Annotated in this window: 38 protein-coding genes and 1 pseudogene; 16 read left to right on the top strand and 23 right to left on the bottom strand. The window is 58.1% G+C overall.

The genetic code is table 11. The features are described from left to right. From BMZ24_RS18155 to BMZ24_RS18175, 5 genes are all read right to left on the bottom strand, one after another. Positions 1-2,657: hybrid sensor histidine kinase/response regulator (locus tag BMZ24_RS18155; protein WP_161949232.1), on the bottom strand; the 2,657-nt coding region annotated here is incomplete at its 3' end. A 414-nt stretch (positions 2,658-3,071) separates the two neighbouring features. Continuing rightward, on the bottom strand, positions 3,072-7,904 hold the full coding sequence (locus BMZ24_RS18160) for a cadherin-like domain-containing protein (protein WP_161949233.1): 4,833 nt from the start codon (positions 7,902-7,904) through the stop codon (positions 3,072-3,074). Between the two features lie 375 nt (positions 7,905-8,279). Then, positions 8,280-11,030, bottom strand: a complete 2,751-nt coding sequence (locus BMZ24_RS18165; protein ID WP_161949234.1) for a response regulator — start codon at positions 11,028-11,030, stop codon at positions 8,280-8,282. Between the two features lie 35 nt (positions 11,031-11,065). Further along, positions 11,066-13,801 carry a response regulator gene (locus tag BMZ24_RS18170; protein ID WP_161949235.1) on the bottom strand — a complete coding sequence of 912 codons (2,736 nt, stop codon included), beginning with the start codon at positions 13,799-13,801 and terminating at the stop codon, positions 11,066-11,068. 141 nt (positions 13,802-13,942) lie between these two features. Beyond that, entirely contained in the window at positions 13,943-14,305 is a 363-nt protein-coding gene (locus tag BMZ24_RS18175; protein ID WP_092194320.1) for an Hpt domain-containing protein, read from the bottom strand. Between the two features lie 513 nt (positions 14,306-14,818). Here BMZ24_RS18175 and BMZ24_RS18180 point away from each other — a divergent pair. The 5 genes from BMZ24_RS18180 (at position 14,819) to BMZ24_RS18200 (ending at position 22,090) form a co-directional block, all read left to right on the top strand. Further along, the gene (locus BMZ24_RS18180; RefSeq protein WP_092194322.1) at positions 14,819-17,032 is read left to right on the top strand and encodes a type I secretion system permease/ATPase; all 2,214 of its coding nucleotides are present in this window, start codon (positions 14,819-14,821) and stop codon (positions 17,030-17,032) included. Continuing rightward, positions 17,029-18,480, top strand: coding sequence for an HlyD family type I secretion periplasmic adaptor subunit (locus BMZ24_RS18185; protein ID WP_244150416.1), 1,452 nt, complete (start codon positions 17,029-17,031; stop codon positions 18,478-18,480). Before BMZ24_RS18180 ends, BMZ24_RS18185 begins: the two co-directional genes overlap by 4 nt. 53 nt (positions 18,481-18,533) lie before the next feature. Then, positions 18,534-19,202 carry a response regulator gene (locus BMZ24_RS18190; protein WP_092194324.1) on the top strand — a complete coding sequence of 223 codons (669 nt, stop codon included), beginning with the start codon at positions 18,534-18,536 and terminating at the stop codon, positions 19,200-19,202. Between the two features lie 402 nt (positions 19,203-19,604). After that, the gene (locus tag BMZ24_RS18195) at positions 19,605-20,264 is read left to right on the top strand and encodes a response regulator (protein WP_092194326.1); all 660 of its coding nucleotides are present in this window, start codon (positions 19,605-19,607) and stop codon (positions 20,262-20,264) included. Between the two features lie 476 nt (positions 20,265-20,740). Further along, positions 20,741-22,090 (top strand): dihydrolipoyl dehydrogenase family protein, encoded by a 1,350-nt coding sequence (locus tag BMZ24_RS18200; RefSeq protein ID WP_092194328.1) that lies wholly within the window; start codon positions 20,741-20,743, stop codon positions 22,088-22,090. An 80-nt stretch (positions 22,091-22,170) separates the two neighbouring features. Here BMZ24_RS18200 and BMZ24_RS18205 read toward each other — a convergent pair whose 3' ends face one another. From BMZ24_RS18205 to BMZ24_RS19740, 3 genes are all read right to left on the bottom strand, one after another. Continuing rightward, the gene (locus BMZ24_RS18205; protein ID WP_092194330.1) at positions 22,171-25,284 is read right to left on the bottom strand and encodes a PEP/pyruvate-binding domain-containing protein; all 3,114 of its coding nucleotides are present in this window, start codon (positions 25,282-25,284) and stop codon (positions 22,171-22,173) included. Between the two features lie 123 nt (positions 25,285-25,407). After that, on the bottom strand, positions 25,408-27,330 hold the full coding sequence (locus BMZ24_RS18210; protein WP_092194332.1) for an SLC13 family permease: 1,923 nt from the start codon (positions 27,328-27,330) through the stop codon (positions 25,408-25,410). A gap of 334 nt (positions 27,331-27,664) precedes the next feature. After that, positions 27,665-28,048 (bottom strand): hypothetical protein, encoded by a 384-nt coding sequence (locus BMZ24_RS19740; protein WP_153304620.1) that lies wholly within the window; start codon positions 28,046-28,048, stop codon positions 27,665-27,667. 428 nt (positions 28,049-28,476) lie between these two features. Between BMZ24_RS19740 and tsaA the strand changes: the two genes are divergently transcribed. Then, complete coding sequence (gene tsaA, locus BMZ24_RS18215) at positions 28,477-28,971, top strand: tRNA (N6-threonylcarbamoyladenosine(37)-N6)-methyltransferase TrmO (protein WP_092194334.1); 495 nt, start codon at positions 28,477-28,479, stop codon at positions 28,969-28,971. A 117-nt stretch (positions 28,972-29,088) separates the two neighbouring features. Here the strand turns inward: tsaA and BMZ24_RS18220 are convergent, their stop codons facing one another. Further along, positions 29,089-29,412, bottom strand: a complete 324-nt coding sequence (locus tag BMZ24_RS18220; protein WP_092194336.1) for a sll1863 family stress response protein — start codon at positions 29,410-29,412, stop codon at positions 29,089-29,091. Positions 29,413-29,834: 422 nt separating this feature from the next. Between BMZ24_RS18220 and BMZ24_RS18225 the strand changes: the two genes are divergently transcribed. After that, positions 29,835-30,764, top strand: coding sequence for a ketopantoate reductase family protein (locus tag BMZ24_RS18225; protein ID WP_092194338.1), 930 nt, complete (start codon positions 29,835-29,837; stop codon positions 30,762-30,764). A 136-nt stretch (positions 30,765-30,900) separates the two neighbouring features. Here BMZ24_RS18225 and BMZ24_RS18230 read toward each other — a convergent pair whose 3' ends face one another. From BMZ24_RS18230 to BMZ24_RS18240, 3 genes are all read right to left on the bottom strand, one after another. Continuing rightward, positions 30,901-31,587: a tellurite resistance TerB family protein gene (locus BMZ24_RS18230; protein ID WP_092194340.1), complete on the bottom strand. Its 687-nt coding sequence runs from the start codon at positions 31,585-31,587 to the stop codon at positions 30,901-30,903. Positions 31,588-31,846: 259 nt separating this feature from the next. Continuing rightward, complete coding sequence (locus BMZ24_RS18235) at positions 31,847-33,076, bottom strand: MFS transporter (RefSeq protein WP_092194341.1); 1,230 nt, start codon at positions 33,074-33,076, stop codon at positions 31,847-31,849. Next, positions 33,073-33,345, bottom strand: a complete 273-nt coding sequence (locus tag BMZ24_RS18240; protein WP_244150417.1) for a winged helix-turn-helix domain-containing protein — start codon at positions 33,343-33,345, stop codon at positions 33,073-33,075. The genes BMZ24_RS18235 and BMZ24_RS18240 overlap by 4 nt, the downstream gene beginning before the upstream one ends. A gap of 666 nt (positions 33,346-34,011) precedes the next feature. On the opposite strand from BMZ24_RS18240, the gene BMZ24_RS18245 reads away from it, so the two are divergent. After that, positions 34,012-36,765 (top strand): PAS domain-containing hybrid sensor histidine kinase/response regulator, encoded by a 2,754-nt coding sequence (locus BMZ24_RS18245; protein ID WP_092194343.1) that lies wholly within the window; start codon positions 34,012-34,014, stop codon positions 36,763-36,765. Positions 36,766-36,828: 63 nt separating this feature from the next. Here BMZ24_RS18245 and BMZ24_RS18250 read toward each other — a convergent pair whose 3' ends face one another. The 3 genes from BMZ24_RS18250 to BMZ24_RS18260 all read right to left on the bottom strand — a co-directional run bounded on the left by BMZ24_RS18250 (position 36,829) and on the right by BMZ24_RS18260 (position 42,068). After that, complete coding sequence (locus BMZ24_RS18250; RefSeq protein WP_092194344.1) at positions 36,829-37,959, bottom strand: response regulator; 1,131 nt, start codon at positions 37,957-37,959, stop codon at positions 36,829-36,831. An 88-nt stretch (positions 37,960-38,047) separates the two neighbouring features. Next, positions 38,048-39,256 carry a response regulator gene (locus BMZ24_RS18255; protein WP_161949236.1) on the bottom strand — a complete coding sequence of 403 codons (1,209 nt, stop codon included), beginning with the start codon at positions 39,254-39,256 and terminating at the stop codon, positions 38,048-38,050. Then, positions 39,249-42,068, bottom strand: coding sequence for a PAS domain-containing sensor histidine kinase (locus BMZ24_RS18260; protein ID WP_161949237.1), 2,820 nt, complete (start codon positions 42,066-42,068; stop codon positions 39,249-39,251). Before BMZ24_RS18260 ends, BMZ24_RS18255 begins: the two co-directional genes overlap by 8 nt. Before the next feature lie 291 nt (positions 42,069-42,359). Between BMZ24_RS18260 and BMZ24_RS18265 the strand changes: the two genes are divergently transcribed. Continuing rightward, entirely contained in the window at positions 42,360-43,751 is a 1,392-nt protein-coding gene (locus BMZ24_RS18265) for an HD domain-containing phosphohydrolase (RefSeq protein WP_161949238.1), read from the top strand. Between the two features lie 54 nt (positions 43,752-43,805). Next, the gene (locus tag BMZ24_RS18270) at positions 43,806-44,201 is read left to right on the top strand and encodes a response regulator (RefSeq protein ID WP_092194352.1); all 396 of its coding nucleotides are present in this window, start codon (positions 43,806-43,808) and stop codon (positions 44,199-44,201) included. Positions 44,202-44,288: 87 nt separating this feature from the next. Here the strand turns inward: BMZ24_RS18270 and BMZ24_RS18275 are convergent, their stop codons facing one another. The 7 genes from BMZ24_RS18275 to BMZ24_RS18305 form a co-directional block, all read right to left on the bottom strand. Then, entirely contained in the window at positions 44,289-44,852 is a 564-nt protein-coding gene (locus BMZ24_RS18275; RefSeq protein ID WP_092194354.1) for an LOG family protein, read from the bottom strand. 132 nt (positions 44,853-44,984) lie between these two features. Further along, the gene (locus BMZ24_RS18280) at positions 44,985-45,446 is read right to left on the bottom strand and encodes a cytidine deaminase (protein WP_092194356.1); all 462 of its coding nucleotides are present in this window, start codon (positions 45,444-45,446) and stop codon (positions 44,985-44,987) included. Positions 45,447-45,630: 184 nt separating this feature from the next. Continuing rightward, complete coding sequence (locus BMZ24_RS18285; RefSeq protein WP_092194358.1) at positions 45,631-46,590, bottom strand: ornithine cyclodeaminase family protein; 960 nt, start codon at positions 46,588-46,590, stop codon at positions 45,631-45,633. 91 nt (positions 46,591-46,681) lie between these two features. After that, entirely contained in the window at positions 46,682-47,311 is a 630-nt protein-coding gene (locus BMZ24_RS18290; RefSeq protein WP_092194378.1) for a LysE family translocator, read from the bottom strand. 193 nt (positions 47,312-47,504) lie between these two features. Continuing rightward, the gene (locus BMZ24_RS18295) at positions 47,505-47,804 is read right to left on the bottom strand and encodes a hypothetical protein (protein WP_143077956.1); all 300 of its coding nucleotides are present in this window, start codon (positions 47,802-47,804) and stop codon (positions 47,505-47,507) included. A 349-nt stretch (positions 47,805-48,153) separates the two neighbouring features. Beyond that, a complete protein-coding gene (locus tag BMZ24_RS18300; RefSeq protein WP_161949239.1) occupies positions 48,154-49,464 on the bottom strand; it encodes a hemolysin family protein in 1,311 nt (436 codons plus the stop codon). A 288-nt stretch (positions 49,465-49,752) separates the two neighbouring features. Continuing rightward, on the bottom strand, positions 49,753-50,586 hold the full coding sequence (locus BMZ24_RS18305) for an ion transporter (protein ID WP_092194364.1): 834 nt from the start codon (positions 50,584-50,586) through the stop codon (positions 49,753-49,755). A 519-nt stretch (positions 50,587-51,105) separates the two neighbouring features. Here BMZ24_RS18305 and BMZ24_RS18310 point away from each other — a divergent pair. The 6 genes and pseudogenes from BMZ24_RS18310 (at position 51,106) to BMZ24_RS18330 (ending at position 54,976) form a co-directional block, all read left to right on the top strand. Continuing rightward, the gene (locus tag BMZ24_RS18310) at positions 51,106-51,636 is read left to right on the top strand and encodes a chalcone isomerase family protein (RefSeq protein WP_092194366.1); all 531 of its coding nucleotides are present in this window, start codon (positions 51,106-51,108) and stop codon (positions 51,634-51,636) included. A gap of 157 nt (positions 51,637-51,793) precedes the next feature. Beyond that, positions 51,794-52,234 carry a DUF2062 domain-containing protein gene (locus BMZ24_RS18315; protein ID WP_279625559.1) on the top strand — a complete coding sequence of 147 codons (441 nt, stop codon included), beginning with the start codon at positions 51,794-51,796 and terminating at the stop codon, positions 52,232-52,234. A 284-nt stretch (positions 52,235-52,518) separates the two neighbouring features. Further along, positions 52,519-52,881 (top strand): tlde1 domain-containing protein, encoded by a 363-nt coding sequence (locus tag BMZ24_RS18320; RefSeq protein WP_092194370.1) that lies wholly within the window; start codon positions 52,519-52,521, stop codon positions 52,879-52,881. Positions 52,882-52,885: 4 nt separating this feature from the next. Further along, entirely contained in the window at positions 52,886-53,359 is a 474-nt protein-coding gene (locus tag BMZ24_RS18325) for a hypothetical protein (RefSeq protein WP_092194372.1), read from the top strand. Between the two features lie 183 nt (positions 53,360-53,542). Next, a pseudogene (locus BMZ24_RS20560) lies at positions 53,543-53,611 on the top strand (SEC-C metal-binding domain-containing protein); the annotation flags it as partial. Between the two features lie 69 nt (positions 53,612-53,680). After that, positions 53,681-54,976 carry a hypothetical protein gene (locus tag BMZ24_RS18330; protein WP_244150419.1) on the top strand — a complete coding sequence of 432 codons (1,296 nt, stop codon included), beginning with the start codon at positions 53,681-53,683 and terminating at the stop codon, positions 54,974-54,976. 237 nt (positions 54,977-55,213) lie between these two features. Here BMZ24_RS18330 and BMZ24_RS18335 read toward each other — a convergent pair whose 3' ends face one another. Beyond that, positions 55,214-55,393: a hypothetical protein gene (locus tag BMZ24_RS18335; RefSeq protein WP_244150420.1), complete on the bottom strand. Its 180-nt coding sequence runs from the start codon at positions 55,391-55,393 to the stop codon at positions 55,214-55,216. Between the last annotated feature and the right edge of the window lie 101 nt (positions 55,394-55,494).

The raw sequence follows: 55,494 nt of genomic DNA on the forward strand, positions 1-55,494 counted from the left end.
AATCGAGAGGCCAGGATTTCTCCGCGAAGAACCCATCTCTCCAGCGCATCGAAGAGTTCCCGGGTGTCTATGGGTTTGGCCAGATGATCGTTCATACCGGCGGCAAGACAGGTTTCACGGTCCCCCTTCATGGCGTTGGCGGTCATGGCGATGATGGGCAACTCACGGAATCTCCCGATGGAGCGTATCCGGCGGCTTGCTTCTAGGCCGTCCATGACCGGCATGCTCATATCCATAAGTACGGCGTCGTAGGGTTCCCGGGCCTCTTCCAGACGCTGCAGGGCTTCCAGGCCATTGTTGGCAACCTCGGTGACCGCCTCGATTTCCTCAAGGATGATGCATGTGACCTCCTGGTTGAAAACATTGTCATCAACCAAAAGAACACGCAGCCCCCTGATGGCTTGACGCAGACTGAGATTCTGTTCCTTGCCGGATTCTTGGACGCTCCGGTCGGCCTCGCACCCAAGCGCAGTCAGCACGGTCCTGAGCACACCGGCATGGGTAACCGGCTTAACCAGAAGCCCTGCCGCACCGATTTCAGCCAGGTCTCGTCCTTGCGGATCAACATGTGACGACAGCGCCGAAAGCAGCACCGGGACATTGCCGGAAAGGCCCTGCGCCCTGAGGCAGGACAATGTTTCCGGGCCGTCGAGTTCAGGCATGTCCCAATCAAGGGTGATCAGAACAAATCTCCCCGGTTCGGAGGTTACGGCCTCAAGAGCCTGTTGCCCGGACTCGACGGTCACGCAGACAAACCCCAAGCGGGCCAGCGCACCGGACAAAGCCTGAAGCGCCGCGGGATGGTCATCGGCCACGAGGATGGATTTTCCCTGCATGGCCGAGGGGACCATAAGCTCCGGGGAATGGGGCTGGTCTTGCAGATCGAATTCCAGGATGAACCAAAATACGGAGCCGCGTCCCGGCTCGCTTGAAAGGCCGATACGCCCGCCCATGAGATCCACAAGCCGGGAACTGATATTCAGGCCGAGACCCGCTCCGCCATAACGGTTGGCGGTATCCCCTCCGCCCTGTTCAAAAGGGCTGAACAAGCGGGGAAGAAGCTCCCTGGGGATGCCCGGTCCAGTGTCGGCAACTTCAAAATGCAATTTCACCCGGCCTTCGGCAGGAGCAACCTCCCCCTTTTGCATCTTGGAGCGGTTGACCGAGATCCTGACTTCACCGCCGGAAGTGAACTTGGCGGCATTGCCCGCAAGGTTGACCAGCACCTGCTTGAGCCGCATGGGGTCTCCAATGAGATGAACCGGCATGCCCTCTTCCAGGTTGCAGAGCAGTTCGTTGCCGTTTTTCTGAACCATGGGAGCGACGATGTCGCACGCCTCGCGCAGCAGCGATGCCAGGTCGAACGGCTTACGCTCCACTTCCAATTTCCCGGCTTCGATCTTTGCCAAATCGAGCATCTCGTTCATGAGCCCCAAAAGATGTCCGGCCGCGATTTTGACCTTGAGCAGACATTGCCGCACCTGATCACAGGATACCTTCTGCAGGGCTATGTCCGTAAAACCCATGATGGCGGTCATGGGCGTGCGGATCTCGTGACTGATCCGGGCCAGAAAGAGATTCTTGGTCTGCGTGGCCATGGCGGAAGCCTCGCGCTCCAGTTTCAACTGCCTGATGCGGTAGGCCAGCGGCAGGGACATGAGCACCGCTTCCCCGGCCAGTGCCAGATTGAAGCCCATGCTGTAGCCCAGGCTCGACCAGCCGACGACCGTGGCCGAAAACACAAAGAACAGCATGGAAACCAGACACCAGGCGATGAACAGGATGCATCCGGGCCAGTGCCCTTTGAAACAACTGGACAGACTCACTCCGAACCCCATCATGAACACGATCACGTTGAACGAAAGGTTGAACATGGTGTGTATGTGGGCGGACGGCAATAATGGCCCCAGAACGATCAGGGCCCCCGTGGGCAAAAGCATGCCCAAAAGCATCTTGTCCCAGATCGGATGAAATTTGCGCGTCTCCAGAAAATCCCGCAGAAAAAGGCACATGGAGACGGCGCAAAGGTTGATGGACGTTGCCGCGACCAGAGGCTGCAATTCGTAACTGAAGAAAGGCGTCCACATCTTGTTGGAAAAATACCCCAGAAGCGCGGCGTGGAAGACCACGAACCACAGGTACGAGCGATCCCGCAGATAGATGAAGATGACGAAGTTGTAGACAACCATGGCCATCAGAACAGCCACGAAAGCGCCGAAAGCCGCGCTGCGCAGATTGTTTTCGGAGAGGCAGCGGTTGCGCTCGCACAGGCTTGGCCTGACGAACGAAACTCTTTCGCTGAACACCCTGAAGTAATACGTATGGCTCTGGCCGTCGGCGATGATGGGTATGAGACGCCCCTCGGTCGTTGAACCGAATCGGTGGGAAGTGCGCGCCCATCGCCTTTCATCTGAAACCGACCCGGGGAGGGGAGAGTAGAAATCGAGGGTCCTGACATAGGCCCAATCGGGATCGAAGTACCAAACCTGGCCTGGGTCGAGTCGCACGGTGAAGCGGAACCACCAGGCGGAGTCGGCCATGCCGAGATTCACGGACGAAGTGAAGACCGGCCGGAATTCCCGGGCCCCCAAAACCTGATCGATATCGGTCAGGGAACGTGTTCGGTCCTCCAGCACTTCCAAATACGGCCCAAGCACAAGAAGAGAATCACCGGCTCGGTTTGGAGAAACCGTTTTCTGTCCCCCTGGGCCCGGAAGAAGGTTTAAAGCTTGGGGCCTAGTCGCCATCGTGTTTGGACAAGCACCATCAAGACCCAAGGTTGAAGCCTCGGCATGACACGGTTGCGGGCCCGTCGGTCCTGAAACGGCGATCAGCAGGGCCAGGGCGAAGGGCCAGAAAAATGTCAGCCGGACAGACTGACGGACCTGATCCGCCAACCTGTCCGGCTGACTCATGCTGACTGCGCGTGATGAATTGCCCAGCATTCTTCTGCAATTGCCTGTTCCGGCTCCAGACATCTCCTCCGCTTCAACGTCCGGCGATGCAGCAGGCGGGGTTATCATCCCTTCCGCACATTTGGACATTTCCGGCCAGAGCTCCCTTTCCCGAGGTCATGCGAAAGGCGCCACATGCTGCGTCGCGATATCCTCGGCCACCATCAGATGGACGACGCTCGTTCCGACGGTATTCGTGTAATGATTGTAGTCAAACCCGTCCGAGCCAACCACGTTCATCTCCACAAGGGACCAACCCGTATCCGTCGCGGCCACCTCCGCGGGGCCCTCGCCGAAAACCCACAGGGTGTCGGTGTCTGAAACGGCCAGAACGTCGCTGGCCTGAAGCGTCAAGACGTTCTCTTCCCATCCGTTGACGCCGTAAAGGCTGATTTTTTCGATGCCTGAGATGCGACCTTCCGAAACCATGGCGCTCAGGTCCAAGGTGTGACTAAAGCTGAGATCCTCGGCCTCCAGCGCGAAGATGTCGAACCCCTCCCCTCCGTGCACGGAATCCTCGGGCGCGCCAATCAGCAGATCGTCGCCGGCACCGCCGTCGAGCAGGTCGATACCAGAATCCCTGTTTATGTTATAATCTGTAGAGTCGTACTTCCATCCGATCAGGGTGTCATTGCCGTCGCCGCCGTAGAGCGAATCGTTGCCGACAAAACCATCGAGGCTGTCGTTGCCGGCGCCGCCGTAGAGAATGTCCGCCCCGGCGTCGCCGAACAAGGTGTCGTGGCCGTCGCCGCCGTAGAGCGAATCGTCGCCGCCAAGGCCCTTGAGGCTGTCGTCGCCGCCGAAGCCGTGCAGCTCGTCATTGGAGCTCATGTTGTACTGGCCGTCCCAATTGGTGTCGCGACCCAGCAGCGTGTCGCCGTGATCCGACCCCCACACGCCGTCTATGTAGAAAAGGTGGTCGCCGTGCTCCTCTCCATCGACGCCGGCCCCGGCCTGGCCGTCGGGATAGAGAAGCGGTTCCTTGTTCTGGTCGTTCATGTCCACCAGCACTCCGGCCGCCGCATTCCGGTAGCTGGCGATATCGTGGCCCGCCCCGCCAAAGAGGACGTCGCCGCCCGCCCCGCCTTCCAAAATATCGTCGCCTTCGTCGCCCCGCAGACTGTCCGCTCCGGCGCCGCCGATAAGCAGGTCGTCTCCTTGCTGGCCCCAGAAGTAGTTGTCGTGTTCGTTCCCGATGAGCGTATCGGCAAAGGAGGAGCCGCTGACATTCAAAATGTCATGCAGCTCGTCGCCGATGGCGTCGTTCCCAGCCGCGCCATTCCCTTGGACCTGCAGCACATTGTTCAGATCGATCTCCACGGCCAGGCTGCCGGCGTAGTCGGCCACCTCGCCCAACCCGTAACCTGTGAGCACATCGGCCCCGGCGCCGCCATTGAGGGTATCCCAGATGGGGATGGAGGAGGCTGGGTCTGTCGTATTGCCGCCCACGAGTGAGTCGTTCCCCTCGCCGCCATACAGGACATCACGTCCGTCGCCGCCAACGAGGGCGTCGTCGCCCGCACCGCCATGGAGGGTATCGTTACCGCCGTGGCCCTGCAGCAGGTCGTCGCCGTCGCCGCCGTACAGGACATCGAAGCCTTCTTGGCCGTACAGCGTGTCGCTGCCGGCGCCGCCATCCAGGGTGTCGTGGCCCGATAATCCTTCAAGCAAGTTGTCGGCGTCGTTGCCCGTCAGCACGTCGCCGTGCAAAGTATCGTTCGTGCCCACGACGTGCTCGATGCCCGTCAGGGTGTCGCCGAGGCCGCGATTGTCCGCTCCGCCGCCTGCCTGGGCGCCCGTGACGCTCAGGTCGATGTTCACCCATGTAGGGCTTGCACTGTAGTCGGCCTTGTCGAAGCCTTCGCCGCCGTCGAGAATGTCCGCCCCGGCGGCGCCGACCAGGGTGTCGTCGCCGTCGCCTCCGTACAGCGAATCGTCGCCGTCGCCGCCGTACAGCGAATCGTCGCCGCCGAAGCCCCACAGTTGATCATCGTAGTCCGCGTAGCCGGGCATCATGAGTTCGGGGTAATCGATAAAAGCTTGGGGCATTGGGCACCATCCATCGTTTCTACCCAGCAGCGTGTCGCCGTGCTCCGACCCCCATACGCCGTCAATGTTCCACAACCAGTCGCCGTGCTCCTCGCCCGTGGGGCTGGCACCGATCTGGCCGGGTGCGCCCACGCCGGGATAGCGGGGATTAGGGGTGCCGGGCCGGGCGTAATTCTGATCGTCCAGATCCACGCGCACTTCCTGCGCGGAATTGCGGTAACTGGCAATGTCCATGCCGCCTTCGGAGCCATTGAGGTAGTCGGCGCCGGCGCCGCCTTCCAGCGTGTCATTGCCCCAGTTGGCATAATCGCCTTTCCAGTCGCCCCACAGGCTATCCTGCCCCCTGCTGCCGGTGATGAAGTCATTTCCCTCGCCACCGAAAATCTCGTTGTCCTCCCAGGAGCCGAGGATCGTATCGTCGAAACGAGTGGCCTGAACGTGTTGGATGCCCAGCAGCGTATCGCCGGTGGCCTCGCTGACCAGGCCATCGGGGTCGATCTGGCCAGAGCCGTCCTGTTTGTCCAGGTCCAGGTAGATCCGGATCGGCGAGTTTTCGTAGTAGGCCAAGTTGTTGCCGCCGCCTGTCCCAAAGCCCAGCAGCATGTCGCCGTCCGCGCCACCCTCCAGGGTCTCGCGGCCGCGCAGCCCGCCGCCGCCGTCCACGATGTCCCGGCCGGCGCCGCCGGAAAGGAAGTCGCCGCTGTCATCGTAAGCTGCGGTGAAGAGTGGAGCAGTATTGTCGACGCCGATGATCGCGTCGTCGTTGAAGCTGTTGTTGTAGTTATTGAGGCTGACGCTGCCGTGAAGGGTATCGTCGCCATCCCCGCCATACAGAGAGTCTTTACCGAGACCGCCAGTCACGCGGTCATCCCCGGAATCGCCCCACATCTGGTCGCTTCCGACGCCCCCGTACATGAGGTCATCGCCCGCGCCGCCCCACATGCTGTCATGGCTGTAATTCCCTGAAACAAGACTGGTATCGCCGATCATGGTGTCGTTGCCGTCCAGGCCCGCCAGCCAGTTGTTGCCGTCGTCGCCCACAAGGGAATCGTCATGCTCCGAGCCCATCGCATTTTCGAAGCCCGTGAGCGTGTCGCCCTCGGCGTCCCCGCCGCTCTGGGTCGCGGTCCCGTCCTGATGGTACAGGTTCACGCTCACGCCCGCCGTGCTCGTACTGTAATCCACCCAGTCGCCGTTATTGGTATACCGCCCCCACTGCGTGTTCGTGCCACCGTCCAGGAAATCGGCCCCGGAACCGCCGCGCAGTGTGTCGCCTCCCGCGCCGCCCATGAGCGTATCGGACCCTGCCAGGCCGTCCAGGAAATTGTCGCTCCCGTCGCCCGTGAGCCCGTCGCCGTGGGCGTCGTTCGTGCCGATGACGTTCTCGATGCCCACGAGGGTGTCGCCCAGGGCGTGGTTGCCCGCGCCACCGCCCGTCTGGCCGCCCGCGGTGTTCAAGTCGACGTTCACCCAGGACGGGCTCAGGCTGTAGTCGGCCGTATCCGAATAGTAGTAGTTCGTCCTAAAGTCCCAGGCGGGGTCTAGGATGACATTCAGGACGCTCTCGCCGCCCACCAGGGAGTCCGCCCCGGCCAGGCCGGCGAACACGTTGCTCACGTAGTCCTGGCCGATGAACGTATCCCCGTGGGTCGAGCCGAGCACATTCTCGATGCCCGTCAGCACGTCGCCCTCGGCATGGCCGCCGCTCTGGGCTCCGGAACTGGTCAGATCCACGTGCACGGCCGCATCGCTCGCGCCGTAATCCGCCCAGTCGCCGCCGGGCGTCGCCTCGTAGCGAATCACCGGACTAAATATATTCGAATCACCATAGTGGTGGAATTTGATGGCATCGCCGACGGTGTTCGAACCGCCGTCCAGGGTGTCGGCGCCGGCTCCGCCGCGGAGGGTGTCGTCGCCGTCCAAGCCGTAGACATGGAAGGACACGCCGGCGCGGTTGAAGTCCGTCGCGGTGGTCAGATCGTCAGCCCCGTCGGTCCCCAGAATCTGTGGCAGTTCGCCATCGATGTTGAAGACAGCCTCGGCGCTCAGTTGTCCGTCGCTGACCTTGAAAAGGAAATGATCGTTCTCAAGCACCTGTATGGACGTGCCGGGGGTCGAGGTGTCGAAACGGAAGCTGACGCGACCGGCGTCGATGTCGGACTGCGTGAAGGCCGCCTTGGAAAAATCCGTGATGGCGACGCCGTCAAGCAGGAGTTCGCCATGGATTGGCGCCTGCTGGACAAAATAGCTGAGTTCCGTCGCGGGGGTGCGCTCATCCACCGATTTGAGCGATCCGTTCAGGGACGCACTCTGGCCGTCCGGCACCAGAAGCGTCTCATTGAGAACGATGACCGGAGGATCGTTCAAAACCACTGGGCTGGAGGACCCCGAATCGAAATCCGTCATGCCGAGCAATTCCTGGTCAGGCGCGATCATGGGCAGGGGCAGGGGCAGGCCCACCCCCGCCTTGGCGCTGAAGGAAGCCATGTCCAGGGCCTGTCCGATACCGAAATCCTCGCCTACATTCTGATCGAGAAATCCGGTGTCACCGACACTGGCCTGGTGGACACCCAGGGGCTCATGCGTCAAGGCGTCATTCTCCGCGCCCGATCCGGCCTTCTCGAAAACTATTCTGGGCTGGGCCCGGAACGCCGGAGCTTCGTCAAGGTTCATGGCAACTATTTCGGGCGGTTCGGCCGCCGACTCCACCGTGAATTCACCCAACCCTTCGAGGCGTATCGAGATCTGTCCCTGATCACCAGATTTCACCTCGGCCTGATCCGGAGAGGCCGCGATGACCAGTTGCTCATTTTCCTGCAATGACAGCTTGCCGCCGTCGACAATTTCCACTTCACGAGTATTTCCGTCCGGCTGCCGAACCAGAACCTTGGTGTTAGGCATGAACTCTCTCCCAGGATTTAAGTTGCCGAGTAGTGATAAATTATCTGGGAGTGTTATTCTCTTTGAGCATTCAGGATAATGTGCAAGCGTACTGAAATTGAAAGACCAAATCATTAATTAGAGCTGTAGAGCTCGCTGCATTTATCTAAGTAAAAACACTTATGCCTCCATTCGAAAAAAAGCATAAATACTTCTTATATTTGTAAAAAATATAACAATTGACCTACAAGCACAACCTATAGACACATTTGATCCGCATCACCTTCAGTTCCAAAAAAAGACCGATAAATTGCAACGTGATATGCGAAGGCAAAAAAAATCCCCGGAGGCTACCGGGGATCTCGCAACACGACTCAAAAGACGAAGGGTGCTGTTTTATTCGCTTCCGCGACCCCAAGTCGCAAGGGTTTTGAAAAGTTCATCCGTGTCGACAGGCTTGTTGAGATGCCCGTCCATGCCTGCCGCCATGCATCTGGCACGATCCTCGGCCATGACATTGGCGGTCATGGCGATGATGGGCAGGGACCCAAATCGCTTGTCGGCCCTGATGATCCGCGTTGCCTCGTACCCGTCCATCCCTGGCATCTGAATGTCCATGAGCACGACATCGAACTTCGCGCCGTCTTTCATGATCCTGGTCACGGCTTCCCGCCCGTCCGTGGCGAGCTCGAAGTCCACCTCGGCCTGTTCCAGAATCACGGATATCAATTCCTGGTTGAAGAGGTTGTCTTCGACCAGCAGTACGCTCAGCCCCCGGACCACCTCGTGACTGGGCATCTTCTCGGCCCGACACGTGGCATCTGCGTCAACGGTTTCTCCGAGAACTGCGCGGCTCAGCACATCCTTCACCGCCAAATACGTGAAGGGCTTCATCAGAATTTCGCGAACCCCGGTCAGATCCGGCTGCAGACCATCCATCTCGGATCGGACCAGGCTGACCATCAGCACCACCTTGTGCTTGGCGCCAAGTTGGAATTCGTTCAGAGAGGCCAAGACTTCGAGCCCTGTATAGTCCGGAAGATCCAGGTCCAAAAGGACAACGTCGAATGATTCAGATGCCAGCAACCGCAGGGCGTCGGTCGCCGTCGCGGCGGACTTCCAGTCGATGCCGAGACGGCCGAGAATCTCCCCTAAGGCAGCACGACTGGCGGGGTTGTCCTCGACGAGAAGCGCCCTGAGTCCATCGAAGACATGCACCTCTTCCTGGCTCTTCGCATCGTTCGCAACCCGCTCGAACTTGACCGTGAATTCGAATGTCGATCCCCGCCCAAGCGCGCTCTGCACATTTATTTCGCTGCCCATGAGTTGCGCGAGCCGTTGGCTGATATTCAGTCCGAGACCTGTCCCGCCGTAGAGCCGGGCCGTGGAACTGTCCGCCTGTTCGAAGGACTGGAAGAGCCTGGGCAAAACTTCCGGATCGATGCCGATGCCGGTATCGATGACCTGAAAACGCAGCCAAACGCTGCCCTTCACCGGCTCGACCCCTTCGGCCACATCCACGACCATGCACACCGTACCGTTTTTAGTGAATTTTGCGGCATTGCCGCCCAGATTGAGCAGAATCTGCTGCAGACGCAGAGAGTCGCCCACCAGACAGCCTGGAACGGAAGGTCCCACGGAGAGCACCAGTTCGTTGCCGTTCTCAAACGCCTGGGATGCGATCAGGGTCGCGGTATCGGCCAGAAGCGCCTCGGGCTCGAAGACCTTGTTCTCAAGTTCGATCTTGCCCGCCTCGATCTTGGCCACGTCCAGGATGTCGTTGATGATGCCCATCAAATGCTGGGCCGCGCTTCGGACCTTGAGCAGGTAGCTTCGAAGTTGTCCCTCGGCCCCGGCCTGGAGGGAGAGGTTCAGAAAGCCCAGAATGGCCGTCATCGGCGTGCGGATCTCGTGGCTCATGCTGGCCAGGAAGGTGCTTCTGGCCCGCGCCATGGCCACGGCGGACTGACGCCGGGCGGCCATGGCACGAATGTCATGGGCCAGCAGCACGGCCATGGCCATGGCCAGCACCACAAGGCCGAGCCAGATCATCGAGGGGTGGACGAAAGGCAGAATACCCTGCGCGGCCCACGTATAGACAAAAACATTCGCGCTGCCCACGACCCAGGCCGAAAGAAAGATGATCGACACTATCCGGTCGCGCTTGAGATTCGCGATGCAGGCCCAGATCATGACCAGACTGAGCGGCGTGAGCACATAGAGGGACAGTTTTCCCTGCACCTGGTCCGGGAGGAAAAATGCCAGCGCGGCGGCTGCAAACACAAGCCAGAGACTGGTCAGAAGCAGACCGTCGATCAGCCGTTCGCCTTTGCGGGTCTCCAGGAACGCACGAGCCACCATGGCTAGGGCCCCCTGGGAGACCAGCCCGGCGACCATGATGAACGTTGGGAGGCGCTCATGTGTGAACAGAAATTGATAGCTGCTCACCGCCACAAAGACGGCAAAGGCCGCGTTGGCCAACACGAAGCCGCCGAACTTCAGGTTGCGGGTGTAGAGGAGGATGCCCAGGTTGGCGAGCATGAGAGTGCCGAAGAAACCCAGCAGCAACGACGTGCCCAGCATCTTGAAACCGTTGGCGTGCATGGCATGGTCGATGGTCGTGATGTGGGGATTCAGAACGAGGGACCGGATCCCCGTGACCCTGAAGAAACAGGTCTTGGGCGTCGTCAAGTCCGAAGGAAGTTGGAAATGCCTGTGCTCCCGGTGTCCCGGGCCCAGGATCAGCCGCCCGGAGGAATATTCTATCCAGCCACCGGGGGCCGTGGTTTGCGGAACGAAAAGATGGAAGGTGTCGTAAAGATGCCAGCCCGGATCGAAAATCCACAATGCCCTTTGCGCGTCGAAGGCTTGCCCGACCGGCAACGGCTCGACAACGGTGAACTTGAACCACAGAGCCGACGAGGTGAAGCCGAAGTTGAAATGCCCTGTGGACGGTCTGCGAAACCGCGCAGCCATGGATTCGGAAGCAACGTCCTCGATGGTCAGCCTGCCGCCAGGATCTTCCAGGAATTCCATGAAGGGTTTGAGGTCATGAGCCTGGCTGCCCGAATCGAGCACACAGACGGGCTCGGCCTTGGCCTCAGACGAACACAAAAGCCCGATCAGGACGAATATAGACAATAACATTAGGTTTCTGCGCATAAGACAGGCCTCCTGCTTGTTCACTCGACACCTTTCCCGGAACCGGTGGAAAAAGGGCTCTGGGCGCCACTCCCTGACCGGCCCCATCTGCACAGAGCCTCGAAAAGCGCTCCGGCCTCCACGGGCTTGGTCAACCTGTCGTTCATGCCTGCGGCCAGGCAAAGCTCCCTGTTTTCCTCGACAACATCGGCGGTCAAGGCGATGATGGGAAGCCGAGCGCACCTGGCATCCTTGCGAACAATTCGCGTGGCTTCATAACCGTCCATCTCGGGCATGTGCACATCCATGAGCACAACGTCCGGCAGCGGCCGGTTCGAATCCAGCAGACGTCGCACGGCCTCCCGGCCATTGGTCAGCGTTTCAAGCTCCGTTCCGGCCTGCGTGAGCATGACTTCGAAAAGTTCGCGGTTGAATGCATTGTCGTCCACCACCAGAACGCGCAAGCCCCGCACCTGCTCCAGGTTGCGAAGCTCCTCGGCGTGCTGGGCCTCGCCCTCTTCGTCCACAATCTCTTCCTGAAACACGAGCAGACGCAGCATATCCTCCACCGTGGAAAGCGTTAACGGCTTGGCCAGAATTGCCCGGGTCCCGCAGAACGCCGGTTGCAGACCTTCCATTTCCGGACGGGCCAGGCTCGACATGACGGCGACCGGAGTCCCGTTGGCGACACCGGCCTCACGCAGACGCGAGGCGAGCTCGACCCCGGTCATATCCGGCAGATCCCAATCCAGAAGGATCGCATCGAATCTTTCTTCAGCGGCCATGCTCAGCGCTTCGCCAGCCGTGACGGCAACGCGCATGTTCAGCCCCAGCCGATGCGCAATGTTCTCCATAGCCGTTCTGGCTAGAGCATTGTCCTCGACGAAAAGCACCGAGAGCCCCGCATACCTGGTTGGCGAGAGCTGGACGTTTTCCCCGATTTCTTCGGGCACCGCGAACGGAATCGTGAACTCGAAGATTGAACCCTTGCCCGGAGTGCTTGAGACATCGATATCCCCCCCCATAAGCTGCACCAACCGGCGACTGATGTTCAGTCCCAGCCCCGTCCCGCCAAAAACCCTGGCCGTTGATCCGTGGGCCTGCTCGAAAGACTGGAACAGACGGGGCACAACATCCGCCTCGATGCCGATGCCCGTGTCGAGGACCTGAAACCGCAGCGCCGTCTTGCCCTCTTCCGGCGCACCCTGCCCGGGCAGACTCACATCGACGACGACCGTGCCGCCTTTGGTGAACTTGACGGCATTGCCCCCAAGATTGACCAGCACCTGCTCCAGTCGCATAAAATCACCCGCGATGCGCCGAGGAACCCCTGGGCCGACGCTGACGACCAGCTCGTTCGCGTTTTCAAAAGCGCGCGGCACCAGGATGTCAGCCGTTTCGCGCAGCAAGTTCTCCACCTCGAAAGGCTTCGAATCCAAGTGAATCTTGCCTTCCTCGATCCTGGAAACGTCGAGGATGTCATTGATGATTCCCAGCAGATGCCGGGCAGATGCCTGGATCTTGCGCAGATACTGCCGCAGGGGTCCTGTTCCCCCGGACTGCATGGCCAGATTCAAAAAACCCAGAATGGCGGTCATGGGGGTGCGGATCTCGTGGCTCATTCCGGCCAGGAAAATGCTCTTGGCCTTGGCCATGGCCTCGGCCGCCTGGCGCTGCGACGAGATGGAATAAGTGAAATAGGCCAGCAGAAAGGCCATGGCCAGCGCCTCGGCAATGAAACCGACCCACATCATCATGGGGTGCATGAACGCGGCTCCGCCATTGGCCGCCCTGTTGTAGATCAGCGTGTCGAAAACCGTTCCGCCCCATGCTGCCAGAAAGATGATCGATACCGTTCGGTTGCGTTTGAGGTTGTCGACACAGGCCCAGGCGCCGATGAACGCCACGGGCATGACGATGCGCATGGAGAGGCTTCCATGCAGATGCTCCGGCAGAAACGGCCCCACGGCGGCGGCCGAAAAGACGAGGAAGACGCTCCCGAGCAGAAGCCTGTCCAGAATTCTGTTGTATATCCTCGTATCCATGACGGCCCGGATGACCAGGGCGAGGAATCCCTGGGTCACGAGACCGACGATCATGATCATTTCCGTAAGATTCCGAAAACTGACGAGGTGCTGATAGCTGGTCAGGGCCACGAAGGAGGCAAAACCGAGGTTGCCGGGTATGGACCACTTGAATTTGTCGATACCGGCATAGAGCCAGACAAAAAGATGGCCAAAGGCCATGGTCAGAAAATAGCCGATGACCAGACCCGTGCCGAGGACCTTGAGGCTGTTGACATGCAGGGCGCTGTCCACGGTGGAGATGTGCGGACTGACCATGATCGGGCGCACGCCGGTCACACGCAGGTAGCACGTAAGGGGCTTTGAGAGATCTTCCGGGAGAAGGAAGTGCCGCCGTTCGGGCTCTCCGGTTTTCGAAAGGAGGTTTCCGGCGGCATGGACCTGCCAGCCGCCGGAAGCATCAGGCCGGGGAACATACAGATGGATGGTGTCGTAGACGTTCCAGCCGGGATCGAGAATCCAGGCGGAAGGGAGTCCCCGGCGATTAGCCGATCGAGGATCTTCCTCGATCGAGAAGCGAAACCACAGGGCCGAGGACGTAAAGCCGAAATTGAAGTGTCCGGATGCCGGGGGAGCGTACTTTCCCGCCATGGCCGAAGAGGCGGCCTGATCGATGGTCAGGGATCTGCCGCGATCTTCCATGACCGCCATGAATGGGCGCAGGTCGTGCTCTTGGACCGAACAATCCAGCATCAAAACTGGCAGGTTTCGGGCCTGTAGAGAACCGGCCAGGCAAAAGAAAAGAAAAAAGAAAAAGAACGTCCCGCAGCGTAGCGAAGAAAAATGGCAAGCGCACAATGACATTTTCCCATGCCGGGAACTCATGGCTTAAGCCTACGGGGCGGAATCACGGAGCTCTCCGGCTGCGATGGCGACCTCTTCGAAAAGAGCATGGAAGGCAGGAAGTTCCTGTTTGATGCCGTCCACGTCTCCGATCCGGGCCAGATTTTCAAGAAGTGCGCTCTGGGCAGCCAGCCTCTTGGCCGAAAGGTTTGCAGCCCCGCCCTTGATGGAGTGAAAGAACAGGACGATTTCATCGCAATTGCCGCCCTGCACGACCGTTTCCGCCTTTTCCCGAACCTGTGTGTTGAGCTCCAGAAATCTGAGCAAAAGCTTCACGAAAATCTGCCTGTTCCCGCTGAACCTCAGCAGCGCCTCCTCCATGTCCAGAACCAGGATTGCCGCGTTACTGTTCATCAAAACCTCCGTGAAAATATCAATCCATGCCAAAAAACCTTAACCTGCTAAAATTTCGACACAAACAAACCCAGGATCTTTCATTCACGCATCCGCCCAAAAAATACGCACTACGAACTTAACTACCCAAAATTCCATACAAACAACACCCCGTAAGACAAGTATGTATGACATTTAATACATTAAAGCCTTATTTGCAACGCACAAGACCGCCGGCTGTAAGACAGATGTGCGATTATTTCAGGCAAATTACGTCATCGCAGCGCTAAATGCCGGCCAAATCACCCCTTTAAACGGAAAAATCATAAACTACAGGGATACAATATTATTATACGCATTGCTGCGGATATTTTACTAAAAATACATACAAAACTAGGTATTGATGCGATCAAAAAATACTAACAATTAGGAATAATTCAAATAAATTATATCACGTAATACCTAGTCATACCGAGATGACCACATCTCCCTTTCAGGACCGGCCATCAAAACACGCAAGCCAAGGAGTGTTGCATGTCGCAGGAACCGCAAACAGCAAGCGAAGAGACCATTCAGTCCGGCACAGTCGGCCTCAAAGAAAGTCCGGGAATCGCCGACGCGCTCACCGGGTGCCTTCTCTTTGTGGCCAAGCATCACGGCCGCGTCCTGTCGCCTGCGTCCCTCCTGTCCGGCCTGCCCCTCGATGCCCAGGGGCGCTTGACTCCCGGCATGATCGAGGCGGCTGCCCGCAATGCCGGGCTGTCCGCCCGCATCGTCAGGAGCCCGCTGAAGAAGATCGCCCGCTTCGCCCTGCCGGCCGTGCTCTTTCTGAGGGACGACGAAGCCTGCGTACTGCAGGAGGTGGATGGCGAGAACTTCACGGTCTCCCATCCGGCCCTTGAAGACGGGGCCAAGATCATGACCAGGCAAGAGCTCGAAAAGCTCCACACAGGACATGTCCTCTATCTCATGCCCGCAAGAAAAGAGGCCTCGCCCCAGAGCGCCGCGCCAAAACCCAAAGGCCATTGGCTGCAAAGCGCCCTGCTCCGGAACTGGCGCGCCTATTCGCAGGTCATCATCGCGGCGACGATTCTGAACATGCTCGCACTGGCCATGCCGCTCTTCGTCATGAACGTTTACGACAGGGTGGTGCCAAATAGCGCCCTGGAAACCCTCTGGGTACTGGCCATGGGCATGGGCGTCGTCTTCGTTTTCGATTTTACCATCAAAGGACTGCGCGCCTTCTTCATCGACAGGACCGGCAAGAAGATCGACGTCGAACTGGAGGGCAGGCTCTTTGACCAGCTCCTCGACATGCACCTCAAGGACAAGCCCGCCTCGGTGGGCTCCTTCGCCAACCTCCTGCGCGAACTGGAAGTCCTGCGGGACTTCTTCACATCGGCCACGCTGGTGAGCTTCGTCGACCTGCCGTTCATCATCCTCTTCATCATCATGTTCTGGTACATCGGCGGCCCCATCGCCTTGATTTTCATGGCCGTGCTGCCCATCACGCTGCTTATCGGCCTGATCATCCATGTCCCCATAAAAAACTCCGTCGAGACCGCCATGGCCATGGGCAACAGCAAGCACGCGGTCCTGGTCGAGACCTTGAGCAACATCGAAACGATCAAGGGCCTCGGCTGCGAGGCGACCATGCGCGGGCGATGGATGCACGACACGGCAACCAGCGCCCGCCACGCAATCCGCTCCCGTTCCCTGTCCCATCTGGCCATGAACCTGACGGGCTTCGTGCAGCAGTTCGCGTATTTGATCATCATCATCGTCGGCGTGTACCTGATCAAGGACGGAAAGCTCACCATGGGCGGTCTGGTGGCCTGTTCCATACTGAGCGGCCGGGTCATGGGCCCCTTCGCCCAGATCGCCCAGCTCATCACACGCCTGCACCATACCATGAGCGCCTACAGGGAGCTGAACCGGATCATGGACCTGCCGGTGGAACGCACGGACACGGACTCCTTTCTGCACAGACCCCGACTTGATGGAAGCATTGAATTCCGCGACGTCACGTTTTCCTACCCCAGCTCCAAGCTGCCGGCCCTCAAGGGCTTGAACCTGCGCATCGCGGCCGGAGAACGGGTGGGCATCGTGGGCAGGACAGGCTCTGGCAAGTCAACCCTGGGCAAGCTGATCATGAGCCTCTACACCCCCGACCAGGGCGCGGTGCTCGTGGACGGGGCGGACCTGCGCCAGGTCGACCCTACGGACCTGCGCCGCTGGACCGGCTACATGCCCCAGGACGTGGCCCTGTTCCAGGGCACGGTGCGACAGAATATCTCCATGGCGCATCCCCAGGCTTCGGACCAGGAAATCCTGCATGCCGCCCGCATCTCCGGCACCCACGACTTCATGAGCACCCATCCCCAAGGCTACGCCCTGCACGTGGGCGAACGCGGCAGCACGCTTTCCGGCGGTCAGCGCCAGGCAATATCCATCGCCCGGGCGCTGCTGCGCGATCCGCGTATCCTGGTCATGGACGAGCCATCCAGCTCCATGGACTCCCAATCCGAGGCGCTCCTGCTGCAACGTCTCAAATTCTTTCTGGACGCAAAGACCCTGGTGCTGATCACCCATCGCCCGTCCCTTCTGGAACTGGTGGATCGTCTGGTGGTCATCGACGACGGCCGGGTGGTGGCGGATGGGCCAAAGGAGGCGATCATGCGGCAGTTGCAGTCCGGAGGGGTCCCCGTCAATCAAACCGTGCAGCGGCAAACGGGGGTCAGGCAATGAACGCTCCGCACAATCTTGGCGCACCGTCCTTAAACACGGCAAGAATCGAAGCAACTCCCCCGCAGTGCGCACGACAAGACACTTGTCCACCAGCGGGGTCCGCCGCGAAAAGCCGGGAGCACGCCCACCGGGACCAACAGACCCGCAGCTTCGCGCTGGAACTCGACGACCTGACCAGCCGGAGCCGGATCACGCCCAACCTCATGCTCATCGTCATCGTCATGTTCTTCACGGCAGCACTTGCCTGGGCGGCCCATGCCCCCCTTGATGAAGTGGTGCGGGGCATGGGCAAGATCATTCCCTCCACGGAAATCAAGCGCATCCAGAATTTCGAGGGCGGCATCGTCAAGGAGATCCTGGTGCGCGAAGGCCAGGAGGTGGCAAGGGACCAGCCGCTCATCCTCCTCGATCGAACACAGATGGCCTCCCGGTTCCGTGAACAGCGGTCAAACTATCTGGACCAGATCCTGGCCATCGCCCGTCTGGAAGCTGAACTGGCAGGCAAGGATGCCATAGCCTTCCCGGCCGAGGCGCGGAACCAGAAACCGCACCTGCTCGAAAACCAGACCGAGCTTCTGCGCTCTCGCACCGCGAACCGGCAGGCCGCCCTGTCCGTTCTTGAATTCGACAGGCAGCAGCGCATGCAGGAGCTCAAGGAACTCAGGAGCAGGCTGGGTTATCTGCAAAGCAACCATGCGCTGCTGGGCAAAGAAGTGGAGATGACCCGGACCATGGTTGCCAAGGGCGCAGCCTCGGAGATGGATCTTTTGCGCTCAAAGCGCCAACTCATGGAACTTGCGGGACAGATCGCCGACACCCGCATCGCCATCCCCAAGGTGACCGCCTCCCTGGAAGCCGCCACGCACCGCATCGAGGAGGAGAAAAGCAAGCATCGCACGGAAATACTCAAGGAACTCAGTGCGATTCGCACCGAAATGGAGGGCCGCAAGGAAAAGCTCCCGGCCCTTGAAGACCAGATGAACCGCACCAGTGTACGCTCTCCCGTGGACGGCACGGTGAAACGGGTTTTCGTGACGACCATTGGGGAGGCTGTCGGGCCGGGCCAGGAGATGCTTGAGATCGTGCCCCGGGAAGACACCCTCCTGGTCGAGGCAAGGGTGCCCCCGCAAGACATCGCCTTTCTGCATCCAGGCCAAGATGCGGACGTCAAGATCACGGCCTACGACTATTCCATCTATGGAAGCATGAAGGGAAAAGTGGAACACATCAGCGCCGACGCCATCACCGACGAACAGCAAAAAACCAGCTACTATCTCATCAAGGTCCGCACCGACAGTGCTTCTTTGACAAGCAAAGACGGCAAGGAACTGCCCATCATCCCGGGCATGGTGGCCGAAGTGGATGTGCTGACCGGCAAGAAAACGGTGCTTGAATACATCTTGAAACCCATCATCAAGACTGCCAGAGGCGCGCTTCGTGAAAGGTAAGGGTTGAACTCCAGCGAATTGCGTGGCATGCATCAATTTGGGAGAAGTATGCCATGAAAAAAAGAATTCTGCTGGTTGAAGACGACGATCTGCTGCGTTTGGGCCTGAAGTCCATAATTCAGGCCAAAAAAGAATATTCCATTGAAGCCGACACGGCGAGCGGGAAACAGGCCCTGCGCCTTTTTGACGCAAACCATCCCGATATAGTGCTTCTCGATCTTCTGCTGCCCGACATTTCCGGCATCGAGGTGTTGCGACATATAAAACGGGTCGCTCCCAAAGTTCCAGTGGTGGTGCTTACCGCCCATGAAGAGAACGAACTGCTTTTTGAAGCGTTGGAATGGGGCGCGAACTGTTATGTTCTCAAGGGAGCGGGGCCGGAAGAATTGTTCCTGGGCATTCATTACGCACTGCTGAACGAGATGTTCATCAGTCCGAAACTGGCCAAGCTCATCGTGGAAGCCTACCTCTTCGTCAATCGCCAACGAAAGGCCCTGCCGCCCTTGAACGAACTCACGGCGCGGGAAAGGGAAATCGTCAAACTCATCATCGACGGAAAAAAGAGCAAGGAGATAGCCGACACGCTCTTTATCAGCGTCAAAACCGTTCACAAACACCGGTCCAACATCCTGGAAAAACTGGGCCTCAGCAACCTGGCCGACCTGCGCCAGCGCAAAATGTATGTCCTCACCGAAATGTACGAAGAAGACATCAACAAATAGCCGAGCCGCCACAACCTTCCCTTTGAGAAAAATACGGACGTGGAATCTTAATTTTATACTTACCACGTTTTAGTCAAATTTATCCAAAATACACAGCACTTTCCGTTGCTGAAGCTCTCCGCCTTCAAGTAAACTCTCAATAAGTACTTACGTAAAACATTGACATTGTGCACAATGTTTCAAGAGGCATGTCCTGTTCAATCCACAAACTGTCACCTCAAAATAATTCACACAATTCTCAATCGCCACATATAAACCATTATCGAAGCATTTCGCATATCATGTTAATAAATGATATTGATGAAAAATTTAATAAATCCTCAATTTTCAACATTCTATAAAAAACACAAAAAGGGGCTTCGTAACCTGCAATCATCGAGAAAAATCCGGGAGTGACACACCTTGGAAAAAAACAACTTTCTTCTGGTTGAAGACGATCACCTTTTACGCATGGGACTCAAATCCATGATCGACATGCATGACGAGTACACATGCGCTTCGGACGTGGCGACAGGCAGGGAGGCGGTGCGTTCCTTCAGGAAGCAACCTGCGGACATCGTCCTTCTGGACCTGTTGCTGCCGGACATGACAGGAATGGAAGTGCTGAGAAAACTGCGCAGGATCGACAAGCAGGTCAAGATAATCGTCTTGACCGTCTGTGAGAACAACGACTTCCTTTATGAAACCCTGGAATATGGCACCAACGCATATGTTCTCAAAAGCGAGAACCCCGAAGAAATTTTCATGGCCATAAAATACGCTCTGAACGATGAAATCTTCATCAGCCCCAAACTCACCAAAAACATCGTCAAGGACTATATTATCGCCACACGGCAACGAAAGGGCTTGTCTTCCCTGCAAAACCTCACCGCTCGCGAGATCGAAGTGGTAAAACTGATTTTCGACGGCAGGAAAAGCCGGGAGATCGCGGAAATTCTGGCCATCAGCATCAAAACCGTCGACAAGCACCGCTCGAACATCCTCCAGAAGATAGGCATCCACACCTTTAACGAACTGCGACACGGTGGAATATACTTCCTTGATATACTGAACCAGAATTAAGACTCACACTTCAAACGGCGGCCTCGCGAAACATCGCTTACCGGCATGCCATGTCCGCAAGGCAGGCAAGAAACGTCCTGCGGGCTTCAGCCCTCACAACTATTCCCCGATCATTCAAACCATCTGCGCTTTAGCCTTGCAGTGATGCAGGCAAACGGCCCTGACGGACGACAGTCCGAGGGGAACGGAACGCCCCGCTTCGTTTCCCAATGCCAATGCATCTTGTGCGGGCTTGCGCATGCAAATCTTCTCGAATCCGACGTTTTATTCTTCATGATTTGAAAAGCGGCACAATTACATGTACCGTTCATTCCGGACAATCCATCTTTCGAGATTTTGGACGCATGCCGCAAAATTCCGCCGCGAAAGAAATCTCGACCAGGCACCCGGTCAACCATGCTTACCGTTCCAAGTCCGCTTGGATGCCGCATTTCCGCAGTCCCGGGGGTTTGAAATCTGAACACATGGAGTTGCTTTTGAAAACTCGAAAATTCGACGTCATCGTTCTGGGCTCCGGAGTCGCCGGGGGCCATGTCGCCTCGCGCTGCCACAAGTCCGGTCTGAGCGTGGCGCTGCTGGAAAGCCACGGTTTTGGGGGCACCTGCCCGCTGCATGGCTGCGAACCCAAGAAAGTCATGGCCGACGCCGCCGAGACCGTGGAGCGTTTCAACAACACCTCCGGGACAGGCCCGACCGGTTCCGCCAAACTCGACTGGGTCGAACTCATGCGCTTCAAGCGCACGTTCACCGACGATTTGCCGGACAAAATCCGGACGCACTATCAAAACCTGGGCATCCAGACATTCACCACGGCCGGCAAATTTGCCGGTCCCAATACCATCGTGAGCGGGGATGAACTGCTTGAAGCCGCCCATGTCTGCATTGCAACCGGCTCGACTCCCAGGGAGTTGCAGATCCCGGGGCACGGACATCTTTCTTCCAGCAACGATTTCCTGGCCATGCCCACCCTGCCGGAAAGAATCGTCTTCATCGGAGGCGGATTCATCGCCTTTGAACTGGCTCACATCGCGGCAGCGGCCGGGGCCCAGGTGACAATCGTTCATCGCAGCGAGCGTTTCCTCAAAAAATTCGACGCCGACCTGGTGCAACGATTGACCGGGCATCTGGAAAAACTGGGCGTAACATTTCATCGGAACTGTCCGCCCCACTCCATTGAAGAAAATGGCGGAGCGTTGCTGCTGAAGGCTGGAGAGGACGGTCGGCAAAGCTTTACGGCGGATGCGATCTTCAATGCGGCCGGGCGCATTCCGGCCCTGGCCGGCCTCGACCTGCCCGCCGGCAACGTCGACACGCGCAATGGCGGAGTCGCCGTCAACGCCTACATGCAGAGTCTCTCCAACCCTTGCGTCTTCGCTGCCGGAGACGTCATCGCCGAAACCATGCCCCTGACCCCGGTGGCCAGCGTGGAGGCGGAAGTCGTGGCCAAAAACATCATCGAAGGCCCAAAGCACACGATGAGCCCTGACGTGACGCCATTCTCCCTGTTCACCTATCCACCGCTGGCGACCGTGGGCATGCTTGAAGAGGAAGCGCAAAAGCAAGGGATGCGCTTCGATGTCATCCAAGGAGATTCGGCAGGATGGTCGGAATACCAGCGTATCGGGCAAACGTGCGCGGGATTCAAGCTGCTGGTCGAAAAAGACACGCGGCAGCTGCTGGGGGCGCACGTTCTGGGCGACGCGGCAGAAGAGACAATCAACCTTTTCGCACTGGCCATGCGCAAGAAGGTCGATGTCGATGAATTGCGTTCCATGCTGTGGGCATACCCATCTTTTGGCTACGCAATGAAATACATGTTCCGGTAACCTGAAGTAACGCCCAAAAAAACAGGATTCCCAACAGGAGCGGTCCATCGGCCGCTCCTGCATTTTTCATAAAAAAAGGTCTATTCTCCTGCCCTTTTTTCTTGCTGCGTGGCACCGGCCGTTTCCAGATCCCGAAAATAGGCAGTGGTGTCTCCCTTGGTCCAGAGGCCGACGTAACCCCAGACGGGTCTGGAGGCGGTGAAGCTTAGACCGCGTCCACTAAAGCCGACGGCGGTGATCTCCTTTCCAGCCACCGTCACTTCAAGGCCAACCCAACGCCCCAAAGGCACCTGCATGTCGACCCGCGCCAAAAAACTTCTGGTATTGTTCACGAATTCAAGTAGTTGCAATTCTCCTGCGGCGGCATCCACGGCCAATACCAGGCAATTTCCGACATTGCCCAAGCCGAAAGCCAGCCCGGCGGCGAGGTCCACGCATCCGGCCTCGATGCGCACATCGACCCGGATGCGCCCGTCTTCGTGCCGACTGTCGCGTTTCACGGCGGTCGGATAGTAGTGCCGGGCATGCCGTTTCTCCAGAAATTTCCGGTACCGACCGCCCAGGACCGAACTCGCGGCAAAATGCAGTGCACATGAAACCGTCTGCCCCATGTGCGCTCCATCCTGCATGATGACCTCCCGGCCATCCATTTCGGCAAGGGACCACTGACCAAAAGACGCATAAAAACCGGGAAGCCGCTTTTCGGAACGATCCAGAAAATCATATTCCTGCCTGAAGAACATTTCGGCCAGGGTCTGCACCTCTTCCCGGTTCGGTATGGCCAGATCAAGCAGCCTGCTGCAGCCCAGCAAGCGGCCGGTCTGATCCAGCACCTCCTCCATGTCCGGGCAGTCGAGCCCCCTCAAAGACGCCTGCAGCATGTCCCCACTGATGTTCACCTCATAGCCCAGCCGCTTCAGCACATTGGACAGGAACTCGATGCGCAGGGCCTTGCCGGAGCCGGTGCCGGCTCCGCCCGCAAACTGCAGGGTCAGGGTGTTGGCATCCGGGTCATCCGAACAGAGCGCGTCCAGATTGGAATAATGGTATCCGAACTTGACGCTCAGGTTCAGGTAATCGGCGGAGACCAGGGCATAGGATTTCGTTTCCGGCGGAATGGCACCGCCGGGCCCCATGCTACCGGACATGAGGGCCATGAAGTTCCGTCCGCTCAGGTCCACGTTTCCGGCCCAGGTCACGCCTGGATGCGCCAAGCCTCGCCACAACGCGGCCATGGGCCTGGAGCGGATGTGCTCCGGAAGAATCTCGGCGCAGGTATCAAGCCCTTCGGCCAAGCCACCGCCCAAGTCGATGAAGTGCATGGCCAGAGGGATGTTGGCGCTCATGCTACGCGACACCACCGAGTCGTCTGCAAGGCGGGAGATGTTGAACATTTCCTCCATGGCCTTTTCGTGGGCGAAGCGGATCAGGTCGTGCAGGGTGCGGCACCCCTCGGGAGTGAAGTCCGGCGATTTCGGGTCGGTCAAATTGAGGGGAGATATGCGCTCCAGCAGTTTTCGCAGGTGCCTGCCAATGGGCCCCAGCCCTTCATCTTCGTCCCGGGCAGGAAGCTTTCGGCTCAATTCTGGTACAAGGCCCAGATAGACTTCCCCTTCTTCAGCCAGCAGGGTGATCTCCTGGCCGGAGGATATTTTCGTCGTGGCCTCGCGGGTATCCATGAGGGCCGGAACATTGAACTCCCGCGCCACGGAGGCAAGATGACTGGCCACCCCGCCAAGGTCGGTGATCAGCCCTCGGACCCGGCTCATGTAGGGGGCCAGATCCGGGGCTGCCGTCCGGGCGACCAGGATGGCGTTCTCGGTCTGCTCCGGTTTCAGTTCAGCCGAAACAAGGATCGCCTTGCCCGAAACCCTGCCAGGCGACGCCGTTTGTCCGGCCGACAAGAGCAGCTCCATGCTTTCGGTATTCAAGGCTGCCGAGGGTTTGGCGGTCTTGGAGATACCCAGGGGACGCGACTGGAGAAAAATAATCCTCCCTTTTGCATCTACTGCCCATTCGATGTCCTGCGGCGCGCCGAAATGCGCTTCAAGCCGAAGACCGGAACGCACCAAATCAATGACGGCTGAATCCTTCAGGGCGGGCGTTACGTTTTCCGAATCTTCATCTTTGGGCTGGATTGCGCGCCAGGCGATTGAAAACGTGTCGCGGTCAACCCTGTACACATCCGGCGAGGCGGACCCTCCGACCACCTGCTCCCCCAGGCCAAGGGCCGCGTCGATGCGCGCCTGACCCGCCTGCGGCATGGAAGGATCCACAGTGTAAAGGACGCCGCTGGTCCTGGCGTCGACCAAATCCACGACGGCCACCGCCATGGGCGTGGCCGCGTCGGACAGCCCATACCGAAGCCGGTACAGGATGGCACGAGGAGTGTACTTACTGGCCAGGACAGTGCGAAAGGCCTTGGGCAAATCCTCTTCTTCAACCGGGAGCACGCTTGCATACTGTCCGGCAAAGGAGGCTGCCGTGTCCTCGCCCACGGCGCTGCTGCGCACGGCCAGTCGCGGCTTGCGGCCAAGACGACGGGACAGGGCACGAAATTCACCCTGCATGGCCGTCTCCAGGGCGCTCGGCAACGGAGCGGCCAGAATTTTCTCGCGGATCTGGCTGCACGCCTCGTCGCTGTCGGGCCGGCCCGGATCGAAATCGGCCAGCATCTCCTCCACGGAATCAAGCAAGCCGTTTTCGCGCAGAAAAAGATCAAAGCCCGCGGTCGTGACGACAAACCCATCCGGCGCCGACAGTCCGAGCACATTTGTGATCTGCGCCAGGTTGGTGGCCTTGGCGCCGGACAGGAGCGTGTCCTTCTCGCCAAGTTGCGCAAAAGGCAGCGTGAGCGGCCCTTCGATGACGGGCCGCTCTCGCTGGATCAAGGCGTGAAGCTCATCGGCCACGGTGTCAAAAACGGGCAAAATCCCGTCGTAGCGATGACCTGAAAGCTGGTTCAGGGAGCCCACCAATTCCCTGACATGATCCAGAAGCTCCGCGCCGCGCCGCTGGATGAAGGCCATAGTGGCCAATCCGGCCCCACGGTCCAGCATTTCAAGCTCCGCCAGAATGCGCAGCGCGCGATGATTGTGCTCCAGAAAGTCATTGTAGTGCCGAAAACGTCGGGAGGCCGGGCCGTCCTGGTCGGCCAACAGCTTGCAAGAATCCTGCTTGAAAAAAAACGGCATGAAGTTCTCCTCAAGAAACAATGTCACATGTATGGACTTTCACCTTGATCAAAACTTCGGCGCTACAGCCGACTCGATTTCGCAACCGGGCAGAAACGTGCGCCATCCTGCCGGACGTTCATGCTACAGCGGCCAGAACCAAACCAGAAGCGGAAGCCCAAGGGCGATGACGACCACGTCCATGGGCAGGCCCATGCGCCAGTAGTCCCCAAAACGGAATCCGCCGGGTCCGAGGATCAAGGTATTGTTCTGGTGTCCAATGGGCGTCAGGAAGGCGCAGGAGGCGCCAATGGCGACGGCCATCAGGAACGTGTCCGGATTGACGCCGAGCTGAATCGCCGTTCCAAGCCCGATGGGAGCCATCACGGCCGCCGTCGCGGCATTGTTCATGAGATCGGTCAGAATCATGGTCGTGAGCATGACCACGGCCAGTGCGACAAAGGGGTTGCCCTGAGCCACGTTTTCAAGCAGCAGGCGCGCGATGAGATCGGCCGCGCCCGTGTTGCGCATGGCCTCGGCAACGGGCAGCAGCCCGCCCAGCAACACAACCACCGGCCAGTCCACCGCCTCGTAGACCGAACGCATGGGCAACGTGCGCAGCGCCATGGAGGCCAGCACTCCGGAAGCAAAAGACACCTCTGCGGGAAGCAGCCCGAAGGCGGCCAAGCCCACGGAGATCACCATGATGCCCGTGGCCATGAGCGCCTTGCGCTTGTCGAAAATGCGCAGATCCCGCTGGGCAAGGGGCACGCAGCCCGAGTTGCCGGCGAAGCCGTTCAGGCTGTCAAGCCGCCCCTGCATCAGCAGCACGTCGCCCGGCTTGATCAGCAGGGACCGCAAGCGGGCCATGGTACATTCGCCCTGACGGGCAACAGCGAGCAGATTTATGCCGTACCGGGTCCGCAACGCCAGATCGCTGGCCGAACTCCCGACAATTCTGGATTCCGGCAGCACCGCCATTTCCATCAGCGCGGATTCCTCGCGCCCCGATTCCTCGGGTTCCGCCTCGGTCGCCGCAAGCTCGGCCAGATCTTCGGAACCGCCCGCCAGCCCGAGCGACGGGGTTTCACTTGCGTCCGGGCTCTTCAACTCCGAATCGTCAAACAGTTCTTCCTCGTCGGCCCCGGCATCTTTCTGCACGGCCGCACCCTGCTGCTTGTCCTCTTCGAGCTTCAGATCAAGCCGAGACAGCACTTCGCTCAGCGCCCCCACATCGGCCTCCAGAATCAGGACGTCTCCAGCGCGCACAATCTTGCCGGGACGAGGAGAGCGGACGTGCAGGTCGTTGCGTACGAGATCCAGCATCTGGACATCGAGCTCTTGCAGAACCGTCTTTATTTCCTGGAACCGCTTGCCTTCGCTGGCGCTGCCCTCCGGCACGCGGACCTCGGTGATGTAGGCGCTCGTCTCAAAACCCGAGGCTCCCGCCTGCCTGCGCGCCGGGACGAGACGCCAGCCAATGAGAGCGATAAAGACGACCCCCGCCACGGTCAGCGGCAAGCCGACCATCGAAAAGTCGAACATCTTAAAGGCGCTCATGTCCGGCCGGTCCGCGCGAAAGCCCGCGATAATGAGGTTGGGAGGGGTACCGATCAGGGTCGTGGTGCCGCCCAGAATCGATCCGAAGGCCAGAGGCATAAGGACCTTGCCCGGAGGCAGGTCAAGACGCCCCGCGACCTGGATCGCGACCGGCATGAGCAAGGCCAGTGCGCCGACATTGTTCATGAAGCCCGAAAGCACCGCACCCAGGGCGGCCAGTGCCGCGATACTGAGCGTCGGGCCGGTGTTGGACGGCAATACAGTCCTGGTCAGCACGTCGACCGCACCCGAGGCTTGCAGGCCGCGACTCAGCACCAGCACGCAAGCCACGGTAACCACGGCAGGATGACCAAAACCGGCAAAGGCCGCCTGCGGCTCGACCAGGTCGGACAGCACGCAAAGCACCAGCGCCGCCATCGCCACCATGTCGTGCCGCCACCTGCCCCACAGGAACATGCCGATGGCAGCGGCTATGATCATCATGATGAGAGCTTGATCGTAGGTCATATTCACCCCTCCCGCGGGATGTCCACGTCATGTGCGGCGCAGGCTTCGAAATGAAACAACCAGGGCAGACCATCAATAAATTAAGCATTTGTTGGTGCTGAAAATATTTGCCTGGTCATGCCCAATTCCCCGACGATTTGACGGAAGCCTCAATCAATACGGAATCTGCCGCGATTGTCAGGAAAATTCAACCGGAAATGCCGTTTCAAGCGGTGTTGCTTCGACCCGGAACAGAGCTGACAACCTCCTCGTTCATTTCAAAGATTGATTCAGTCATCAACTGCGCATGCTTTTTTCTGGATGCTTCCGTGCGATAATGCTTTGTTTCAGCTGCTCATGCTTTCATCAACCCGCCGGAAAGCGAACAGTGGAGATATTCGTGGACCAGGGCAAAAAGAAGAGACGCGAGCCGACCTGCGAGTGCAAAGCCATTGCAATGGTGCGCGAGTTCATTCTCGGCGCAAGGATTGCTGAAGGAAGATTGCCACGCACGAATCATTGAGAAAATAACCCCGACGACGCAAACCATCCACATCCCCATGGAAGAAAAGGATGCGGCCACCAAGATCGCGCCGTCCACGATCCCGGATCGGAACAGATAGGCAACGATTGAGCGGTTCCGGTGCGGGTGTCGGTTGCCGCTCAATTCCACTTCGAAAATCAGGGAGGTTCCTGCTCGCAGCAGCGCAACATGCCGAATTTTGAAACAGGGGGCCATGATACTGCATCATTTTATCCGGCCAACACTTGGCCAACACGAGAATACCGGACAACCTGCTTTGCAAACTGCTAGGCGTATCCGTATTTATACCAAGAAAAACCAAAGGTTCTCTACGTAAATTTCCTTAAGCATTTCTCTTGATTGTTCCATATTTCACATGCTACCATTTTTCGTATGAAAACGACTCTCATTATCACAATAACCCTCGTCATGGCAGCGGCAATCGCAATATGGGCAGGGACAAGACCAAGATTGGGAAAAACCGGCCGTTCGATCAATGTCAGCTTTGATCAATTGAAAGACATGGAACATCGGGATCGATGACGAAATACGCGATGCCGGGACGAAAGGCGGACTTTTCCGGCTGATTCGCCGATGCGTCTCGTCTTCGCGGCAAAGAGGCACGAACAAAACCGGAGCAAGTCATGGATGATATCCGCATGCGCCCCATCGGCGTCATCAACTCCCCCTTCACAGACAGGGCCGACATGCCCATCCAGCCTTGCGGCGCGTGCGACGTGGCCGGCCGGATAGTCCTGGAGGAAGCCCTGGCCCCTGGCCTTACGGATCTGGAGGGATTTTCCCACATCTATCTGCTCTATCACTTCCACATGAGCCGGGGTTTCGACCTGACCGTCGTCCCGTTCATGGAACCGGCCGAACGCGGACTCTTTTCCACCCGCGCTCCCAGACGCCCCAACCAGATCGGCATGTCCATCGTGAGGCTTGAGCGCATTGAGGGCAACATCCTGCACATCCTCGATGTGGATGTCCTGGATGGCACACCGCTTCTGGACATCAAGCCCTACTTCAAAACCTTCGACGCCTTTCCTGAAGCCATTTCAGGCTGGGCCGAAAGCCATCAGAGCGAAGCGGGCCGGGTCCGCTCCGACAAACGCTTCGTCGATCCCAAGAAATGATCGGGGACGAAACCGGCCCGGAAATAACCACGCCGCGTGCATCGATGCGCGGACATGACCAATCCGGCGATCCCGTAAAAGCCATCCGCCAAGGGCAGCGTCAAGCCCGCGACAACTTCAGTCCTTGTCCTCTTTGCCTTCCTTGAACCCCTGCCCAAACGCGGCCTTGGCCTTGGAAAAACTGTCCTTCCAGACCTTAAGCGACTCCTCCAGGCCATCTTTGAGTTCCTCCCAGGCAGATCCGCCGGCCTCTTGCAACGCCTTCATTTTCGATTCAAGCTCATTGCGTTTTCCCTTCAGCTCCTCGATGCGTTCAAGGTAGCCAAGCTTCAGATCGGCCCTGGACTGATTCGCCTTTGCGGCCAGCAGATCGATCTCGGCGTTCCATTCATCAATTTTGGCTTTTAGTTTCTGCACATAGGCATCTTTTTTTTCCTGCATAAAAATCCACTCCTTACAAAATTACGGATCAAGCTTTTCCTGCCATGCCCCTAACGCGCATCTCGGCCAAATTTACCGTTTACGGCCAATTTTGAGGCTCGCTGGCAACGCACGACAATCTGCTCCAGCCAGAATAGGTCTGAAGCAAGACCTTGGCACAATTGCTTCATGTCCGCCACTTTCGGGCCATGCAAAAAATGTCGAACCGATCTGAAAATTCACCATTTCCAAAAAGGCGATCCAAGGCCGCGCATCCACGCCATCCGTGTTGGCCACTATGTCCGGTGAATTTTGAACGGATAGACGAACAGAAATCGCGGATTCGAATTGACCTTTTCGCGCAGGGTTTATAATTTTTCGGACTTTCCCGCGTCTGCCCGCGCGGCACCACTCGGCGGCAATGCCGACAACCAGGAGAATAGATGGAGACACTGATCATCGGCGCCGGTGCCATGGGCGGATTGTTCGCAACCCTGCTCACGCCGCTGGTTCCTGTAACCCTGTTCACCACCAATGCCGGGCACGCCGAGGCCATCAATCGAACCGGGCTGGCCCTCATCTGCATGGATGGCCAGGTCCGTCGCTCTTCGGCCTGCGCACTGACCGATCCAGACCGGTACGGCCGCCGCGCCGACCTGATCCTCATTTGCACCAAGGCCCGCTCGACCGGCCAGGCCGCGGACGTCGCAAGCCGACTGCTGGCCCGGGACGGCCTGGTGCTGACCCTCCAGAACGGGCTCGGCAACCTCGAACTCATCCAGGCCGCTGTCGGCGTCTCCCGCGCCGCCGCCGGAATCACCGCCCAGGCGGCCACCCTGCTCGGCCCCGGACAGGTGCGCCATGCAGGCAGCGGCCCCACGGTGCTCGGCGCAGGGCCCGGACAGGAAAAGAAGATCGCCGCCGTCGCCGCCCTGTTCAACCAGGCAGGCATCGCCACCACCGTCACCGATGACGTCGCGGCCCTGCTCTGGTCCAAGCTCATCGTCAACGTGGGCATCAACGCCCTGACCGCGCTGCTGCGGGTCCCAAACGGCACCTTGGCCCAAATCCCGGAATGCGAATCCCTCATGGCCGATGCTGTAACCGAGGCCATGGCCGTGGCCCGGGCCCTTTGCGTCCGACTGCCGGACGAAGCTCCACTGGAGAAAGTCCGGGCGGTTTGCGCCCTGACCAGCGGCAACCAGTCCTCAATGCTTCAGGACATCCTCGCGGGCAAACCCACCGAAATCGATGTCATCAACGGCGCGGTCGTCCGCGAGGGCGTAAAGACCGGCATCCCCACTCCAGTCAATCAGATGCTGACGGAACTGATAAAGGCGCTGGAAGCCACCACCGCGCAACGAATCAATTGAACTCACCGGCCCTTATCAGACCAATCAGTTCTTGCCATTTCTGCTCCCGAATCCCGAAGCCTTGCTTAAACAGACAAGCCGCTGAAGCTTCTGCATTTCAGCGGCTTGTTTCTCAGGGATGCCCAAACGCATCACATCAAAGCTGCGCCTGTCTGGCCTGACGCTCCAGCTCCAACTTGAAAGACGGATCCAGGTTCATCTTGCGAGCCAGTTCGTCCAGATAGGCACGCTCCATGAAATTCTCCTCGTCCACCATCAAGAGGCTGGCCAGATACATTTCAGCGGCAATCTCCGGAGTCGTGGCCGAAGTCGCGATTTCCGCAGGATCCATGGGCTTGCGCAGTTCCTGATCTACCCAGGACTGCAGTTCCCGGTCACTGGTCAACTGCGCGATACTCTGGTCGATCAACTGCCGTTCACGATCATCGATATGGCCGTCCGCCTTCGCCGCCGCGATGATCGCGCGCAGAACCGCCTTTCCGTGGAATTCGGCTTCCAGGGCAGGAACCCTGTCCACCGTCCGGGGTTGCGGCACTTGGGGCGCGGAGGCGCTGTTCTGCTGCCAGGTGCTGAAAGCCTTGTAGGCCACAAGTCCGAGCGCCGCCAGACCGCCGTACTTGAGAGCCGTACCGCCCATCTTGCGCGCCTTCTTGCTGCCCATGAGCACCCCGATCGTACCCGCGGCCAGAGCGCCGCCTCCCGCTCCCGTGAGCAGTGCGCCCAGGGGATTTCCCCCTGTCGCGGCATTTGCCCGGTTCCCGGCATTCTGCAATGCCCCCTGACCCGACTGAAGCATTTGATCCAGAAGATTCATTATACTCATTGAAAACCTCCACATAAGATGAAATGACGTCACTGCAAAAAGTCGTCATCCCCTTGAAGAAGGGGATCTTCGCTTTTCTAAATATCTGAAAAGAATGGATTCCCGCCTTCGCGGGAATGACGTTCAGGTTCATCCACGACTTTTTGCAGGTGCGTCTGAAGTTACTATTCGCGAAAAATCAGACTCAGAGTTCAAATCCGTATCGGCTTCGCATTGAAAAATGCGTTGCGTCGCACCTAATCCAGATCAAGAGTTGCCCTCATTCGCATGAACCAAAGCGATTGCACAACGGCCCTCTGCAATACGTTACACTTTTCGCGATCTGTTTGCTCTGGAACAATGCCCAGCTCAAAAGCGCCGTGGTCAGAACGAGCAACGCGCTCACGGCGATGGAGACCCCGTATGATCCGGTGGCGTCGGCCATGATGCCGCCCAAGGGCGGCCCGATGAGCGCCGCCAGCCCGTACCAGAGGAAACAAATGGGATAAAGGCGAGGGAACAGCTCTATCCCCATCTGCTCCACGATCGAGGCGGCGTAGACGACGAAGCATCCTCCAAAACCGATACCCGTGAACAGAACGGCGGCCAGCACGAGCCCTGGCGCTGACGGAAGCAGAAAGAGGAGCATGCTCAGTCCAAGAAAAGCCTGGGAAAGAAGGATGGTCAGCCGTGAACCGAGCCGATCGTGAACCTGCCCCCAGCCTATCCGGCCCATGGCGTTGCCCAGGGCGAAGACCGATATGGCCAGAGTGGCGGCCGAGTTTCCGAGGCCCAGGGACAAGGCGACGGGCTTGAGGTTGCCCACCACCAGCAGTCCGGCGAAGGTTCCGCTGAACATGCCAAGACACAGGAGCAAAAAATTACGCGAGGTCAGCAAGCTTAACGGCAAGGCCGCCCGGTCCCTGCCCTGAAGGTTTCGCGCGTGATCGTCCGAGGACGGCTCGCGCATGAGCAGGGCGCTGCATATCGCGATGGCGCCGGAGCCAAGGCCGATAAAGCGAAACACATGCATCACGTCCATGGCGCGGGTCACAAGCAGGTGTTCGGCCACGACGCTCAGGAAGATGGCTCCGGCACCGAAACCGGCGACCGAGACTCCGGTCACGAGTCCCTTCTTATCCGGAAACCATTTCATGGAGACCGTCAGGGGACAGATGTATCCAAAGCCGATTCCGGCTCCCGTGACCACGCTGAGACCAAGAAACAGCAGAAGGAAATTGCCTTGCGACAAAGACGCCGTCAGATAGCCCGCACAAAAAAGAAGCGCTCCGACCAGCGCCGTCAAACGCGCGCCGCGACGCTGCAGAAACCGCCCCGCTGGAATCATGACACAGGTGAAGACCGCAATGGTGGCGCCGAAAATGATGCCGCACTGGCTTGACGTCAAACCATACTCCGCTCTCAGAAGCGGAACAAACTCACTCCAGGCGTAAATGCCGCCAAGTATCATCTGGGTCAGACACCCTGCGCAAAGAACGATCCATTTCATCTTGAAGCACCCGTCAATCGTTCCAGGACTTCAAGGACGTCGCCGATGCAGCATCCGCTTTCCAGGGGATGCCGCAGGCGCTGGTCGCGAAGGATGGTATATCTGACCCGGCGGCCTTCGCGCTCCCCGATCAGATAACCAGCGGCCCGCAAATCGGCGACGATGTGCTGGACGGCCCGCTCCGTGATGCCGACCTCGCCGGCGATGTCCTTCATGCGCATGCCCGGATCCCGGGACAGGCAGAACATTACGTGTGTGTGATTGGTCAAGAAAGTCCATGAGGACGTTTGAGGTGTGGTGGTCATTATCAATCTTCCGTGAGAGTTGAGTAAGGTTTGATGTCCGAGACAAAAACTATGCGCCACGTAATTCACGAAATAAAATTCGTGAATCAAACAGACTTTTGCTTGACATATCCGTTCGTGTCAAGCTGGAACCAGCCAGCCAAGATTTGGCCTTGGACGTCCGTGAAAAGCGCGGGGGGCTTGCAAGAGGTAAAATATCTCAAGGATTGAACAGTTCGAACTTTTCCGGCAAGTCAACGCGACAATAAGCTTGCCGAGTAGGCGGGGAGTGCTTGAGAGGCTTCCATGCCACTGCCGGACAGAAGCGGAACGTGAGCGAACGGACGCCGCCGGTACGGTGGTTCTGTAAACACAGTGGACCACTTCCGGCTCGAAAAACATCATACCGATCTGGCACCGAGCAAGAATGTTAACAATAATATAAATGCATGAGCGGGACCTGACGTGCACAAAGCAACACTATTTTCAAAAAGCATATTTGGCATCGTTCTTCCATATTTCATTTTCGCATGTCTGTGGATTCTCATCTCCGACAATATTCTTGCCACACTTCGACTTGATGCAGAATCTGTAGTTCGCTGGTCCATTTACAAGGGATGGGGGTTCGTATTCGTCTCTGCGGCCCTCCTGATGATACTCATTCGCCTCCACTCGGCCAGTCGCGAAGAACTTCTGAATCGTCTCGCAGAGAGCGAAGACAGATTTCGTCTTGTGTGCGACAATCTTCCCGACAGCTATGTGTACCAATTTACCCTGGAGCCGGACGGCACGCCCCGTTTTCTTTTCCTCAGCGCCGGCATCGAACGTCTCCACGGACTCAGCGCGGAAGACGTGATGCGAGATGGACGTCTTCTGTATGACCAAGTGTCTCCAGCCCAATTTCAAGAGATGAAAGCCAACCAGGTCGCCAGTATCAAGGACCTCTCGGATTTTGTCATGAAACTCTCCATGCGTCGCACCGATGGTGTCTGGCGTTGGTTCCAGATCAGCTCGCGGCCCCGCCGTCTGGCCGACGGCCGGATCATCTGGGATGGGGTCATTACGGACATCTCGGAGCAGATGGAATCGCAGCAGGAGATCCAACGGGCAAGCGAATTACTGGAGCAGGCTGGAGAAATTGCCGGACTTGGGGGATGGGAGTTCAATGTGAAGACCCTGCAAGGCACCTGGACGAGCCAGGTGGCAAGAATCCACGACCTGGCGCCCAGTGAAAAGGTAAGCGTCGAACAGGGTCTGAGCTTCTACATCGAAACGTCCAGGGAAAAAATAGCGAGTGCGGTGCAGGACGCCGTGGACCTGGCGCTTCCGTATGATCTGGAGCTGGAGATGCTGACCGCCGCCGGGAATAAAAAATGGGTCAGAACCGTGGGCAGGCCCGTGGTGGAAGACGGCCAGGTCGTGAAAATCACCGGTGTCATTCAGGACGTCACGGAGATGAAGAAGGCCGAAATTTCACTGCGGGAGAGCGAACAGCGCTACAGAGAGATCTTCAACGCAACATCCGAAGCCATTTTCATCAGCGAGGCGGACACCGGCAGGCTGCTCGACGTAAACGATGCCATGCTCTCGATGTACGGGTACCGTTCCAAGGATGCAGTTCTGGCGGGAAACATAGGGGACTTGAGTTCAAACGAGGAACCATTCACCGAAGCGGAGGCTCAGAAGAGAATCGCCGCGGCGTTTCACGGGGAGCGCCTCCAGTTCGACTGGCAGGCCAAGCGACACGACGGCACTGTTTTTCCGGTCGAGGTCACGCTCAGGCACTCGCTCATCGGCGGTCAGAAAAGGATCATCGCAGCAGCCCGCGACATCACCGAACGCAAGCGGGCGGAAACGGCCCTGCGGGAGAGCGAACACCACTTCCGAACCCTGGCCAACGCCGGAACGGCCCTGATCTGGACATCAGGCCCGGACATGCTCTGCGACTATTTCAACGATACCTGGCTGGACTTCACGGGCCGCACCCTTGAACAGGAGCTTGGCAACGGTTGGGCCGAAGGCATGCATCCGGAAGACCATGACCGCTGCCTGGACTTTTACGTTACGAAATTCAACCTCCGGGAAGCGTTCGAGATCGAGTACCGGTTGCGTCATGCCGACGGCTCCTACCGCTGGATCCTCGATCTCGGCAACCCGCGCCACGACAGCGCGGGAGCGTTCATCGGCTACATTGGCCATTGCTACGACATCACCGAACGCAAGCACAATGAGCAGGCTATCATTCAGGCCAAGGAAGACGCCGAAGCCGCCAACAGCGCCAAGAGTTCGTTCCTGGCCAACATGAGCCACGAAATCCGCACGCCGCTGAACGGCATCATGGCCATGATGCAAGTTTTGGAGATGACGCCGCTGAACCCGGAACAGGCCAAGTATGTCTCCATGGCCATGACGTCCTCGGACCGTCTTGCCCGACTTCTGACAGACCTTCTCGACCTCTCCCGCATCGAATCCGGCAGGATGATCCTGCGCGAGGAGGAGTTCGGGGCCAGGGAACTGTGCGAGTCCGTGTTCGAGCTTTTCCTTGTCGCATCCAGGGAGAAAGGCATCAGACTGGAGAGTTCCCTTGACCCCGCCCTGCCCCCGATGTTGCTCGGGGACGAATCGCGGCTGCGCCAGATTCTCTTCAATCTGATCGGCAATGCGGTGAAATTTACCGATACGGGTTCGGTAACACTGGAGATGACGCCGCTGCGGTTCGAGAACGGGCAACCGCTCGTGCTCATGAGCGTGACCGACACCGGAATCGGAATCCCGACCGAACGGTTGGACGAGTTGTTCCAGCCCTTCTCCCAGGTCGAAACGTCCTACACCCGGAAATACCAGGGCGCGGGACTCGGCCTGTCCATCGTGCGCAGGCTCGTTGAACTCATGAACGGCCACATCATCATGGACAGCGTGCCGGACGAGGGAACCAGCGTGCATGTCATCCTGCCCCTGAAGCTGCCACCGGCACTTCTGAACGCCCGAGACCGGGAGAACGGTCAGGATAAACCTGTGCGTGGGATGCGCATACTGCTGGCCGAAGACGACTGGACCAACGCCTTCGCCACCAAGACACTCCTGGAAAAAAGCGGCCACAAGGTATCCTTGGCGGTGAACGGCCAGGAAGTCCTCGATCTGCTCGAAAAGCAGGGATTCGACCTGATCCTCATGGACATCCAAATGCCCGTCATGGACGGGATCGCGGCTACCAGGGCTATCCGCGCGAAAACAAGCCAGGTATCGAATAAAGACATTCCCATCATCGCCATGACCGCCTTTGCCATGCGCGGGGACAAGGACAAATTCCTTGATGCCGGAATGAACGGATACCTGGCCAAACCGGTGACCATGAAGGATTTGCAGTCGGAACTCGCAAAGGTAGCCCAAGGATTCGTCGGCTGAGGAGGCGCACATGAAATCCGTGCGCCAGGGCCAAAGGAAGAAATGTCGGATTCCGGACGCTGCCTACAGTTCCGGCGCCTGCTTCTGTTCTTTCCTGGCCAGCACGTAGAGCGGCTCCTTGACCCCCAGGATGGTTCCGAAATTGCGGATCAGTTCCAGCCCTGCCACGGTGATGCTCTGTCCCCTGTCCATCAGGACCGCGCCCTTTCCGCTCAACACCGGATCCATCAGCAGCATGCCCTCGCGCAGATCGTCGATCAGGACGCTGCGGATCTCGCTTTGCTGCCGCCTTTCCACGACTTCAGCCAAGGCAGACAAGACCCGCACGTCGTACACGTCCGGCATCTCCCGCATGCGCTGCAACGCTTCAGCAGCGGAAATTCCGACATTGTCGAGATCCGCGAAATCCAGCGCCGCCTTCAGTATCCTTGCGCCCGCGCAAGGATTTTTATCCACGGCCAGCTCATGCTCCGAGATCATCTCGACCACGCTTTCCAGGCGGGGAACGTGCCGCAACAGATTGCCGGCGATGTCCGGATGCATCAAGAATATTTCCTGCTCGTCCTTCGAAAGAGCCTTGCAGGAGATCTTCCGTTCAAGGATATCCATGGGCAGGGATATGCACCCGATCTGACTGAGCATGGCCGCCAGTTCGTATTTCCAGCTCCCCTCCAGGCCGAGAACCTGGACAATGCCCGCGACCAGGGGTTTGGCTTTTTCTGCACGCCCAAAGGCCTTGGGACTGACCAGCGCGAGAAGTTCCGACAAGACCTGGATACATCCGCGCAGGGTGCCGTGCAGAAGCTGTCTCTCGGACATTATCAGCCGGTACTGTTGCACGCCGTCGTTCACCGCCGAAAGGAGGGCGTCCGGGGCGCAAGGCTTGGTCAGCAACCGGAAGATCGCGCCCTTGTTCACAGCCGAGATGGCCGTATCGAGGTCGGCGTGGCCGGTCAGCATGACGCGGACCGTGTCCGGCCAGCGATTCTTGATGACGCCCAGAAGCTCCACCCCATCCATGACAGGCATCTTCAGGTCGGAAACAACCACGGCGAAGGGGCCGCTCGACTCCATGAGCCGCAAGGCATCCAGGCCGCTTCCGGCGGTCTCGATCTCGAAACGATTGCGCAAGTTGCGCCGAAACGTCTCAAGCACGAATTTTTCATCGTCGACAAAAAGAATCCGTTCGCTCATGAGCCCTCACCGTTGTTTGTCCCGATACATCGCGGCCCTCATGTGCCCAAGGGCGCCTCGTCCGTAAATTCATACTTCGCGAGTCGTGTCAGCTCGGTGATTCGAGTTCGGTCATCATCACGGCCTTCCATTTCGCGAGCGTCACTTCCCCGTCTTCAACATCAAGAAGTGCTGACGCAAATGAATGCGGAGCGTGTCCGCTCTGCCGCACGTAGCGGTTGTGCATTTCCACGTCCACCATGTGCACAACGAAGGAGAGATGCGACCAGGCAGGCCCCTGCCTGCTTCCGTGGTGCTGGGCGATGGCGATGACGACATCCTCGGAAAATCCCCACAATCCCAACAGGTAAGCGCCGACCTCCGCATGGGTCACCCCCAGCTCTTCCGCCTCGATGTCCGCCAAGGGAATATTCCGCGCCTGAGCCAGAAGCAGGATCCGCACAAACTCTCCCGGACACCCTTCGGCCAGAACGATCTTGCCCACATCATGCAGGAGACCGCACAGAAACGCGTCCTCGACCGCCCTGCCATCCGCCCCGTCGCTCCGCGCCACCGCCCGGCAGCAACGCGCCACGTCGAGACAGTGAGTCCAGAGCTTCTCGGTATCAAATCCGGGGTACATGTCCGGATCCAGGGTCTTGAAAACTCGATCGGCGATCACCAATCCCCTGATCAGATTCACGCCGAGTATGCCCACCGCCTGGAGCATGTCGCTCACCCTGCGGGAAAGCCCGAAATACGGAGTGTTGATGAGCTTCAGGATACCCGTCGTCAGGCTCATGTCCTGGGAAAGAATTTTGGCCAGGGTCAGGTTCGACGTGTTTTCATCGCGCAGCGCCCGGGTCAGTTCCCGATACACATTTGGTACCACCGGCAGATGTTCCATGCGGTGCACGACCGTTCGCAAACGTTCATTCATGAGCAAAAAACGCAGCCGCGAAGCCGATTGGACCGCCTCAAGGAGTTCCGTCGGACCGACAGGCTTGTTCAGCAACTGATGCGCGGCGACGAGAAGGCTTGAAACAACGCCATCCTCGGCTTCGGACGTCATCAGGATGCGCATGGTCATGGGCCAGCGCTCCCTGACATGCGTCAACAGTTCCTTGCCGCCCATGTCGGACAGTCTGGCGTCGGTCACGATGACGTCGCAGGCCATGGAGGAGAGAATCCGATCCGCCTCACTGGCGGACGTCGTCAACAGCAGCTCGATGGGCAGCTTTCTGGCCATGACGATGCGCCTCAGACTCTGCTGCACATGGATGTCGTCATCAACGAAGAGCACTTTGAGCTTATTCATTGCGCACACCTTCGCCCACGCCCTCAACAGGCAAGGAGATGATGACCGTGGTTCCCTTGCCGGTTTCGGTTTCAAAGCCGATATTGCCGCCATGCTCCTTGACCACCACACGATGGGCGATGAACAGGCCCTGTCCGGTCCCTTTGCCCACGGGCTTGGTCGTGAAGAAGGGTTCGAAAATATGATCCCTAGCATGCATTGGAATACCCGTCCCGTCATCCTTGATCCGAATCTCGACCCGGTCTTCCAGGTTTCGCGTGCCGATCGTGATCTTGCCCAACCGGTTCGCCTCCCTGGATACATCCATGACCGCGTGCACGGCATTGACCACCAGGTTCAAGAGCACTTGGCCTATGGCCTGGGAAGAGCAGACAACGCGTGGCAGATTCGGATCGAGGTCGACAGCCATTTCGGCCACGTATTTCCACTCGTTGCGGGACAGAGTCACCGTTTTATCGATCAGTTCGTTCAAATCGACCTCCTGATGCTGGTCGTGGCCAGGGTGAGCGAACTGCTTGACCGAATTGACGATGGCGGAGATCCGGTCCAGCCCCTGCATCGTCTCGGAAATCGCCGGTGGGAGCTCTTCCAGATAAAATGGAACCTGCAGATCCGTTTCCCTGGCCGTCAACTTCTCCAGGGCCTCGCTTCCCGTGGTCAGAGTCCGGCAGGCTTCGAGGGCCAATTTCAAGTTTTCAACCCCCTCCTTGATGAACCACATGTTGTTCATGACATATTGAGTCGGGGTGTTGATTTCGTGGGCGATCCCGGCGGCCAACTGACCTATGGCCTCGAGCTTTTGCGTCTGGAGAAGCTGGGATTCGAGCATCCTGCGCTCGGTGATGTCCAGAAACAAAAGCCAGTAGCCCAGCGGATGGCTCCCCCCTGAACGCTGCGCCACGGGCGTGACCAGGACAAAGCGGATGTCCCGTTGGACCTGCAGGCGCAGGTCGAACCGGGACCCCGGCAGGAAACAGGCCTCCTGGCCGAATATCGAGCGAAAAAGCGCCTGGTCCTCTTCATGCACCAGGGGCGTTATGGGCATGCCCATGAGCACATCCCTGCTCTGCCGCACGAGGTCGCAGAAGTGATCGTTGCAATATTCGACAATGCCCGCCAAATCTACATGCACCAGTCCCTGGCTCATGTTCTCGGCCAGACTCCGGAAAAGCTGCTCGCTGCGCGCCAGGCTTTCCCTGGCGCTTCGGCGGCCGGTGACATCCTCGACGAACCCCTCGAAATACATGACCCTGCTCTGCGCATCACGCACCAGGCGCCCACGCAGACGGCCCCAGAATGTCGACCCGTCCGGCCGAACCAGATTCACGTCCCTGGCTGGAACGATATCCCGCTCAAGGCCTTCTGCGATCAACGCGTCCCGGTCCGCCGGTTCGGCATACATCTGACGGGCGATATCCATGTAATACCTGATCATGTCGCTGGTCGAACCGAAACCGAACATGTCGGCCATGGTCTCGTTGACGCTCAGGTAGACGCCTTCGGGGGTGCTCTGGAATATTCCCACCGGCGCATGATCAAAAATGCTCTTGTACTTGCTCTCGATGGACTCCAGGGTGTCCCGGATTCTGTCCGAAGAGGTCACGTCGCGGGATACGACAACCCTGCCGATACGTTTACCGTCCCTGCCCAGCAACTCGCTGGCGCGAACCATGAATCTGCCCGGCAAATTGGGATACGTCACGGACGTCTCATGCGACAAATGCCCCGTGTTTTCCAGTCTGCACTCGGTGCAGCCCAAAATCTCCCGGCACGTTCTGCCGACCACGTCCTTGGGTAACAGCCCCAGTTTGTCCGCCAGGGCCCTGTTGGCCCGCTGAATGACGCCCGAGTCGTCGACCAGAAACACCAAGTCGGAAATTGTGTCGAAGGTGCGTTCGAGTTCCTCCTTGGCTGTCAGGATCATTTCCTGATCCCTCAAGGACTCCGTCACATCCTGGAGAAAAATCGAAGTACCCGCGAATTGTCCGGACACGCCGGGCACCTTGCACGTGCAAGTTTGGAAGAGCCGTTCACCACCGGAAACCGGAAAAGTAACCAGACGCTCCTTCGCTTCGTCCGGTTCCATTTCTTCCGGACTCAATGCCTCAGCGAGCCAGGGAAAAACCTTCAATGCCTTCTCCCCGCAAAGGCTCGCCATTGCTCCTTTGGTGCGACATGCGTAGTAATCCCGACCATGCGCCGCATTTTCCTCAAGCAGCCTGGCGGCGGCGCGATTCAGGTTCTCGATGGCCCCATCGTGAGAAACAAAGATGACCGGATGAACGAGACTTTCGAAAAAAGTCAGGTAACGATTCTTCTCGTTAGTCATTTTCCGCAGGCTTGCGGCCAGGCGAGCGTTGGAATCCTGCTCCCCGTGCCCCGCCCATTCGGAGCAGAACGCCGTGCTCATGCGGTCGAAAAGACGAATCATGGAATATTCGAGGCCTTCCCTTCCTTCTCCAGGAGGCATGAACTGCCTGATGCAGTCCAGAAATGCCTGCCTGTAGTAAACGAAAAGCCCCAGAAACATGCCGAGATCGACACCGCGCTCCCGATGCCTTTGGGCCGCCTGAAGCCCGAATTCTGCCACAGGCTCCGAACTCCAGTCGGTATGCACCTTGATCTCGATGTCAGACGCCGATCCTTCCGCAAAGGCCGGAGACAGGGCGTCAATCAACCCGGCAATGGAGATTCGCCACGCTTCGGGAAGCGTGGATGTGTATTGGGCATAACCGTGCTTCTGGGCATAGAAGAGAATGCGCTCGACAAGCCAATCTTCCTTGGCCCGGAGCAGGTCAACGGGATTTTCCATGCGAGTTCCTTGCTTTGAACGCAAATCCCGTCCATCCGCGAAAAGAAGGGCGGCAAGCGCGCGACGCATGTTCTACGGGCATAAATCAAATTTCACTTGTCATTATTCACGCCCATGCCATACGTGTGTTGTCGAGCGGCAAAATACTGCAAGCGCCAGGATTCTGCAAGAACGTGCCAAAAATAACGGCATCCCAATCCGGGAAGCGGAAATTTTCCGATACGAACGTGCATGTCGACAGGGAATTGCCGACATGAGACCTTACCAATACGGCAACAACAGAGGTTTTGCGTGACCACAAACCAGAAGCATCGCGAACAGGCAGTCCTCTTCGTCGATGATGAACCGGCAGTATTGCTCGGCCTGAACCGTTCCCTCCACAATGCCACTTTCCGACGCCATTTCGCCGGGTCCGCGTTTCAGGCCCTGGAACTTATCGACTCGGGCGACATCGACATCGTGGTTGCCGACGAACAGATGCCCGGCATGTCCGGTTCCGACTTTCTGGCCATAGTCCGCAACCGACAGCCCCGGATCATCCGCATCATCCTCACCGGCCACGCGAGTCTTGAACGCGTCATCGCTGCCATCAACAACGGACAGATCCATCGCTTTCTGACCAAACCCATCGAGACGCAACAGCTTGTGGAGATACTCGAGGAGTACCTCACGGCCCTGCGCCTGCAGGACACCAAAACGGCCTTGAACAGCCGGACCGACACCGTCGGGCGCTGGGAATGGGACATCCTTGAAGACACATGCAGCTGGAACGAGAGTTTCGCACGCATCATGCACACCCGGTTGGACGAAGGAAACGCACGACTCCCTTCCCTTTTTTCAAGCGTCCATATCGAAGATCGCGCGGAACTCCTCTCCATCATCCACAACTGCCGCGACAACGCACAAACCAGGGAAGCCGAACACCGCATCGTCACACCCGATGGTGAAGTGCGCTGGGTCATCCAATTCATGGATGTTTTCCGGGATGGCGACAGGGTCTGGAAACTTTTCGGCATGCTTCGCGACATCACGGACCAGAAGGAAAAGGCGACCCTCCTGGCGGAACGCATGGTCATGCTGCAGGCGACACTGAGCAAGACCGTGGAAGCCCTGGGCCGCGTAACCGAGATAAGGGACCCGTACACGGCCGGCCATCAGGCCCGTGTCGCCCGTTTGGCCAAGGAGATGGGCAGGCGCATGGGACTGGATTCCAGGTGTCTGGAAGGGCTGGAAACAGCAGCCAAGCTTCACGATATCGGCAAGATCTACGTGCCTGCGGAGTTTTTGACCAAACCCGGAACGCTGCGCGAAGCGGAAATGAACCTGATGAAGTACCACCCGGAAATCGGTCACCAGATCATCCAGGACATCCCCTTCAGCATGCCCGTCGCCAACATCGTCCTGCAACATCATGAGCGACTGGACGGATCCGGCTATCCGGGGGGCCTCAAGGAAGAAGAAATCCTTCCGGAGGCCAGAATCCTGGCCGTAGCCGATGTGTTTGAGGCCATGTCGTCCTACCGTCCGTATCGGCCGGGACTGGGGCCGGAAGCGGCCATGCGGGAATTACGCACTGGGAAAGGGATTGCGTTCGACCCAACGGCGGTCGACACTCTGGAAGGGATCATGGAGGAGCACCCGGATTTTTTAAGCAGCACCCGAGCGATGGACAACAGTGACTGACTCCTTGAAGAAACGCTGTACCAATGACTCTTTTGCCGGAGGATTGCCAACGTTATGAAATTCCTGATCGTTGAAGACGACCCCGCCGGAGCAATACTGCTGAGGATGATCCTGACCGAATATGGAGACGTCGACGAGGTGAACGATGGACCCGGCGCCATCGAGGCCTTCGACGGAGCCTGGTCGGAGGGCAGGCCCTATGACGTGATCTTTCTGGATATCATGATGCCGGACATGAGCGGACACGAGGTGCTCAAAGTCCTTCGGGAAAAGGAGCGGGCTCTGCGCCTGCCTCAGATCAGGGAAGTCAAGATCATCATGACCACCGCCCTCGACAGCGCCGAAAGCGTGAGCCAGGCCTTCTACGAAGGCAGGGCTTCGGGGTATCTGGTCAAACCGATATATGGGCACAGCATCATCAATGAAATGAAGAAGCTTGGCATCATCTAAAAGGCATCATTCCGGGGCCGACGCCTCGAACAAGATTGCCCCGAGCATCCGCCGGGCACTCACCGGACATATCCGTCCGGCAATCCCTCAACCGGCCGCCAGCCTGTCACGAAACTGCTCCGCCATGAGATCCAGAATTTCCGACGGGTCTGATGAGACCGTGATGGCTTCACGATACGGCTGCTTCATGAACCCTTCCCGCTCGGCCATGCCGAGCATCAGCTTCAGCGGCTCATAAAAACCGTTCACGTCCAGGAGTCCGCAGGGCTTGGAGTGAAATCCCAGCTGCCGAAGCGTGTAAACCTCGAAAAACTCGTCATATGTCCCAATCCCGCCCGGAAGGGCGATGAACCCGTCCGCCAAGTCGATCATGAGCGTCTTGCGCTCGTGCATCGTCGGCACGACATGAAGCCGAGTCAGCCCTCTGTGAAACTCCTCCTTGTCCTTCAAGGCCTGAACCGTGACGCCGACGATTTCTCCCTTGGCCTCAAGGACACTCTCGGCAAGCCGGTTCATGAGGCCAGTGCGGGAACCGCCATAGACGCAGGTGATCCCGCGCCTGGCCAGTTCACGACCCAGGGCGTCGGTGGCGTGCATGTAGGCCGGATGGTTCCCGGAGCTTGAGCCCAGGAACACGCAGACTGATTTCATGGCATATCTCCAATTGGCGACGCCCAAAAACGCGCCGTTGTCCAGTCGTGACGAAACGGTCAGCCGCGGCGCATGCCTATCGAAGCAAAGCCGCGCTTCAACCGCAAAAGTTCAGGCCGGGTCCGGCAGGCGTCAGCCGTGCCCGTCACGTCTTCCCGGGAGTCCGGAGTCCAGGGAAAACGCCAGCGGCATCAGCTCCCGGATCGAAAAGGAACGCTCCGCGCCAGGAATGATGATCGCCGCGTGCGGGGCCAGTTCCCGAATCCATTGCCTGCATGCGCCGCACGGCATGCGCTGTTCAAGCGGCGCGTCCTGCGGCGCATCCACGCAGGCGACGGCGATGGCGATGATGTCTCTCTCCCCGGCCGCATAGGCCGAGGCCAGGGCCACCCGCTCGGCGCAGGTGCAAAGGCCGAGGCTGGCGTTCTCGATGTTCGCGCCCCTGTATATCGCGCCCCGCCCGCACAGCACGGCGGCGCCGACGCGGAACCCAGAGTACGGCGCGTACGCCTGCTCCGCCGCCGATGCGGCCTCGGCAAGCAGTTTGTCGTGAAGAACGATGTCGAGACTCTTATCGGAATCGTGCTGCTTCATCCGTGACCTCCCTTATGCGCTGGAAGCATGTCCGCGCGCTGTCGACCTTCGGCCGCACGGTGGCTCCGTCATCCTTTCCTGCCCATGCCGATCCGTTATTGCAACTACGGCACAGCCGGGACCACTAGCCTTGTTTCAGGAGCGCTGGAAGCGGGCCTGCCACATTCGCGTCAGGTCGCCAGCGTCAGGGCGTCAGCACCAGGCCAAGCTCATCGGCCTTGCGCAACGCCAGGGAGCCGATGGCGATGTCCTGCAATGCCATGCCCGAACTGTCGTAAATGGTGATTTGATCGACGCGAGTCCTCCCCGGAGTCCCGTTCAGCACCGCCCCGATGGACGTGATGCGGCCGGAATCCGCCAGCCCGGCCTTGTGGGCCGCCTCGTATTCACCGATGGCCAGGGACTGCTGCACCACGTCGGCAAAAAGCGACGCGCCGGCTACCAGGGCCGTGTCCAGCTCCTGCTTGCCCGGCTGATCCGCGCCCATGGCCGAGATGTGCGTGCCCGGCCGCACCCATGCCGCATCGAAGAGCGGGCCGCGCGAGGCGGTGACGGTCACGACGATGTCGGCGGCGGCCAGGGCCGCCTGCGCACTCACGCACACGGCGTCGATCCCGAGTTCTTCGCGGATGCGCCGCGCAAACGCATCTCCAGCCTGCGGGGAGCGGTTGACCACGAAAACCTTGCCAATGGAGCGCACCTCGCGCACGGCCAGCAGCTCGAACCAGGCCTGGTGCCCCGCCCCGAACAGGGCCAGGACGCGGCTGTCCGGACGGGACAGATGGCGCACGGCCACGGCGTCCGAGGCCGCGGTGCGCAGGCAGGTCAGGTGCGAGGCGGCCACGAGGGCCTCGGGGTAGCCCGTGTCCGGGTCCAGCAGCAGGGTCGTGGAGGCATGGGCGGCCAGCCCGCGCGCACGATTCCCCGGCCAGTAGCTGCCGACCTTGAGCCCCACTTTCCGGCTGGCCCCGATGAGGCCGCTCTTGATACTGAACGAGGTCCCCTCGTCGGGTCCGTGCCCCTGCGCCACCGGAAAAACCGTGGCCAGACCGCACCCGTATTCCTTGAACATGGCCTCCACGGCCTCTATGGCTTCGGCCATGGTCACGACCCGGGCCGCAACATCTTCGCTGACGAATTTCATGCATACCCCCGAAAATTCATCTAAAATTCACTCCATCAAGGCTCAGGCCGCGCGTTGCGCCTCTTTGCCAATGCCCGAGCCCTCCGGAACCTCAAAACAACGCGCCACCGAAACCAAGCAGCCTGAGCCCGTCACGGAAAAGCAGCAGCGCCAAGGCGATCAGCACGAAGCCGAGCGCGCGCATGGTCCAGACATACACCGCGCCCCTGAAAAAGGACCTCGACGAGCCGACAAGAATGGCCAGGGCGATTTTGGCCCCGATCAGACAGGCGTAGAAGCCCGCCACAAACGCCGCCGGAGCCCAGGGGCCCTGCACCAGGGCCTTCGTCATCGTCGGCGCCCCTACGCTGAACCAGAAAAGATAGGGGTGCGGACTCAGCATGTTGGCCAGAATGCCCTTGCGCAGCGACCGCTTCTCAGCACTTGGAAGCTGAAGATCGAAGCCCTTGGCGCGCACGCTTTCATACCCCATGAACAGTATGAAAACGCCTCCTGCGATGGAGATGATTCCAAGGATGCCGTGAAAAGCCGACAGCTTCGAAAGCACGAGGAGCGTCAGAAGGATGATCGGAAAATCGGTGATGATGGGGGCAAGGGCGACCCTGATCCCGGACCTGATGCCGTGCCGGAGCGTTTCCGAAATGACCAGCGTAAGCAGCGGTCCCGGCGCGAACCCGGCGGACAGCCCCAGAACGGCTCCGATTGTCAGATAGTATCCCATGTCGATCCTGCGCAAGAAAAGGATGACCCGGTCAAGGCCGCACGCAACAGGCCCCGGGCCGTGAAGCCCGAGGACATAGTTCGCATCCTTGAAAGACACAAGCCGGCGCGCAATCCGGCCGACCGTTCAGGCGCAGCGCCGCCGCAGGAACGAACGGCCGAATTAATCGCAGGGCGTGGGAAGGCGGCCGATATCAGTGGAAATTCACGGAAAACGTCCCGTCCGAGTCATTGGCCCGGATCTCGTAGCGGCCGCGCATGGCCACCGTCAGCCCCACGCCCGCTCCGGCACGCACCGCTTTGGCCACAAGGCTTGCCAACTGGTCATCCGGGCAGTCCGCATTGACATGCAGCCCCACGCTTTCATCCGTGTCCCCGAACTGCAACAGAAAGGCGTTGTGCTCTACAAACACCAGATCCTCATACGCATACGTAAGCCCCAGCCCCATGCCCGCGAGCATGTCCCTGACCAGGCCGAGCGGTCGATTAGCCATATATCCCCCTTGTGCGTTGTGATGACCGATGATGTCACGTTCCATTGGAAAATTCCTTTTCCGGAATCGTGCCAACACAGCCGGTCCGCACAAGCCCCTCAGCCTTAAAAATAAAGTACTTTATTTCAATATATTGGATTTGAAAACTGACATCGGGAAAGAGCAATGCCGGATAAATGCGAAGACATGCCACATTAGCAAGGAACAAAACTGTCTTCAGAGCCAAAAATGAAGATTATCGCCCCGGACGGCCAAGTCCACAGCCTCCGCCGGAACATTGATTTTGCCGCATGAAAAAGGGCCTGGTTTTCAATGGCCATCCGGCAAGTCGAACCGACAACTGCCGCCATCACGACCCAGCAGGATCGTCTCCTTCAAGCCGGGAAATGAGAATCTTGTCGAGCCGTTGCCCGTCCATGTCCACGATTTCGAATCTGAACCCGTGGTAGGTAAAAAACTGCGACTCACTGGGTATATCGCCGAGATGATGCAGAATGAATCCGCTGATGGTGTTGATTCCCGGAAAGGACTGAGCCGTCGGCACGTCGATGCCCAGCCTGTGAAAGACGTCATAGAGCGGCGCGTGGGCGTCCACCAGCCATGAACCGTCTTCGCGTCCGGCAATGAGCGGAACCTCCAGGGCGTCCTCCCTGATCTCGCCGACAAGGGATTCCAGGATGTCCGTCAGGGTGACGAGCCCTTGGATGTCGCCATATTCGTCGACCACGATGGCGATCTTGTTTCCGGTTTCCTTGAACGCGCTCAAGAGGGACATGGCCGAAAACGTTTCCGGGATGAATATCGGTTCCTGGAGCACGCTACGGATGCTCTGTCCGCTGAGGCTCTTTGCGTAGAGGTCCTTCACGCTCACGAAGCCGATCAGATTGTCCGCCGAACCGTCCACCACCGGATAATTCGAGTGGTTTGCCTGGCGCAGGACCTCGGCATTCCTCTGCTCGCCGTCGGCCACGTCGATCTGCACCACACGCGACCGATGCGTCATGACTGCCGAAACACGCTGATCCGCGAAGTGCATGACGCGGTTGAGCATGTCCTTTTCCTGCGGTTCAATGATGCCCCTGACCCGAGCCTCGTCAATGACCGATCTGAAGTCCTCTTCCGTCAGCCCGCTTCTGCCTTCGCCAATCCCAAGTAGCCTCGCGAGGAGGTGCACATTTCGGGACACGAGCACCACGACGGGATGGGCCACGGCCTGAACGAACGTGATGACGGGCGCAATGGCCTTGGACCAGCGGTCGGGATTGGAGAGGGCGAGCTTCTTGGGCAGAAGTTCGCCGAATATGAGCGTGAAATAGGTAATCACGGAGACCGTGATGAAGACGGCGGCGGTCTCGGACACCTCGGCGGACACATCGAACGCCTCGGCGATTCTCAAGGACAACACCCCTGAAATCGTGGCGCCGCTGAAAACGCCGGTGAATATGCCGATGAGGGTGATGCCTACCTGCACGGCGGACATGAATTTCTCGGGATGACCGGCCAGGCCCAGCACCAGACGCGCCCGAACGTTCCCACTTTTGGCCTCCCGCCGAAGCACATGCCGCTTGGATGTCAGGACGGCGATTTCGGACATGGAGAAGACGCCGTTGACCGCTATGAGCAGGAAGATAACGAAAATCTCAAGCGCGAGTATGGCCATGACGACTCCCGACCTGTTGCAATGTTCATGAATCACGGACCAACATGAACATACCGCATTCAGTCCATTACGAAAAGCAGGCATCCTCTGAAGATCACGAGGGAGGCGATTGTGAACCGCTTGGCCGCCGGCAGTTCATATCCGAATTCGAGGACTTCACCTCGACATCGAAAAAGTGGAGCAGGACGGCGGACTCCTTTGCGGCTCCGAAAGTTCGCCTGGAACCGCTGCGACCTGAAACCGGCGGACACGGCAAGGCGAAAGCAGGAGGTGCGGATGGAGGAAAAGTCAGAGCCTCGCGCCGCAGTGTTTGCAGTAAGCCGCGTCGGAGTCATGCCCTTCCGCCCCGCATAACTCGCAGGCCTGGGTCGAAATGCGCCCTGCGGAAGCACGGGAAAGCTCCACCGTGACGATTCCGGTCGGGACCGCAATGATGCCGTAACCAAGAATCATGACCACGGCGGCCAGAGCTTTTCCAAGGGGTGTGATCGGAGAAATGTCTCCATAACCCACCGTGGTCAGAGTCACGATGGCCCAATACACGGACTGGGGGATGGATGTGAAACCCGATTCCTCGCCCTCGATCATGTACATGAGCGAACCCAGGACGACGACCAGCGTCAGCACCGTGAACAGGAACACCGTGATCTTGCGCCGACTGCTGCGCATGGCGGCAGTCAGTTGCCTGGCCTCGTTCAGATAGTTGGCCAGCTTGAGGACCCGGAAGATTCGGAGCACGCGCAGCACCCGGATGACCAGCAGATACTGGCTCCCAGGCACCACCAGGGAGATGTAGGTCGGCAGGATGGCCAGCAGGTCCACCATGCCGAAAAAACTCCACACGTATCTGAAGGGTTTGCGGACCGACACGATGCGCAGGGCGTACTCGATGCTGAAGAGCACGGTGAACGCCCATTCCGCGATCAGAAGTTCGTCGCCCCAGCGGGCATGTACCGAGGCCACGCTGTCAAGAACCACAGCCAGCACGGACAGGGCGATGCTCAGAATGAGGATCAGGTCGAAGGCCTTGCCGGCAAAGGTGTCCGCCTCGAAGATCACCTCGTGCAATCTGGAGCGCCAGGGCCTATCCGGGGCCTGCAGACCGTTCGGTTCATGCCTCATGCCAAAACCCGTTTCCTGAAATCGCAACCAAAATCATGATCTCCCCTTTGTTCCGGACTACTGCAAAAACAGACTCAATCGACACCTTGGCTGCATTTCCGAAACAGGGCAGTGTGCCGCCCTGCTGAACGATATGCCCGAAATACGACCGTCACGCTTCAATTTATCCCGCCAGGAGCATGAAGTCCATCCACTGCCACGTCTGAAATCGTGACCGTCCCCACTCCGACCACCTTCGGGACTGGACGGCGGACCTTGTTGGCCTTTGGCCAGTTGTTGCATCTCGGTTGACTTGATAGAATTGTGTCGCATTATCATTTTCTTGAGTGCATACGACTTCGCCTGTCGTCCCGATATAACCAACGGAACATGGAACCTGAGAAACGGAACGGACGTTCGAATCTCTTGCAGATTAGTCTCGAATGCCCCGCTTTTTGTGGAAAATGACAAATCTTAGATGATGTCCAATATTTTACTTGATGACAAAATCGCATAATTGCAGGATTCAGGTTAAATACTATGTGCAGAAAAATTATTTTTCCAATCTGTGCTCTCATCGTCTTGGTAATATCCAATGCCCAGGCGGACACAAACACAATCTCCCGGTATGTTCCGCAAGCTCAGCAAGTCGGCTCAGGCAGACTCACCTTCCTTTTTTGGAATGTTTACGACGCAACGCTGTATGCTCCCAAAGCGCAGTGGAGCGCCCATGAGCCCTACGCACTCTCCATATCCTACCTCCGCGAAATAAAAGGCGCTGAGATAGCAAAAACCTCTGCGGAAGCAATTCGGGATCTCGGATTCTCAGATGAGGAAATCCTTGATGACTGGTATAGACGCATGCTGATGATATTCCCTGATGTTGACAAAGGCTCTAAACTGATCGGAGTACGAAACGATAAAGGCGAGACAATTTTCTATAATAACGATCAGATTGCAGGAACCATAACGGACCCTGCGTTTGCCGACTGGTTTTTTGGAATTTGGCTGAACGAAAAGACACAGAAGCCGGAATTGCGAAGAAAACTACTCGGTCTGCAGACAAGATAAACCGAATAAGAGAACAAATCGAACATCGTGAGACTCGAAAAATCACCCTTTTCGGCATTCTCGCCATCCTTGTTGCTGTGCCATCAAACAAGAGGATATCACGCTGAATTCTGAACCAAAACCTCCCATATGGCCCATACGTCTGTGGCGAACCAGGGTGCGAGGCCCTGTTCTGCGAGAGTTGAAACTGGGCGTTTCGCCGGAGCGCGTAGCCTTGGCGGTCATCGTCGGGCTGGTATCTTCCACCTGGCCCCAGATCGGCACAAACCCGATCATGGCCCTCATTCTTTCGTGGTCGTTCAAATGCAACAAAGCGATCACAAGCGGCATCTCACTGGTGTTCACCCCGTTTCAATACGCCCTCATGATCCCCTTCCTGCGCGTGGGCGAAACGATCCTTGGCGTCGAACATTTCGAGACAACGGTTCCCGACATCATAAGAATCGTATTTACGGATCCAATCGGCTCATTCGCCATTCTCGGTATCCCCCTTCTCCACGCGATACTCGGCTGGATCAGCGCCTGGGCCTTGGTCGGCCCGGCCCTGTTTTTCCCGACGCGCCTGCTCATGCGACGGATATCAAACCGAGTTTCTTGACCTGACTTTGCAATGCCGTTTGACAGCCCCCAACACCTGAGATGCTGACGTTGCACCCGCGATACCGCTCGGTTTCGTTGTCGGTCCTTCGCGGGATACCTGCCGTGAAAATTCCTGCCTATCGCCGACACAAACGGGAACAAGACGCTGCCTGAAGAACTCGCCCGCAGGGGGCGCGTCGGAACGCCTCGAAGCGATACAGATTCCCCCCAATATCCCCGGCCTCTGAAATCTGGCACGGTTCAAACTTTGAAAACCAAAACGCCAATCAAGGAGAATCAACCATGCCATGGCATTACAATCAAAGATCAGGCAAAATCGTCGGTCCCGGTGGAGAAGATTATCAGGGATACAGCGGGCGCGGAGTCCACAAGAATGAGCCAAGATCCGAAGCGATAGTCGATTCCGGCCCGATTCCCCGCGGCACATGGCGCATCAATCCCGACCATTACGACAGCGCCACTCTGGGACCTTTCGTGCTGAAACTCAGTCCTGTCGGCCACTCTGCGCACGGAAGAACCCATTTCAGAATTCACGGAGACAAGGCAGGCGCCTTGGGCACCGCATCCAAAGGGTGCATAGTCTTGAGCCGCGAAGTTCGAAAAGCCATTGTCAGAAGCGGCGAAACCACTCTTGAAGTGAGATAGGAACGTGAAGCACTTATCTTTGATCCTCGCATCGTTACTCATGTTCATGGCGCTTCCAGCATTCGCGGATAAACATTTTGAGAACGAGACCATCGAGGAAAAAAAATTCGAGTACATTGTGCATCAAGCCTGCAAAGATATTTTTGCAAACACAGATATTTTAGTTGCGACACGAAAAGAATCCGAAGCGGCTTTCAGCCTGATCTGGCAATTCTCTGTTGCGCGCAAGATTCCAAGCCAGCCGGTGGCTGCAATAAGCCTTTATACGATACTCGAAAGTGATCCGACGGACGAGTGCAGTCCTCCATTCATCGAAGAGGACATCGAAACGGCCATCGTATGGAGCCGCAGATCAATCGATGCTCTTCAGTCTTTCACCATGAATGGCGAAAAAGAAGAACAAATGCGTAGAGCATGTCTGAGCAATATTGAGGATATCTACCTAAAGATGATCGAGGAGGCGGAAAAAGTAAAATAGAATGAAAATGACAACACGTCCGTCCAGTCAGGCTGACGCGGCCATCACGTTCGAGACAATGTGTCGCAATCCTTGCCGAACAAGCCTTGTGAGTTCAGATTGTGAAAAATGACGAATAATCGTAGGGGTTGAATCAGAAGATGGCTTGATGTCGAAAAAATTCTTTCAGTGAGATGACCTGCTGTGAAAATATCCCGAAACGCCCCATGCCCTTGCGGCAGTGGACAGAAATACAAGAAATGTTGCCTGCCCAAGGAAGAAAGTCAGGATTTTTCCTACCGAAGAATCAGCCAGACCTTCCAAAGCCTGACCGGCAAGCTCATGACCTTTGCGCAAAACACACTTGAAGCAGATGGCATGGACGAGGCCATCGACACATTCCTGCTTTGGGGCGATGAACTCGATAACGAGGACACCATCGATGATCTCTCACAGGTGATGGTGCCTTGGATTCTCTGTAGCTGGGATCTGACGCTGCCTGACATCGAAGAACTCGACTTTGAAATTACCCTCCCCGCCGACACCACGATCGCGGAACTCTACCGCCAAAAACGATCAAACAAGATCGACAGCCTGGAACTTCACGTCCTTGAATCCGTGGGCCGTCTGGTCTTTTCTTTCTACGAAGTAACGAGCGTATTCCCCGGCAACGGCTTCGCCTGCATCGACATTCTCACCGGCAGTTCGCACAAGGTCACCGATCACAGCGCCTCGGAGTGGCTGGCTCAAGGGTCCATCTTGTTTTGTGCCATCTCCAGGGTCGACGACGTAGAATTTCTTTCTGCTGCGAGCCCCATATCCTTCCCGCTGCCATGGAAAGCGCATATCATTGACCTGCGCACATCCCTGATAGGCCAGAAAAATGCGCTCTCGGCGGAGGATCTGTCAGAATACGAATTTGAGATTCGTCAAGTTTTTCTGGAATTGTACGCGGCGGCCAACAACCCTCCGTCTTTGTCGAACACGGATGGCGATCCTCTATCCCCGCAAACGCTTCACTACCGCATCTCAAGCCCCAAAGATGCCTTTGACGCCCTGGTCCATCTCTGCGTGACGGAATCGCCAGAGCAGCTTCTTGAAAACGCCGACTACACCGAGAACGGCGAACTTGTTTGCGTGACAATCCCCTGGGGTCGCCTTGAAACAGCGAAAACCACGACAATGTCGAACACCATCCTCGGCTACATTGACATTGAAAGTGAATCCATGACCGTCGAAGTGAACTCGGAAAAAAGAGCGGCTGAAATCCGGGAAATCATTCAGAACGTGATGGGCGACAAGGCGCACTACAAAACCACAAGCATAAAGCCCATGCGTGCCGCCGGAGAGCGCGCCGAAGACGATGAAGACCCGCTTGGTTTCCACAACAAGATGATGCAAGACCCTGCGATCAGGGAGCACATGGAAAACATGTTTCTCGATCACTGGGGTCAATGGGTCGATACCCCTCTTCCAATCCTTGACGGGCAGACACCCAGGGAAGCGGCAAAATCACCCAGCGGGCGGGAAAAAATCGATGCACTGATCCGTAGCGCGATCCATAACTCCGAGAGAAGCCCTGACCTCGAAGTTCAGAAGAAAGGAATCGAGCGTGCGCGAACGGAGCTTGGCATTTAGAAAGATCAATAGTTGCACAAAACATGTACGTTTTGTGCAACTTAATTATTTTTACCAAATGTATTGGCATCCGCCCCACCCATCTCGACCTTCACCCCGTATTTTCTCGCCGAGCACGCTGGCCACCAATGGCAGCGAGCGCATCACGGCCCGTGTATCGATCATGAAGTCCTCCAAATACGAAAAGCCCTGAAGCTTGTGACTCCAGGGCTTTTCGTTCGTTGTTGTGTTTAACGGCTAGGCTATGCCGAGCAGATACCAGTATGGCTCGAAACTTCGTTCGACCAGCTGGCCAAGCTGCTGGACAAATGGGCCATAATCCATGTCCTTCCCCGCCTTGTCCAGATTCTCGTAATAGGCGGCCCGATCCTCCACCGGGATGATGACCGTCGGAAATCCTGCCCGCATGAGTTCCACGTATAAATAGTCGATCCTGAAAAACTGTTAAAACGCCACGTCAGGCACAAACCTGTAGCGGCTGAACATTAGGTCGAAGTACGTGTCCAAGGAATTTGAGG

The organism is Desulfomicrobium norvegicum (assembly GCF_900114595.1).
GTDB lineage: Bacteria > Desulfobacterota > Desulfovibrionia > Desulfovibrionales > Desulfomicrobiaceae > Desulfomicrobium > Desulfomicrobium macestii.

What these genes read in the sequence shown, in the direction of transcription:
- BMZ24_RS18160 (WP_161949233.1), bottom strand. Translation starts at nt 7,904, where the DNA reads ATGCCTAACACCAAGGTTCTGGTTCGGCAGCCGGACGGAAATACTCGT.
- BMZ24_RS18165 (WP_161949234.1), bottom strand. Translation starts at nt 11,030, where the DNA reads ATGTTATTGTCTATATTCGTCCTGATCGGGCTTTTGTGTTCGTCTGAG.
- BMZ24_RS18170 (WP_161949235.1), bottom strand. Translation starts at nt 13,801, where the DNA reads ATGCTGGATTGTTCGGTCCAAGAGCACGACCTGCGCCCATTCATGGCG.
- BMZ24_RS18175 (WP_092194320.1), bottom strand. Translation starts at nt 14,305, where the DNA reads ATGAACAGTAACGCGGCAATCCTGGTTCTGGACATGGAGGAGGCGCTG.
- BMZ24_RS18180 (WP_092194322.1), top strand. Translation starts at nt 14,819, where the DNA reads ATGTCGCAGGAACCGCAAACAGCAAGCGAAGAGACCATTCAGTCCGGC.
- BMZ24_RS18185 (WP_244150416.1), top strand. Translation starts at nt 17,029, where the DNA reads ATGAACGCTCCGCACAATCTTGGCGCACCGTCCTTAAACACGGCAAGA.
- BMZ24_RS18190 (WP_092194324.1), top strand. Translation starts at nt 18,534, where the DNA reads ATGAAAAAAAGAATTCTGCTGGTTGAAGACGACGATCTGCTGCGTTTG.
- BMZ24_RS18205 (WP_092194330.1), bottom strand. Translation starts at nt 25,284, where the DNA reads ATGCCGTTTTTTTTCAAGCAGGATTCTTGCAAGCTGTTGGCCGACCAG.
- BMZ24_RS18210 (WP_092194332.1), bottom strand. Translation starts at nt 27,330, where the DNA reads ATGACCTACGATCAAGCTCTCATCATGATGATCATAGCCGCTGCCATC.
- BMZ24_RS19740 (WP_153304620.1), bottom strand. Translation starts at nt 28,048, where the DNA reads ATGGCCCCCTGTTTCAAAATTCGGCATGTTGCGCTGCTGCGAGCAGGA.
- tsaA (WP_092194334.1), top strand. Translation starts at nt 28,477, where the DNA reads ATGGATGATATCCGCATGCGCCCCATCGGCGTCATCAACTCCCCCTTC.
- BMZ24_RS18220 (WP_092194336.1), bottom strand. Translation starts at nt 29,412, where the DNA reads ATGCAGGAAAAAAAAGATGCCTATGTGCAGAAACTAAAAGCCAAAATT.
- BMZ24_RS18225 (WP_092194338.1), top strand. Translation starts at nt 29,835, where the DNA reads ATGGAGACACTGATCATCGGCGCCGGTGCCATGGGCGGATTGTTCGCA.
- BMZ24_RS18230 (WP_092194340.1), bottom strand. Translation starts at nt 31,587, where the DNA reads ATGAGTATAATGAATCTTCTGGATCAAATGCTTCAGTCGGGTCAGGGG.
- BMZ24_RS18235 (WP_092194341.1), bottom strand. Translation starts at nt 33,076, where the DNA reads ATGAAATGGATCGTTCTTTGCGCAGGGTGTCTGACCCAGATGATACTT.
- BMZ24_RS18245 (WP_092194343.1), top strand. Translation starts at nt 34,012, where the DNA reads ATGATACTCATTCGCCTCCACTCGGCCAGTCGCGAAGAACTTCTGAAT.
- BMZ24_RS18250 (WP_092194344.1), bottom strand. Translation starts at nt 37,959, where the DNA reads ATGAGCGAACGGATTCTTTTTGTCGACGATGAAAAATTCGTGCTTGAG.
- BMZ24_RS18255 (WP_161949236.1), bottom strand. Translation starts at nt 39,256, where the DNA reads ATGAATAAGCTCAAAGTGCTCTTCGTTGATGACGACATCCATGTGCAG.
- BMZ24_RS18260 (WP_161949237.1), bottom strand. Translation starts at nt 42,068, where the DNA reads ATGGAAAATCCCGTTGACCTGCTCCGGGCCAAGGAAGATTGGCTTGTC.
- BMZ24_RS18270 (WP_092194352.1), top strand. Translation starts at nt 43,806, where the DNA reads ATGAAATTCCTGATCGTTGAAGACGACCCCGCCGGAGCAATACTGCTG.
- BMZ24_RS18275 (WP_092194354.1), bottom strand. Translation starts at nt 44,852, where the DNA reads ATGAAATCAGTCTGCGTGTTCCTGGGCTCAAGCTCCGGGAACCATCCG.
- BMZ24_RS18280 (WP_092194356.1), bottom strand. Translation starts at nt 45,446, where the DNA reads ATGAAGCAGCACGATTCCGATAAGAGTCTCGACATCGTTCTTCACGAC.
- BMZ24_RS18285 (WP_092194358.1), bottom strand. Translation starts at nt 46,590, where the DNA reads ATGAAATTCGTCAGCGAAGATGTTGCGGCCCGGGTCGTGACCATGGCC.
- BMZ24_RS18290 (WP_092194378.1), bottom strand. Translation starts at nt 47,311, where the DNA reads ATGGGATACTATCTGACAATCGGAGCCGTTCTGGGGCTGTCCGCCGGG.
- BMZ24_RS18295 (WP_143077956.1), bottom strand. Translation starts at nt 47,804, where the DNA reads ATGGCTAATCGACCGCTCGGCCTGGTCAGGGACATGCTCGCGGGCATG.
- BMZ24_RS18300 (WP_161949239.1), bottom strand. Translation starts at nt 49,464, where the DNA reads ATGGCCATACTCGCGCTTGAGATTTTCGTTATCTTCCTGCTCATAGCG.
- BMZ24_RS18305 (WP_092194364.1), bottom strand. Translation starts at nt 50,586, where the DNA reads ATGAGGCATGAACCGAACGGTCTGCAGGCCCCGGATAGGCCCTGGCGC.
- BMZ24_RS18310 (WP_092194366.1), top strand. Translation starts at nt 51,106, where the DNA reads ATGTGCAGAAAAATTATTTTTCCAATCTGTGCTCTCATCGTCTTGGTA.
- BMZ24_RS18320 (WP_092194370.1), top strand. Translation starts at nt 52,519, where the DNA reads ATGCCATGGCATTACAATCAAAGATCAGGCAAAATCGTCGGTCCCGGT.
- BMZ24_RS18330 (WP_244150419.1), top strand. Translation starts at nt 53,681, where the DNA reads ATGACCTTTGCGCAAAACACACTTGAAGCAGATGGCATGGACGAGGCC.